Consider the following 55215-nt stretch of genomic DNA (forward strand, 5'->3'; position numbering starts at 1 on the left):
CTGCTCACCAAGCCGGACCGCCCGACCGCGATCTACTGCACGACGGACTTCGCGGCGATCGCTGCCGTCCGGGCGGCCCACCGGCTGCGGCTCGACGTACCGGGGGATCTCGCGGTGGTCGGGGTCGGGAACACACCGGAAGGCGAGCATCTGGATCCGTCGCTGTCCACGGTGGGGCCGGTCGGGTTCAACGAGGCGCTGGCCCGGATCATCGTCGGCCGGCTGACCGATCGCGAGGGCGCGGACGGCGAGGTGTTCGATTTTCCCTGGCAGCTGATCGTGCGAGACTCGTCTCGTGTTCCAGCTGAAGGATGACAACTGGGAACCGGTGACGGTCGGGGAGTCCGACATGTCGGTCTACCGGCGGGGTGACGTTTTCGCCAAGTGCTGCGCGGTCTCCGGTGTCGCTGAGCTGCGGGACGAGCGGGATCGAGCGGCCTGGCTCGCCGGCACCAGCTTGCCGGGGGCAACGGTTGTGGACTGGCTCGAGTCGCCCGACGGGGCCTGCCTGGTAACGACGGCGGTGCCTGGGGTCGCTGGGACGGACCTGCCCGAATCCGCGCACTTCAAGGCGATGCGCAGCCTTGGGGTGACGTTGCGTGAGCTCCACTCGTTGCCCGACTGCCCGTTCGAGCGTCCGCTCGCGTCGGTGGTTGCGACGGCGGCGGACGTCGTACGGCGGGGAGCGGTCAACCCGGACTTCCTCACCGACGAGTGGCGGGCGATGGATCCGTCCGAGCTGCTCGACCGGGTTGTTGCTGAGCGCCCCTATTTCGAGTCGGTCGCCGACCTCGCCGTGTGTCACGGCGACGCCTGTCTGCCGAACTTCTTCTTCGACCCCGAGACACTCGAGGTGACCGGGCTGATCGACCTCGGCCGGCTCGGCGTCGCCGACCGTTACTCCGACCTCGCGCTCGCCACGATCCAGTTGTCCGACGAGTGGTCGGCGGACCCCGGGCCGTTCCTGAGCGCGTACGGCGTACCGGATCTTGATCAGCGGCGGTTGGAGTTCTATCGCCTTCTGGACCCACTCACCTGGGGGTGATCCGCATGTCCGTCTCGGTGAAGATCGTCGCGTTGATGGTGTCGGCGGTGCACGCTTTCGAAGGGCGGCCGCAGGACGGTCCGCGAGCGGATCCGGAGCCGGTGGGGCGGTCGGAGGTCGAGCTTCGCGCGGGGCTCGGCATCGTCGGCGACCGGTACTTCGGCCAGACGGTGCATCGCAACGCGGCCGTCACCTTCCTCGACGCCGCGTCGCTGGACGAACTTGCGCTGACGCTTGGGCTTCCCGCCGTACCGGATCCGCTGCTGCTGCGTCGCAACATCACTGTCCGCGGCTATCCGCTCGACACCCTCGCGGCTCGGCGCGGGCCCGATGGTGCGCGGGTCCCGGGTCGTCGTTTCAGCTTGGACTCCGGCTCCGGGCCGGTTGAGTTTCAGGCCAACCGCCCGGCCAACCCGTGCGCGTGGATGGACACCGTCCTGGCGCCCGGCGCGTTCAAGGCCCTCCGCGGTCACGGTGGGATCCGTACTACTCCACTGACTTCTGGGGTCCTGCGGTTGGGGGCGGCTGTTCTCACAGTGCTCGACTGACCGGTTTCGGGCGGCTTTCGGTCAGTCGAGTACCGTCGAGAAGGTGGTGCGGTGGATGGTTGGTGCGGTGGTGGCGGCGGCTGGACTGGTCGGGTGTGCCGATGTGGCAGGCCCGGTAAGCGAGTCGTCCAACCGGGTGACGCCTACCCCCGGTACGCCCAGTACGTCCACTGCTACCCCTTCGCCGACCTCCAGTCCGTCGCCGACGTCCCCTTCGCCGACCCGGAAGCCCAGCCCAACCGCGACGCCCACGAACTCGGCCGTCGCCAGCATGTCGATCCCCGCGATCAACGTCCGGCGGCTCCGCGTCGTCCCGTACTCAGGCACGGCAGACGACCGCCCCGGGACCGTCATCCAAGACCGCGGCGTCGCGGCCAGCCCGCGCGGTGACGCCGGCGGGGTAGGTCCCGGCGACATCGGCAACTACATCATCACCGCGCACCGCACCACGCACGGGCGCCCATTCGGCCGGGTGCCCGGGCTCAAGAACGGCGACCACGTCTTAGTCACGGCAGGCGGCGTCGTCTACGACTACGTGATCGCCCAGACGATGACGATCTCCTTCCGCAAACCCGCCGAGAAGGCCCAGCAAAACGCCGCCGTCCCCGGCCGTCCTGGCGCCACCCCGACCAAGGCCATGATCACCCTCTCCACCTGTGCCACCCCCGAGGACCACGCAGCCGGCAACTACTGGAGCGACGAACTCGGCAACCCCGAACACCGAATCAACAAGATCGGCGTCCTGGTCTCGACCCGCCGGACCTAACCACCCGGCCGCCGCGCCTGACGGCGCGCTCGCTGGCGGGTTGTTTCACCGCTGGCCTGCTGTAGAGCCTGTTGCAAAATGGATTTGGGGCTCTCTGTCCACACCAACACGCCGCGACTTTTCTCGCCGATCGGCCGTCCGCGCTCCACTCAGACAGTGAATTCGGGGTCGATCGGCGCACTGTCCCCACTGAGCTCGATCGGTCGGTGATTCTGCAACAGGCTCTGTAACCCGCCATCGGTCATGCAGCCTGCCAGGCGGCTGGGTGCGGATCCGGGGACGGGGGGACGGGGGGTCAGGGGTGGAGGGATTGGAGGAGGGTGTGGGTTTGCCGGCTACTGCGGTGGGGGCCAGGCGGTTGAGGAGTGGGAGTTGGAGGAGGTGTAGGGCTAGGCGGCGGCTGGTCAAACCCGGGGCCGAAGAAGTCGATCATGTAGCCCCCGGTGGATTCCGGCTCCGCCGATGATCGCCTTCACGATTTGACCAGCCTGTGCAGGACTTCCGCCGTACCTTCACCTGTCGAGCCGAGGCCGCGGTGTAGGAGGAGGCCGTCGATGGCGGCGGCCAGTACGGCGGCGGTCTCGGCCGGATCGGGGACCTGATGGACCGCGAGCCAGTCGCCGACACGCTGCTGGAACTCCGCGACGAGAGTGGCGAGCTGCTCGCGCAGGCGCTCGTCGCGGGTCGCGGCCAGATAGGCCTCGACGAACAGCAGCGACATGGGGTCGACGGCGGAATGCTGCTCGATCGAGGCGAGCATCGCGTCGATCGCCTCCGCCGGCGACCCGGCCGCGGTGAACTGCTCGTCGGTCGCGGCCAGGACCTGGCGCATTGCGGCGACCGCGGCCTCGGCGAGCACCGCCTGCACGGACGGGAAGTGGTAGTGCACGACGCTCGGCGTGACGCCGGCCCGGTCGGCCAGGATCCGGGTGCTCACCGCGGACCAGCCGCGCTCCGGGATCAGCTCCGCCGCCGCGGTCAGCAGTCGTTGCCGCACCTCTTGCCCGCGGGCAGCCGCTGGGGACGTCATTGGTCGCACCTCCTGAGCGACTGCCCTGAACAGTCGTCCTGTACGATCGCCCTGATTCTAGGGGTGGACGTTCAGGACCGGGCAACGCCGGGGGCTGTTACTTACGGCCGAACTTCCACCACTTCGGCTTGTTGGCCTTGATCTCGTCCTCGGTCAGCGGCGGCGGCACCGGCGGCCGGGACCGCTCGGTGAGGAAGTCGCCGGACTCGGTGTCGTACGGCGTGACGCCGAGCACCCGGCTGATCTCCATCACGATCGGGATCGAGCGCGGGCCGTCGTTTAGGTAGAACGTGATGTCGCGGACCTCGACGCCCTTGCCGATCGTCATCTCGACGTCGAACTCGTCGCTGCGCAGCGCGAGCCAGGACGGCTTGCTCGCGTCCACTCCCGGGACTACCTCACGGACCTTCGCCACCACGTCCTCGGACGTGCCGACGGACGGTGGCTCGTACCCGTCCGGGATGTCGTCGAGGCGGCGTACGCCTCCTGGCCCTCGCATCGCGTACACAGCCCAGCTCATCCACGTCCTCGCTTCGCTCCGGGCGCGGATGAGGCACAAATCACACTGTGCTCAACGATGAACTCGCTTCGCTCGTTCATGTCCCCAGCATCTCCTACCGGGGTGTTCCGGCAACAGTCAGGCCGTGGGTTTCCGCGCCGCCACCATCGCGAAGGTGAGGTACTCGCCCTGGTCGGCCTCGAGCATGTCGAGCGAGCCGTCCCGGGAGCCGCGGTGCTCGGAGACCGCCTGCGCCCAGGTCAACCAGTCCTGCCAGCCGGACTCCTGGAGCCGGGCCGCGGTGACCTCGACGAGCTCCGTGATCTCCCACTGGAACCGCCACCAGTCGGCCGTGTGCCAGGCGAGCGCCTCCCAGCCGACCAGCTTCTTGATGTGGTCGGGGATGTACCCGAGATCGCGGAGCTCGGTCCGCAGCGCGGGGGTCGCGACACCGAACTGCCCGCCGGGTTTGAGGAACTGGGTGATGTAGGCCAGGTAGCCGTCCGCGGTGCCGAAGTACTCGTAGGCGTCGATGCAGACGATCGCGTCGAAGAACCCGTGCGCGAACGGCAACGCGTGCGCCTCCGCCTTCACCGGCACGATCCCGTCGACTCCTTGCGACCCGACGTACGCCGCGATGTCAGTCGGCTCGACCCACAGATCGGCCGCCCAGACCTGGACGCCGTACTCCTTCGCGAGGAACACCGACGTGGCGCCCTTCCCGCACCCGAGATCGAGCACCCGCATCCCGGCCGTCAGCTCCAGGTCCCGCGCCAAATCCTCCAGCAACCACAACGGATGCGGGCCCATATCCCCATCCAGCAGCCACCCCACGTCGTACCCACTGGCCCGCGGATACCCATCCCGCCTCAACTCCACCACGCGCCCAGCCAACAGCCCCAGCCAGCGACCCGCAACCAGATTTGCGTCAGCCGCCCTGGTGGAGCGCTTGCTCGGCGATCTGCCGCACCCGCGCCTGCGTGATGCCGCCGCGTTGCTCGACGGCCAAGGGGTGGTCGGTCGGCTCGAGTTCGATGAGAGGACGCTCGCCGACCGGACGGCTGTGCAGGTTCGTCTTCAGGTTCACCGTGGCCGGCTCGTAGGGCAGGGCGCTGGACAACCAGCCGAAGTACGGCTCGTCGTGCTCGCGCCCCTCGGCGTGCCAGCGCTCGGACACATGCTCGAAGCTCTGCGCGCTGAGTGACACCCAGACACCCCACGCGAACGTCTCGCTGGAGTCGATCACCGGCAGCTCGATCAGTCCCCGCACGAAGAAGTGTTCGCCGTGGATCACGCACTGGTCCGAGGTGAGCTCACAACCTGGCGCTCCGGCCAGTTCCGGCGTCCAGTAGACCGGCGCCTCGGCGTGGAACGCCATGGGCAGCTCCGGGTGCCTTTCCCCGCAGCACGAACACACGAATCCCAGATCCATGCGGGCACCTTAGTGGTCCCGAAATGGTGTCAATCGTGGTGGGGCGGTATCGGTGGGAGCGGTCTAGGCCTTAGCATCTTGCGGGCGTTTCGGGAGGGGGTCCCTGGGCGCTGAAGGGACCTGTGTGGGTGGGACCGGCCACGTCCGGTACTGGGGAGAAGCGGGGAAGAATGGCGGACAAGCCGGCGCCCAAGCCTGGCCATTTCCTGCCCGGAGGCGCGGGCGGGGACGACTCGAGTGACGGTGGATCCACGCCCGGATCGGCCCCACTGTCCGCTCCGACGCCGCGTCTCGGGGCCCGCACCCCGGCGGGGCCGCCACAGTTGTCCGGGTCGCGGCTGGAGTCGCGGCGGTCGGTGCAACTGTCCGGCACGCGGTTCGGCCCGCCGCCGCCCGAGGACGCGGCGGCCGCGGCGTACCGGGAGGTCTACCACCCCGACCCGATCCCGTTCGTCCCCAAGAAGCAGTCGAAGGCGCTGATCGCCGGGATCGTGGTCCTCGCGCTGGTGCTCATCGGAGGTGGGGTCGCGCTCGGCGCGAAACTGCTCTCGTCGTACGACGATTTCGTCTCCACCCCGCTCGTCACGCCGTCCTTCCACCCGTCCGGCGTGCCGACGCCGACCCCGGAGACTGAGCCGACGCCGGACGCCAAGGTGCAGCGGGAGAACCCGTTCTACTCGACCGGTCCGCTGGCCACGGTGAAGTGCGCGGAGCCCGCGTACCGGCCGACGTCGAAGGAGAACGTCCGCTCGTACTACCAGGCTCTGATCGCCTGCATGGACGCGGCATGGAAGCCTCTGGTGACCCAGGCCGGGTTCACCTTCCGTTCGCCGCGGCTGATCGTGTTCGACGACGGCCAGGAGACCGCCTGCGGCGTCCAGAAGGAGGTCTCGTCGTACTGCGCCGACGAGCAGGGCGGCAGCGTCACGATGCCGTGGCAGAACCTGACCGAGACCTACTCGCAGCACAAGGCGACGACCCGGGCCGACATGGCCCAGTCGCTCGGCTTCGCGTACGGCGCTCACCTGCAGAACCTCACCGGCATCTTCGACGCCACCACCAACCTGCGCGACACCGAGCCGACCGAGCCGGCGCGGCTGGAGATGGACCGGCGCCAGGCGCTGCAGGCGAACTGCTTCTCGGCCGCGTTCTTCGGCGCAGCCAAGGCGAGCTTCCCGCTGCGCGGCGAGCTCCTGACCCAGTGGACCTGGCTGATCCGGCACGGCGGCGACGAGAACTCGAAGGACAAGGTCCGCGATCACGGGTCCGCGAAGAGTCTCGCGCTGTGGATGAACCAGGGCTTTGCGAGCACCGATCCCGGCACCTGCAACACTTTCGTGGCAGCATCCGCCAAGGTCGGCTGACGGACAAGGTACAAACGATGGGGACGAGCGATGCCTGAGGAGCACCCGGACACGGATCCATCGGCCCCGGCCGGCACGGGGGAGTCGGCTGATCCAGGCCGGGTCGCGGCGGTGAGCTCTGCGGGTACGACGCGCTCGCCGAAGCCCGGGCACTTCATGCCGGGCGGCGCCGGCGACATCCTCACCGAAGGCGACCGGGCCCGGGCGGCGGAGCGCAAGCAGTCGCTCAACCTCGGCAAGGCCCGTGCTCTCGGGCCCATCGACCCGACGCTGCGGAAGACGGCCCGCCCGCTCCCGATGGATCCCGACGCGGAGCCCGGTTTCGGTGCACCCCCGCCCGCGCCGCTGCCCGGCGCACCGGTCACCCCGCTGACCGGGACCCGTCAGGCCGGCGGATCCCGCCGAGTCGGCTGGCACTCGCCGTACTCGGGGGTCGGCGGGCAATACTCCAACGAGCCGCTGCCGACCGCGCCGGTCCGGCAGCACTCGAAGGCCGTGATCGCCGGGCTGTCCGCGCTCACGCTGCTGCTGCTCACCGGCGGCACGGTCGCCGGGTTCCAGCTCATCAACTCCTACGACTCGGTCGACAGCCCGATGGCCCGGCCTTCGATCAAGAAGACCGAGGCACCGCTGCCTGTCCCCGCCGACCCGACCGTCACGGTCACTGTCACCCCGGTGCCCGACTTGGACCGGTTGCGGAAGAACAAGCTGTACACGGTGGGCAAGGTCGCGTCCGTGAACTGCAAGGAACCGGCGATCAAGCCGAACACCCAGTCCGCGATCCTGAACTACTACAAGGCGCTCCTGCCCTGCCTGAACAAGGCCTGGGAGCCGGTGGTGACCAAGGCCGGCTACGAGTTCGTGCCGCCGAAGATCGTGCTGCAGAGCAAGCAGGCGCCCGCGTCCACGTGCACCGGTGAAGCGGAGACGGCGTACTACTGCCCGGCCGACCACACCATCGCCATCGACTGGCAGGACGACCTGAAGAATTACAAGGAGGACCCGCTCGGCGCCCGGGTCTGGATGATGGACACGATGGCGCACGAGTACGGCCACCACGTCCAGGAGCTGACCCACATCCTCAACGCGGCCTGGTCGCGGAAGGGGTGGGCCAAGACGCAGGCGGAGAAGCTCGAGTGGTCCCGCCGTACCGAGCTTCAGGCGACCTGCCTGGGTGCGGTGTTCCTCGGCGCGAACAAGAAGTCGATGGGCCTGGCCGGCGAGAAGCTCGAGATGTGGGAGTGGCAGACCCAGCACAGCGGCGACGAGTACAACCCGAAGAAGGTCCGCGACCACGGCTCCCGCAAGAGCCAGTGGCTCTGGGCCGGCCCCGCCTTCAAGTCCACCGCGCCGGCCTCCTGCAACACCTACACCGCCGCCGCCAAGAAGGTCAGCTGAGTTTGAGCTTGAAGCCCTCGTGCGAGTTGGTGAAGCCGAGGCGGGTGTAGAAGCGGTGGGCGTCGGTGCGGGCTTTGTCGGAGGTGAGCTGGACCAGGGTGCAGCCGCGGTCGCGGGACTCCTGGACGGCCCACTCCATGAGCGTCGTACCGAGACCTGATCCGCGGGCGGAGGCGGCGACGCGGACGGCCTCGACGAGGCCGCGGCTGGAGCCGTGGCGGGAGAGCCCGGGGATGATGGTGAGCTGCAGGGTGCCGATCAGCTCGCCGTCGCGGTCGGCGACGACGAGGACCTGGTTCGGGTCGGCGTCGATCGCCTCGAAGGCGCGCAGGTACGGCGTGAGGTCGTCGGCCGACTCGCGGGTCGCGCCGAGCTGGTCGTCGGCGATCATCGCGACGATCCCTGCCACGTCGTCGGCGGTGGCGCGGCGGATCAGCACGTCCGGTTCGGACTGGGCAGACATCTCGGCGGTCATGACCCCAGCATCTCAACCGGTTTGACCGGTTCATCTGGCGGGGTCACGGGCACAGCGGCCCGACGGTGATTGCCTTATGCAAACACATTTCGTTGCAACCGTTGTTTTACATGCCTGGGACAACCGTTTGGGGCGCGCGGCGCGGGGCACGGGGAATACTGGACACCACTGCATCCGCCCGTGCCCGGGTCGTGTGCGGTGTGGCGCGGCAGCGGATGCGGGCCTGTCCGGAAGGAAGTTTCGATGTCCGCGTTAGCGATCGACTTCACGCAACCCTTCGAAGATGCCTTCGGCCGGCGTTCATAAGCGACATGCTCGGCTACATCCCGCGGATCTTCGCGGCGATCGTGATCATCTGCCTGGCCGCGCTGTTCGCGAACTTCCTGGCCGCGATCATCCGCGGTGCCACCGGCAACGAGACGCTGGCCAAGGTGGGTAAGTACGCGATCCTGGTGTACGCCGCCTTCGCCGCGCTGACCCAGCTCGGTATCGCCGTACAGCTGGCGGCGGGGCTAGATGGTGGTGGGGAAGCGGCCGCCTAGGAGGCGGGTGGCGTGTTCGGTGGATTCGATCAGGAGGTCCAGCCACTCGAGGCAGCGGTCCAGGGGGATGCGGATGGTGGGGCCGCTGATGGTGAGGCAGCCGGCTAGCTCGCCGTTCGCCTTGAAGACGGGAGCGGAGAGGCCGGAGGCGCCCTGTTCGCGTTCGCCGATGGTGATCGCGTAGCCGTCGGCGCGGGTCTGCTTGATCACGGCGGCGAGTTCGTCCGCGCTGGTGATCGTGCTGTCGGTGATCGGCCCGAGCGGTTGCGACAGTACCGACTGCGCCAGCGAGTCGTCCCATGCCAGCAGAACGCGGCTGGCCGAGCCGGCGTGCAGCGGCATGATCTTGCCGACGTGCATCTCGCGACGCAGCGCGTGATGGGTCTCGGCGAGCGCCACACACACCCGATGGCCCTGCTCGGCCCGGAAGAACGCGGCCGTCTCACCGGTGGCATCGCGCAACTGCTTGAGCACCGGCACGATCAGATCCAGTACGTCGACGCCCTTGACCGCCGGCGCCGCCCAGTACGCCATCTTGACGCCGACCCGCACCTGGTCGCCCTGCCGGTCGAGGAACCCGAGCGCCACCATGTTCGTCACCAGCCGCTGCACGGTCGAGGTCGGGAACCCGGTCGCGTCCCGGATCTCGCCCAGCGTCAGCGAGGGCCGGTCGAGCGAGAACGCATCCAGGATCTCCCCGATCTTCCCCAACACCAGAAGTGGCTGCCCACTCCCACCCACCGGATCAGCTGACGCCATGGACTCAGCGTAGGCGACACCCGGTTGCGAGCCCCCGATCACGTCTCACCACCACCTTCCGCCCCGGGTCCCCCGACCCGGGAGACGAGACCGGGCCGAGGGACGACCGACGTACACCCACCCCACCAGCCCAGTACGGCGGGGCACGCCGGCGACCGGCCCTCTTCCGGCGCCGGAGCACCCGCCCACCCGCCAACTGCCAGTGGCATGACGGCCGGCGTCAGGGGGCGGTGGGGTGAGTGGTTCATGATGCCCAGGGGAAGGTTGTGGTGCTGGCGCCGGCGCCCTGGGCCGAGCGGGAGCGGTTGGGTTCGCCGAGGTCGGCGAGCAGGTCGCGCCCGAGCCCGACGAGCTCACTGAACTTGGCCGGCGTCAGCCAGTCCGGCCGCAAAGCGAAGACGAGGTCCTCGGTCGACGTGTTCCCGGCCGCGCCCGGCGCGAACGGGCATCCACCGAGGCCGCCGAGCGACCCGTCCACAGTGGTCGCGCCGGCCTCGATCGCGGCCAGGCTGTTCGCCACCCCGAGCCCCCACGTGTCGTGCCCGTGGTAGACGATCGGCCGGTCGTCGATCTGCGCCGTACGGCTGACGAGGTCGTAGACCTGCGACGGAATCGCCTGGCCGAGGGTGTCGCACAGTACGACGTCACTCGTGCCGTCGGCCCGATGGTCGAGCACGATGTCCAGCACCCGCTCCACCGGCACCTCACCCTCGAACGGGCAGGTGAACGCCGTCGCGATGCACAGCTGAACCGAGCCCGAGCCGGCCAGTTCCACCGCCGAAGGCAGCGCGGCGAGGCTGTCCGCCGTGGAGCGCCCGATGTTCGCCTGGTTGTGCTTGTCCGACGCCGACAGGCAGTACTGGAAGTTGCGCGCCCCGGCCTCGGCCGCCCGCGACACGTGCCGCGGTGTCGCGACCCAGATCCAGCACTTGTCCAGCTCCGCAGGGGCCAGCGCACGGATCACGTCGAGCGTGTCAGCCATCGGGGGCACCAGGTCCGGCCGGGCCATCGAGCCGATCTCGAGCGCCGGAACCCCCATCGCCAGCAGGGATCTGATCAACTCGACCTTACGGGCCGTAGGCAACGGTTTCCCGGTGAGCTGCAGTCCGTCCCGCAGCGTCACATCGCGCAGGGCCGCGGTCATGACGCCTCCTCGAGGTCCCGCATCCCGCGCTGGATCTCGGCCGGGCTCAACCCGAGCAACCTGCCGAGCACCTGCTCGGTGTGTTCACCCAGCTCCGGCCCGAGGCTGCGGATCGGCAGCGACTGCCCGCCGATCACCGGTACGACGCCCGGAAAGCCGACATCCTTCAGTACGTCGGCGCCGTTGGACACGTCGAAGCGCTGAATCATCGCGCGAGCGGCGTACTGCTCGTCCCGGCTGATCTCGCGCGCGGTGTAGATCGGACCGCACGGAACTCCGGCACGCTCCAGCTCTTCGATCGCGGTCGCTGCCGAGCGCCCGGCGGTCCAGGCGCCGATCGCCTCGTCGAGCTCGTCACGCCGCGCCCACCGGCCCGCGTTCGAGCGCAGTTCGGCGTCGGCCGCGAGATCCGCGCGGCCGATCAGCGTCATCAGCCGCTGGAAGATCCGGTCGCCGTTGCCGGCCACGATGATGCTGTCGCCGTCCTGGCACAGGTACGCGTTCGACGGCGCGATCCCCTCCATCCGGCCGCCGATCCGCTCCCGCAGCACGTCGTACGCTTCGTAGTCGGGGATCAGCGACTCCATCATCGACAACATCGACTCGTTCAGCGCGACGTCGATGACTCGCTCTGCCAGCGGAGCCGGTGGCAGTCCGGCGGTACGGCGTACGTCGCGCTGGAACAACGCCATCACCGAGCCGAACCCGGCGTACAGGCCCGCGATCGAGTCACCGATCGAGATCCCGACCCGGGCCGGTGGCCGGTCCGGGTGCCCGACCAGCTCGCGGAAGCCGCCGTGCGCCTCGGCGACCGCCGCGAAACCGGGCCGGTCCGACATCGGACCGGTCTGCCCGAACGCGGAGATCCGGGTCAGCACCAGCTCCGGATTCGCCGCGCTCAGGACGTCGGGACCGATCCCCCAGGCCTCGAGCGTGCCGGGGCGGAAGTTCTCCAGGACGACATCGCACTGCCGGACCAGGTCGATTACCGTCCGGCGGCCGAACTCGCTGCGCAGGTCCAGCTCGATCGACTGCTTGCTGCGGTTGATCGTGCGGTAGAGCAGCGACGTGGTCCCGGCGTACAGCCGCCAGTTGCGGAGCTCGTCGCCGGTGCCGGGGCGTTCGACCTTGATCACCTCCGCGCCGAAGTCCGCCAGCAGACGGCCCGCGGTGGGCGCGGCGATGTAGTTGCCGAGCTCGAGGACCCGCACACCGGCCAATGGCGCCGGCGACTCGCTCGTGGTCATATCAGTAGCTCTCCAGAGGTTGGTTTGATCAGAACAGCAGGCTCAGCGGCATCAGCAGCACGATCGCGACCACCGAGGCGACCGAGACGCCGATCGTGCAGCTCTTCAAGGTGCCGCGGGTGGTCTGGCCCATCAGTGACTGCAGCAGCCAGAAGGTGTTGCTGGTGACGTGGACCGCGAACAGTGAGCCGGAGCCGGCCGCCAGCGCGATCAGGACGGGGTCGAGGCCGAGTGCCGGGGCAATCGGGGCGAGGATGCCGGCGGCGGTGATGGCGGAGATGGTCACGGAGCCGACCGCGACGTGCAGGGCGGCGGCCATCACCCAGACCAGCAGCAGCGGTGCCACCGTGCTGGCGCTGAAGTACTCGCGCAGGATGTCGCCGAGTCCGCCAGCCGCGACCACGGCGGCGAGCGATCCGCCGACCGCGGTGAGGATGAGGATCTGGCCGCTCTCCTTGAATCCGCGGGCGATCGCCTTCTCCACCCGCGGCTGCCCCATCGCGTACCGGCCGATCAGGCAGGTCCCGATCAGGCCGACCAGCAGCGCGACCACCGGGTCCGAGATCAGCGCGACGACCTTGTTCTCCCAGTTCGCGGCCTCGGCGATGGCGCCGAACCCGATCAGCAGCAGGGCGGCCAACATCGGCACGAACAGCACGAACAGCGGCGGCTGCCCGGTCTCGTCCACGTCGGTGGCGTCACCAGCACCACCGGCTGATCCGGTACGGCGTACGTCGGACGAGCCAATGCCTGAGTCGGAGCCACCGCCCACGGTCACGGCGTCCTTGACCTCGGCGGTCTCGGTCACGAGGTCCTGCTGCTCGTCGACCGCCTCGTTCCAGAAGCCGCGGCGGAACAGGAAGGTCATGATCGTGATCGCGATCAGTACGGTCGGGATGATCAGCACCAGACCCCAGATCAGCATCTTCCCGAGCGGGACCTTCAGCAGCGCGGCCAGCGCCAGCGCGCCGACGCCGGGAACCATCAGCACGATGCCGCACTCCAGGCCGATCGCCAGCGCGGTCGCCATCCGGGCTCGGCCGAGCGGGCCGATCCGGCGGGCCGCCGAACGGGCCAGCGGCGCGGAGATGACCAGCAGCACGTCGAGGTAGATCGACTGCAGCATCGTCGCGATGGTCAGCGCCATCGAGTACGGGAGCCGCTTCGGGCCGAAGAGCTCGAGCAGATGCTTGACCAGGCGCTCGATCGCGCCGAGCTCCTGCAGGATCGAGCCCATCAGGACACCGAAGGCGATCAGCAGGCCGACCTCGGCCATGATGTCGCCGAAGCCCTTGGTGATGGTCTCGACCGTCTTGTCGAGACCGAGCTTGCTGACCAGGCCGAGGTACAGCGAGCCGACCACGAGGGAGATCACCGGGTTCACCCGGAACCGGACGATGAGAACCACGATCGCGAGGATCGCGATCGCGGTGTTGATCAGTACTCCGACATCAGAAGTCATCGCGGACGTCCTTCAGACAGGGCAGTGGGGGACAGGTCGGATTCAACTACCCATAATGTGAGCACAGACCCACGAAGTAGGCAAGATGTCGACGCCGCTACGTTCATGAGAAGACCCCGAAACAACAGCTACGGCCGCCGCACCCGAGGGTGCGACGGCCGTAACCGATGGTGACGAAGCTCTCAGTTGTTCAGCTGTTGCTGGTGTCCGGTCCGGCGCGGCGGACGTCTTCTACCTTGGTCATGGCTTCGCGGAGGTCGGCGAGCCAGGTTTCGCTGTGCTGGGCGACGAGTTTCACGCACCAGCCGAGGGCGTCGCTGCGGGAGCGGGCCACGCCGGCGTCGACGAGGGTGTCGAGGACCTGGCGTTCGGGCTGGCGGAGGCGGGTCATCACCGGGGCGGACAGGGACGTGAAGATCGTCGTGGTGTCACCGCAGTGGACGCCCCACGCGACCTTGCGCCGGGTGGCGTGCTCGAGCTCGCGGGCGATCTCGATCCGCCGTTCGCGGGTGTCCTCGCGGTACTGCTTGATCCGGCCTTCCTCGGCCGCGGACCGCTCAGCTGCGCTGACGTCGGCCTTCTGCTCGGGCGCCGGAATCCGCCCGACGATCAGGATCTCGTCCCGGTCGATGGACAGTTCCGGCTCACCCTCGAACCACTCGGCGGGCAGCCGCCCGGTCAGCCAGCCCCGCACCCGCTCACTCTCAGTCTTCGTACTCATGTAATCATGATTACACCTCTACAGAACTCCGTTCAAGCGCGAACGCAGCCCGCAGTTCCGCCTGAGCCTCCAGCGGCGCCCCGATCTGGTCGAGTCCCAGCAGCGCCGCTCCCACCACCGGCGGTACGTCGACCACCCGCGGCACCGCCTTCGGCGCAACCTCGAACAGCAGGCGTACGACGGTGTCGACCAGCAACGGATGACCGGCAGTCAACACACCCCCGCCGAGCACCACGGGCACCGGCTCGTCCAGGAGATCCAACCGCCGGAGAGCGACAGTCGCCATCGACACGATCTCCTCGGCTTGGCGCCGTACGATCGCAGCCGCCACCGCGTCACCGGCAGCCGCGACCTGGAACAACACCGGCGTCGCCTCCAGCTTTCGCGACGCCGGTACGTCGCCGAGGTGGAAGCCTTCGAGCAGCGTGGTCAGCGACGAGACGCCGAAGTACGCCGACAATGCGCTGACCAGCGCGGTCGCCGGACCACGACCGTCGTCGGCTCGGGCAGCGGCCCAGATCGTCTCCTCGGCGAGTTGTTGCCCACCGCCCCAATCCCCGGTCAGCTTGCCGAGCGCCGGGAACCGCGCGGTCCGCCCGTCGGGTAGCAGCCCCGCGCAGTTGATCCCCGCGCCACACACCACCGCGACCCCGAGCGGCTCGTCGACGCCCGCCCGCAACAACGCGAACGTGTCGTTGGTGACGTGCACCGACTCCGCCCAGCCGTAGGAGTCGAAGGCGTCCGCCAGCCACTCCTCCTCGATCGGCAGGTCCGCGTTCGCCAGGCACGCAGACACTTGCTGGACCAGCGGAACGTCGTGGAGCTCGAACCCAGCCGCCGCGGCTGCGGCGATCACGAGGGGCTCGAGTCCGGCGACTGCCGCGGCGGCCCCGATGTTCTGCGGTTCGAATCCGCCGCCACGCGCCGTACCGAGTATCGATCCGTCGGCGGCGACCAGGGCGACGTCCGTCTTGCTGTTGCCGGCGTCGAAGGCGAGCACGCCGCCCGGGACGATCATCGGGCCCACGAGAGGTACGCCGAGTTGTGCGCCAGCAGCTTGTCCGTCAGTTCGCGCGCGATCGACACCTGCCCGACCAGCGGATGCGCCAGCAAGGCGTTGAACACCCGCTCGACGCCACCCTTCAAAGCAGCCTCCAGGGCCAGGTCCTCATAAGCCGTCACGTGACTGATCAGGCCGCCGTACAAGGACTCGACAGGTGCCACAGGCAACGGACGCGCACCCCCGGCACCGATGACGGCAGGTACCTCGATCACCGCGTCGTCCGGCAGGAACGGCAGCGTCCCGTTGTTCAGCGTGTTCACCACCTGCACGTCGTCGGTGTCGTTCAGCAGCGACGACGCCAGCGCGACCGCAGCCTCGGAGTAGTACGCCCCGCCTCGCTGCTCAAGCAACGCAGGCTTCTCATCCAGCAACGGATCCGCGTAGAGCGACAGCAGTTGCTTCTCCAACGCAGCCACCTCGGCCGCCCGCGACGGCTTCGTCAGTGACTCCTGCACCACCTCGTCGTGCGCGTAGAAGTAGCGCAGGTAGTACGACGGAACCACGCCCAACTGCAGCAACAACTCAGCCGGCAGTTTCAGACCCGAGGCCAGCTCCGCAGCATGATCGGCCAGCAGCTTCGGCAGCACGTCCTCGCCATCCACGCGTATGGCGCGCTCCCACGTGAGGTGGTTGAGCCCAACGTGATCCAGCTCGACCTGCTCCGGCCGAACCCCGAGCATCGCCGCGAACCGCCGCTGGAACCCGATCGCCACGTTGCACAACCCGACCGCCTTGTGGCCCTCCGACAACAGTGCCCGGGTCACGATCCCGACCGGGTTGGTGAAGTCGATGATCCACGCGTCCGGGTTGGTACGCCGTACCCGATCAGCAATGTCCAGCACCACAGGAACGGTCCGCAGCGCCTTCGCGAGCCCGCCGGCGCCTGTGGTCTCCTGGCCGACACAACCGCACTCCAGTGGCCAGGTCTCGTCCTCGTTCCGCGCAGCCTGCCCACCGACCCGCAGTTGCAGCAGTACGGCGTCCGCGCCGTCGATGCCCGCATCGACATCGGTCGTGGTGATCACGCGACCCGGATGACCTTGTTTGGCGAAGATCCGCCGGGCCAGACCGCCGATCAGCTCGAGCCGGTCGGCGGCCGGGTCGACCAGGACGAGCTCGGTCACCGGCAGGCTGTCGCTCAGCCGGGCGAAGCCGTCGACGAGTTCGGGAGTGTAGGTGGATCCGCCGCCTACGACTGTGAGTTTCAACCTTTGACCCCTGTGAGTGTGACGCCTTCGATGAAGGCCTTCTGGGCGAAGAAGAAGAGGATGATCACCGGCGCCAGCACCAGCAGCGTGGCCGCCATGGTGAGGTTCCAGTTGGTGTGGTGGGCGCCCTTGAACGACTCCAGGCCGTAGCTGAGCGTCCAGGCCGCCGGGTTCTCGCTGGCGTAGATCTGCGGGCCGAAATAGTCGTTCCAGCAGTAGAAGAACTGGAACAGCGCGACCGCGGCGACGGCCGGTTTCGCCATCGGCAGCACGATCCGGACGAGCGCCTTGAAGTCACCGCAGCCGTCCACCTTCGCGGCGTCGACGTAGTCCTTCGGGATGGTCAGCAGGAACTGCCGGAGCAGGAACACCGAGAACGCGTCGGTGAACGCCATCGGGATGATCAGCGGCCACAACGTCCCGGACAGGTGCAGCTGCTTGGCCCAGAACAGGTACATTGGCACGATCACCACCTGCGGCGGCAGCATCATCGTGGAGATGACCAGCATCAGCGCGAGATTCCGGCCCCGGAACTTGAACCGGGCCAGCGCGTAGGCGACCGGGATGCTCGACAACAACGTCAGCGCCGTGCCGAGACCGGCGTACATCAGCGTGTTCTTCCACCAGGTCAGGAAGCCCGGCGTCTCCCACACGGTCCGCAGGTTCTCCCAGTGCCAGCTGTTCGGCCACAGGTCCCGGGTCAGTGCCTGCTGGTCGCTCATCACCGCGGTCAGGAAGACGAACACGAACGGCAGCACGAAGAACAACGCCGCCGTGATCGCCAGCGAGTTCACCGCGACCCATTCCAGGGCCCTGGTACGGCGTGCCGCCCGGGCAGCCGACGTGATCCGGACCGGAGCGGCCGCAACCGAAATAGTCATGGACGCTCCTCAGTCGTTGGTGGCCAGGAAGCCGCTGCCGCGGCGCATCAGGAATGCGGTGAACACCATCGCCAGCACGAACAGCACCAACGCGATCACGCACGCGCCGCCGGTGTCGAACCGCTGGAATCCCAGGTGGTACACGAGTTGCGGCAGCGTCAGCGTGGACTTGTCCGGGTAGCCGGGCTCGAACTGTTGCCCGGAGCCACCGATCACGCCACTCGCCACCTTCCCGGCGACGAGTGGCTGGGTGTAGTACTGCATGGTCTGGATCACGCCGGTGACGACCGCGAACAGCACGATCGGCGAGATGTTCGGCAGCGTCACGAACCGGAACCGTTGCCACGGGCCCGCTCCGTCCAGCGACGCCGCCTCGTACTGCTCCTTCGGGACGTCGAGCAGCGACGCCATGAAGATCACCATCAGGTCGCCGATACCCCACAACGCGAGCATCGTCAGCGCCGGCTTGGACCACTGCGGGTCGTTGAACCAGCCCGGCTGCGGCAGTCCGAGGCTGCCGAGGATGTTGTTGACCGGCCCGGTGCCCGGGTTGAGCAGGAAGGCGAACGCCATCGTCGCGGCCACCGGTGGCGCCAGGTAGGGCAGGTAGAACGCGGTCCGGAAGAACCCGGCGCCGGTCTTGACCTTGGTGATCAGCAAGCCGATGCCGAGCCCGAACACCACCCGGAGGCTGACCATGACGACGACCAGCCAGAGGGTGTTCCGCAGCGCCGGCCAGAAGAACGGGTAGTCGGTGAAGACGTACTGCCAGTTCTTCAGGCCGGTCCAGGTCGGCGGCGTGAATCCGTCGTACCGCATGAAGCTGAAGTAGACGGTGGAGATCAGCGGGTAGAGGAAGAAGACGCTGACGCCGATCAGCCAGGGGGAGAGGAACGCGACGTTGCGGACCGCTTCCCTGCGGCGTTTCTGTCGCAGGCCTGCGGAGACCATCACTTGACCTGCGCCAGGTCCTTGTCGATCTGCTGGTCGGTCTTGGCCAGCCCGCCGGCCAGGTCGGTGACCTTGCCGGACTCGTAGGCGAAGCCGAAGTCCTGCAGGGTGAGCTGGTACGCGCCGCCGTTCGGGCTGGCGGGAGTGGTGCTGCTCTTCGGGTGCTGGGCGATCTCGAGGAAGGTCCGGAAGTTCAGGTCGGCGTCCAGCTTGGGCGACTTCAGCGCGTCCAGCGTGGACGGGACGTTGTGGATCGCGTTCGCGAAGCTGACCACGGCGTCGGTGTCGGTGGTCATGTACTTGACCAGCTCCCAGGCCGCGTTCTGCTTCTGGCTCGTGCTCGCGATGCCGATGATGGTGCCGGACAGGTAGCCCTTGCCGTAGCTGTCGGCCTGGTCGTCGGGCACCGGGAACGGCGCCACCCCGATGTCGAACTTCACCCCGGCGTCCTTGGCCATCCCGAGCCGCCACTCGCCGTCGATCGCCATCGCGACCTGGCCGGTGTGGAACGGGTTCTTGGCGCCCCACTCGTCACCGAAGGTGGCGCGGTACTTCTCCAGCTTGGCGAACCCACCGAGCTCGGTGACCAGGTTCTTCTGCCAGGTGAGCATCTTCGCGAACGCCGGGTCGGCGACCAGGTTCGATTTGCCGTCGGCGGTGAAGTAGGCCGGGTTCCACTGCGCGGCGAAGTGTGTGGTGGTCGACTCGTAGCCGTGGAAGTTCGGCATGAACCCGAGCTGGCTGTAGGAGTCGCCCTTGACCTTGGTGAGCAACTTGGCGTCGGCGTCGAACTCGGACAGCGTCTTCGGCGGCGTGGTGATGCCGGCGGCCTTGAAGGCGTCCTTGTTGTAGTACAGGCCGTACGCGTCGTTCAGCAGCGGGAGCGTGCACCGCTTGCCCTCGAACTGGGTGTAGTCCTGCAGCGCCTTCGGGAACGTCTTGTCCAGATCGACGCCGGACTTGTCCAGGAACGGCTTCAGGTCCGCGAACACGTTCGACTGACAGAACGTGCCGACGTTGTCGGTCGTGAACGAGGACACCACGTCCGGCGCGTTCGCCCCACCGGCTCGCAGCGCCTGCTTGATCTTGTCGTCGTTGATGTTGCCGACGACCTTCACGTGGATGTTCGGATGCTTCGCTTCGAACGCCTTGATGTTCGCGTTGATCGCGGCCACCTCGCCTGGCGCGCTCCAGCCGTGCCAGAAGGTGATGGTGACGTCCTTGGTGGCGTCGTCACTGGCCTGCGGCGCGTTCGACGTACCGGTACAGGCGGTGGCGAGCAGAGCGACGGCTGAGGTGGCCAGTAGTGCGCGAGTGAAGCGTGGCATCCGTACTCCTAGGGGATCGGTGGACCTGCGGTGTCGAAGACTTCGTCTCGGGTGGTGGTCAGCGCGGACTGCAGGGCGCCGGCCAGGACCGGATCGTCGGTGATCGCGGTCATCAGCAGTTGCGGCCGCGGTACGGCGAGCTCGGCCAGTTCGTCCTGGACGAGGCCGCGCAGGCGTTCGCCGCCCGCGGTGATCACGCCGCCGGCGAGCACGATGAGCTCGGGGTCGACGACCGCGACGATCGCGGCCAGACCGACGGCCAGCCGGTGCGCGAACTCGGTCAGTACGGCGTCGCCGGCGCCCTCGGTCCTGAGCGCGGTCGCGATCGCGGCTTCCGCCGTACGCGCCTTGAGGCCGTGCTCGCGAGCCAGTTTGAGGACCGGTTCGCCACCGGCGAGCTCCTGGAAGCCGCCGGCGTTGCTGCGGCTGACGTTGCGGACCAGCGGCGTACCGGGCAACGGCAGGAACGCGACCTCGCCGGCGCCGCCGGTCGCGCCGCGGTGCAGGCGGCCGTTGATCACGACCGCGGCGCCGATGCCTTCCTCGCCCCAGAGCAGGACGAAGTTGTCGCTGTCCCTGGCGTGGCCGACCCGCTGCTCGGCGATGGCCGCGAGGTTGACGTCGTTCTCGACCTCCAGCGGTACGGCGATCGCCGCCGCCAGCTCCTCGAGCAGGTGTGGCGAGTGCCAGCCGGGCAGGTGCGTGGCGTAGCGCAGCCGGCCGGTGGTCGGGTCGAAACCGCCCGGGGTGCCGATCGAGACCCGATGCAGCCGGCCGCGGTTCAGCCCGGCCTCACCGGCGGCGCCGTCGATCGCCTTGAGCACCCGCTCGACCGTGCCCTTGGCGCTCCGGCCCGGCGTGGGCAGCTCGTAGCTGCCGACGACCTTGCCGGTCAGGTCGGCGACCGCCGAGCGGATCCGGGTCGGGGTGACGTCGAGACCGGCGACGTACGCGATGCCGCCGTTGATCTCGTACAGCTGGGCGTTCGGGCCGGGCCGGCCGGCCGTGGTGCCGCTGGCGCGAACCAGCCCGGCCGCCTCCAGGCGCGCCAGAAGCTGGGAGGCGGTCGGCTTGGACAGGCCGGTGAGGTTGCCGAGCGTGGTGCGGGACAGCGGGCCCTCGGAGAGCAGCAGGTCCAGGGCCGCGCGGTCGTTCATCGCGCGGAGCAGGCGGGGAGTTCCGGGTGTGGTTGCCATGGGATAACCCTGCCTCCCTCCGCCGCTGATGTGTCGTCGGCTCGCTGAACGAGTTCAACTGTTAGGAAAGTTTCCTATTGATGCGAGACCGTACGGCGGACTGACGGCGGTGTCAATCGGTTCGGCTGGGTTAGGGTCGCCTAACTATGTCGACTGGGGAACTGTTGTGGCGGGCGCTCAGGTGCCGAGCCACGCCCGCATCGACCGGTTGGGGAGCATCGCGCACCTGAATTGACCAGTCAGACTCCCCAAGGACACCGCCTTCGGCGGCGGCTGGTCTTTGCGCCTTCGGCGAGGCGCACAACGGTGGACCGCGCCCGCGGGACCGGCGGCGGACTGCGGACACGCGGGCTGGGATGTCCGGATCTACGCCGTGCCGCCCCGGCCCGCCGTGAACTGGATCCCGATGCTGCGGACCGCCAGGCCATCACAATCACCACCGGCATCCGGCGCCGAGCGCGGAACTGCCGAGGGCAGTCGATTGTGATGGCCTGGCGGTCCGCCTCGGCTCAGGTGTCGCAGAGGCAGAAGCTCACCATCGCGCCACGATGCATTCCGCTGCCCGCCCGCACATCCATCACGAGTGCTGGGTAATCCCTCCGTGTTGCGTCTTCTCTCCCATGCATCAAGGCAGAAGGCACTGCAGCGCTGAATATCCCTGCGGTGAACCGAGCCCGGTAGCGCTGTGCCGACGTCAAGTCCATAACGTTGCAGCGCCGCAAGCGCGGTGCGTTCTAAGGCAGGCGCCAGTCCACCGGAGTTGCGCCTTGTTCAGCCAGGAGGTTGTTGACTCGGCTGAAGGGGCGGGAGCCGAAGAAGCCTCGGTCGGCGGACATGGGGCTGGGGTGGGCGGATTCGACGTACGGCGTGTTGCCGAGCATCGGCTTCAGGGTCTGGGCGTCTCGGCCCCAGAGGATGGCGACCAGGGGCCCGTCGCGGTCGACCAGGGCGTGGATCGCCTGCTCGGTGACCGTCTCCCAGCCCTTGCCACGGTGGGCGCCGGACTTGCCGGGCTGGACGGTGAGGACCCTGTTGAGCATCAGGACGCCCTGGTCGGCCCAGGGGGTGAGGTCGCCGTTCGACGGGGCCGGTACGCCGACGTCTGCCATCAGTTCGCGGTAGATGTTCGCCAGGCTGCGTGGGATCGGGCGTACGTCGGGCGCGACCGAGAAGCTCAGGCCGACGGGATGCCCGGGCGTCGGGTACGGGTCCTGGCCGACGATCAGCACCTTCACCTGCTGCAGCGGCCGCTGGAACGCGCGCAGGACGTTCTCACCCGCCGGCAGGTACGGACGCCCGGCCGCGATCTCCGCGCGCAGGAATTCGCCCATCTTCGCAACCGTGTCCTCGACCGGCGCGAGCGCCTCCGCCCAGTCCGGCGCCACCAGATCCGTCAACGTCTTAGGACTCACCCGCCACAGTCTCGCAGCCTCCACCCCCATTCCGCACCCCGGGCTGTCGGCAAGGGATCGCTTGTGCAGATGATTTGCTTGTCGGGGTCTGATGGATCATTGTCGCGGCATGGCAGAGACCCCGGATGGCGTGCTATTTCCCCTGACTGCGATGCCGGACATGCCGACCCCGCACGCGATGGCGACGACGCCGCTGGGTGCGCAGGTGTTCGGGTTCACCGCGTCAGGCGATGACGCGCTTGCCTGGTGGCGTCGGCTGCGTGAGGCTCACGCGGCGACGGGCTACTGGCCGGTCCTGATGGATCACGGGGATCCTGCATACCTGGCCAACTCGTACGAGTACGCCAACGCGGCTGACAGCATCGCCCTGGCCGACACTCTGGACGGCACGACCATCCTCGCCGCTCGAGGCGAGGGAAAGTTGCGCATGTACGGTCCGGACCTCGCGGCCACGACGCGCGCCGAGCTACGCGGGGAAGGCGATTGGCCCGATAGCGTACGGCGGCCCGGTTTCAGCCTCCCGTTCGGACCACAGGGTGAACCGCGACCGGTAACCGTCGCGCTGGTGCCCGCGGAGGCAGGTTGGCAGGTCCCCCTTGTCCTGCACTGTGGAGGGTGGAACGAGTACCCCACTCCAGCGGAGCATGCCGCGATCCTGCGCACCTGGGAACAGCGGCACGGCGCAGAGCTGGTCGTGCTCACCGGCACCACCGCGGAGTTCGCCGTCGCCCGCCCACCACGCACCAGGCCCGAAGCTCTCGCACTGGCATGGGAGTACCTCGTCTACAACGACGGCTATTACGACCTCTATGGCGCGGACAACCTCACCGAGCTAGCTGCCAGTCTCCTCGCCGCGCCGGTCTGGCTCGCCTGGTGGGACTGAACCCGGACCGACGTGACTGCCCTGAGTGCCCATCCCTGAGCCCTTGTTGAGCCATGAGAGTGCGTTCGCGCTTAGAGTGCCGCCATGGTCGTCCAGATTCCGATCTCAGTCGCTGTACTTGTGCGCGACGGTCTCGTGCTCCTTGTGCATCGCCATCCATCGCGTCGGTGGTATCCCGACTGCTGGAGCTTCTCCGCCGGCGGACATGTCGAGTCGGGTGAGTTGCCGCACCAGGCCGTCAGTCGGGAATGCCTCGAAGAACTCGGGGTCCACGTCCACGACCCTGTACCCATCCCGATGACGGTCAGCGACCCGGCCCTCGACATGCACGCGTTCCTCGTCACGCGCTGGGACGGAGAACCTGTCAACGCCGCACCTGAGGAGCACGACGATCTTCGATGGTTCCGGCCCCCGTGATCTCGCGGACTTGAAGATGGCTCACCCGGAGAGCCTGCCGAGCATCCTGAGCGCCGTCCAGGTCGCAACCGGTTAGCCGCTACACGCACGTCACATCTCGTCTTGCCCAGGATGCCGCCGCTCACATCGGGAAGGCGCTGTGGGGATGACCTCCATTGCAACCGCAACTGCAACCGCAGGCTCGCCGATGGTCAGTGGCGGGTCGGGGGAGAGTCGGATATCGCTCTTGTTCTGTTGGCGTGTTGGTCACTTGCTGGGGTTGATGGTGCTGGTAGAAAGGCTGCGGCCCCGCAAAGGTATGAGCTTGCGGGGCCTTTGCTATGGGGTGGCCAGGCGGCGGAGGGTGTTGGCGTAGCGGCGGGCGGCTTGGTACTGGGCTCTGCGGGTCAGGGGGCCGCCCAGGCGGGTGTACCAGGTGGCGGGGCGACTGTAGGCGCGAATGGTGAAGTGGATGCCGTCGGGTTCGCGGGTGACGACGAAGGACTCTTCGCCGGATTCCGGGTGGCCCTGGAGGGTGCCGTAGGCGAAGCCGATGCGGTCCGGCTCGTCGACCGTCCAGACCACGCGGCAGGGGACCGGGAGGCCGAGGTGGCCGATCGGGATCGCGGTGCGCAGGCGGCCGATCAACATGCCGGCGCCGAGGCGGCCGAGGGAGTTGGCGCCGATGGTCGCGGGGGTGTCCGTGGCGCTCATCGGCAGCCCGGCGGTGCGATGCATCCGCCAGTTCAGCAGCGCCTCGCCGGCCCGGTGGAACACCTCGTCGCCGGTGCCGATCCGCGCCTTGTACTCCAGTCGGTGGTATCCCGGCGGCGTCTCGTCGTACCGGGTGGATCCGACCACGTCGTACGAGAACCGCAGGTGGTCCAGGTCCTCGAGCTTCATCCGATCCCTTTCCCGAGTCGTCGCCAGGCCAGCAATCCACACAACGCGAAGCCGGCCGCATTCGCCACCCCGTGCGTGGCGACCATCCACTCCAACGGTAGATAGGGCGTCGACACCACATGACCCAAGGCCCACGTCAACGCCAGCAGCATGGTGAAGACGAGCACCGCGGCGGAGACGACGAGCAGTACGGCGGTTGCCCGGTCAGCCGTCCGTGATCGCCCCCAGAGGCTCCACCCGACCATCCACATCCCGGCCGTCAGTACGGCGGCCCCGGCGAGCTCGACGAGGTCGCCGAGGAAGAACCCCAGCAGCACGATCCCGGTGCCGACCGGGACGCTGATGGCGGCTGCTGTGGTCGCGGTCGTCGCGTCGGCGGCGACGAGGTAGGCGATGAGCGCGGCCGCGAAGCCGGCGAAGTGGAAGTGCGCGACGGTGAGCGAGAGGACCGTCAGTTCGAAGCCGAACAGCTCGTACGACGATCGTTCGGCGACCAACGCCAGCGCCGCGATCGACGGGGTCGCGAGGGCTGTGTAGAGCGCGATCTCGCGTGGCCGCAAACGCTTGTGCCGCAGGAAGTCGCGGACAGCGAGCGCAGCCAGCAGGACCGTACCTGCCAGATAGATCGACGCCAGGGCGATCGATGCCGGGCCGCGGGGGAGCCAGAGCGAGACCACGCCGGGTACCGCGAAGAAGAACCACCAGCGCGGGCCGGCCGTTCGCAACAGGGTGAGCCGCCGAGGCAGCAGGGTGAGCCCGAGCGGGACTATGACGAGCATGCCCAGGCTCACCGCTGCATGGACGAGTGTGATCAACTGCTCTTCAGGCCGGTGGTGTTGTCCTCCTTGAGCGCCTTGAACAGGGCCAGCGCCTTCGTCCGGTCCCAGCGCACGCCGATCCCGTCCTGCGCCGTCCGGTAGCTGTCGTCGCCGATCGGCACGGTCAGCGTGACGCCGCCGCTGCCCGAGATCGCCCGCATCCCGAGCGCGAACTTGCCGAAGTCGAACAGCCCCATGTCCTTGTCCACGGTCAGCGCGTCGACGCCCTTCGTCGAGGTGTTGTAGTAGCGCACCGGGTTCAGGAACGTCGAGGGCGAGGCGACCTTCTTCGCGACCGCGCCGACCATCTGGCGCTGCCGCTCCACACGGCCGAAGTCGTTCTTGCCGTCGGCCTTGCGCGAGCGGACGTACCCCAGTGCGTTGACGCCGTCGAGCTCCTGGCAGCCGGCCGGCAGGTCGATGTGCGCATCGTCGTCCTTCATTGCCTTGGGCAAGCACATTTCGATGCCGCCGACCCCGTCGATGATCGAGGCGAAGCCGCCGAAGCCGATCTCGACGTAGTGGTCGATCCGCAGCCCGGTCGCGCCCTCGATGGTCTGGATCAGCAGCGCCGGGTTGCCCTTGCCGATCGCGTACGCGGCGTTGATCTTGCGCTTGTTCTTCTGGCCGGGCACGTCGACGACGCTGTCGCGCGGGATGCTCAGCAGGACGGTCGGGCCGGATTCCGGGACGTGCATCAGCATGATCGAGTCGGTCCGGGCGCCGGCCTCGCCACCGGTGTGCAACCGCGCCCGCTCGGCGCGGCTGAGGTCGTCGCGGCTGTCCGAGCCGACCATCAGGTACGTCGTACCGGGCGTGTCGGCGGGGCGGTCGCCGGTCGGCATCGCGTCGATCTTGTCGATCCGGCTCCACGCGTACAGCGGGACCGCGATCAGCATGAGGACGAACAGCAGGACGATCAGTCCGACGGTCCGGAGGAACCAGTTCCGCTTCTTCTTCGGTCGGGCGGGCGGCCGGTTCACGTAGCGCGGGTCGATGGGCTGCGTTTGACTCATACCCAAGACCGTATCGGGGTTCGGTGCCGCGCACGTCACCCCACTGAACGGTTGTACCGGTCGGAAAGTCGATCGCGCCTCCTTCAGAAGGAGGAAATCCGGCCCGAAATCGAACCAGAGCGCCGGAACGCGCGCGGTGACAGCCCGACACGCGCGGTGAACAACCGGGTGAAGTAGGCGGCATCGTCGTACCCGACCTGCCGTGCGACTGCCGCGATCGACAGGTCTTCCTCGGCCAGGAGAGCCTTTGCCCTGTTGAGTCTTGTGGTCAGGACCAGTTCCTGCGGCGTGGAGCCGGTGGCACGGCGTACTGCCTCACGCAGCTCTCTCACGGTGAGTCCCAGCTCTGCGGCATAGTCCTGAACGCTCAGCGGTTTGCATGCCAATGCAGTGAGCTGTGCAGCCAGGTCGTCGTCAGGTGGCGGTGCAGCCTGGGCGATGAGGTCGTAGAGGGCAGCCACGGTCTGTACGGCGTTGTGCCCGGTGCTGACGCGCAGCAGCCGAGTGAAGGCTCGGTCGACGGGTCGTGGATCGGAGTACCGCCGTACTGGTTGGCTGGGGTCGAGGTGGCCCAGTGTGGTGAGTGCTGCGGTGGCTGGGCCGCTGAAGAGCGTCCAGGACTGTCGCCAGCGCGTGGTGGGCCGGTAGCCATGCAGCACGCCTGGGTAGAGCCAGAGCATGGCCGGCGCTTGTATCTCGAAGAGTTGGCGGTCTGGGCCGTGCAAGAGGTGGCCGCGTCCCTCCTTGAGCCAGACGAGGGCGTGACAGCCGAGGGCGCGTTCGGGAGTGGGGCCTCGCGGGTTCTCCTGCTCGCCGACGCCGAGGCAGAAGAGTCCAAGTTCTCGCTCAGGAGTCCCTGGAGTCAGGTAGGTCGACCAGTTCGGCACGTGACAAGAGTCCAAGAAGCCGGTCGCTGGTGTCCATTCCGGTCGTCGGCGGTCGCGGGTGGAATGAGTGGTGTGCTGACTTCCAACGGATATGTGCTGGACGAGTCCGATCGCCGGCTCGGTGAGCTGAGCGTCGTACCGGACCGGGAACGCAGGGATCTGCCGCGGTTGCGGGAGCGGCTGCGGGAGGACGGGTATCTCTACCTGACCGGGTTGCTGGATCCCTCGACAGTGCAGGGGTTTCGGCAGTACTACTTCGGGCTGACCGGTGCCGTGACCGACTGGGCGTCGTACCGGAAGGTGCTGTTCGACCGGATCGTGCCGGGGGCGGAGTACGCCGCCTTCTGCACGCAGCCGGCGCTGCGTGGCTGGTTCGAGTGGTTCCTGGGCGCCGAGACGTTCCTGCACCGGCGGAAGATCATCAGGCAGACCGCACCGGGTGAGAACGGGATCGGTACGGCGACACAGGCGCACTACGACCTGGTGTACCTCCGCCAGGGCAGCGACCAGGTGCTGTCCGCGTGGATCCCGCTCGGCGACTGCCCGGTCGCGCGTGGCGGTCTGACGTACCTGGAGGGCAGTCACCACCGCGTGCTCGAGGAAGAGGCGTCAGGACGACTGCAGCGACCGGCTGCATCGATCACTGCGGACCTGCCAGGGCTGGCGGACCAGTACGACGCGCGGTGGCTGGTCACCGACTACACAGCCGGCGACGTGGTCATCCACACCGCACACACCGTCCACGCAGCGCTCGACAACGTGTCGACCGACATGCGGTTGTCCACCGACATCCGTTACCAGCGGGCCGATGACGCGATCGACGGTCGCTGGCAGAACCACTGGCACGACCAGGACGGGCTGTGAACTCTCACCGACGACCACTCACCCGGCAAAGTTCCCGCGACGCCGCGGTTGACCGGAATGCGGATGCTTCTCGCTAACGACAATCATTTCGGTTAAGGTGCTGGCGATCGACCGGGACGGCGGCTGAGGTGCCGTGCCGGCGGCACGAGTCTGAGGAGAGCCGTGAATCGCAGCGAGCTGGTCGCCGGCGTGGCGCAGAAGGCGGGCATTCCGCGGAACCAGGCCGAGAGGGTCCTCGACGCGCTGGGCGACGTCGTCACCGAGGCAGTGCACAAGGGCGACAAGGTGTCGCTGACCGGCCTGCTCAGCATCGAGCGGGTGATGCGCGCGCCGCGCACCGGCCGCAACCCCCAGACCGGCGAACCGCTGTCCATCCCGGCCGGCTACTCCGTCCGGTTGTCCTGCGGCAGCCGTCTGAAGGCCGCGGCCCGTGGCGACCTGCGCACGATCTCCTAACGCCGTACGGCGGTCACCCAGTACTCCGTGTCCGGTTCCGGCGGGGTGTTGAAGCGCGCGTTCGGCAGGTAGAGACGCTTGCCGAAGGCAGCGACCGTGGTCGGGATGTCGAAGTCCGGACTGGTGATCGTCCGAACCAGTGTGCCCTCGGTGCCACGGCTGTTGAGCGTGACGACCGCAACCCGGTTGAGCTGGTTCTGCACGACGTACAGGGTCCGGCCGAGCACCAGCAGGCCGTCGCCGTTCGTCATCAGCGCGCCGCCGAGGTCGACTCGCTTCGTCACACCGGTCCACGGGTTCACCTTGAAGAGGAAGCCGGTGGCGGACTGTACGACGAGCAACGCGCGGCGGTCCGGTGTCAGTGCGATGCCGTTGAGGTTGAACCCGGGCTGGTGCACGTAGTCACCGCTCAACGGGATCGTGCGTACGGCGGACTGCGGCGCCAGCTCGCCGTGCTTGCCGAACGGCACCTTGTAGAGCACCGGCTTCTGCGAGTCGGTGAACCAGGCGGCGCCGAGGCCGAGGATGACGTCGTTGACGAACGTCGGCGCGGTGGCGAACGTGTACGACTGGAGGATGGCGCCGCTGCGCGAGTCGACTACGCGGGCGTTGCCGGCCGGGCCGCCCGAGACGAACAGTCGGCCGCGGTTGTCCACCTTCAGCCCGACGGACGGCGTACCGGGACCTTGGCTGATCACCTTGCCCTCGCCGGTCCGCAGGCTGGCGGCGTAGATGTCGCCGTCGGCGCGGGACCCGAAGTAGGCGATGCCGTTCCGGATCGCGATGCCCTCCGGAAGGAAGGCGTCGGGTAGTTCGATTCTGGTCGGGAACGATGTGGCGGCGTGGGCCGAGGCCGGTGTGGTGACCAGCCCGAGGATCAGCGCAGGCAGCGCGAGCGTGATCCCCAGTCGGCGAACAAGGCGTGGCATGAGCAGGTTCCTCCCCGGTATGTGCCGCGGAGTCGGCGCAGTGCCCCAGACGGCCGACGTGCGGCTCGTTGTGCCTTCAACTTATGACAACGAGCCGCACGCCGGAACGGTTCAGCGCTGGACTGCGGTCACCCAGTACTGCGTGTCCGGCGCGGGTGGGGTGGTGAAGCGAGCGTTCGGCAGGTAGAGGCGGGACCCGAACGCAGCCGCGGTGGTCGGTACGTCGAAGTCCGTACTGGTGATCTCGCGGACCAGTTGTCCCGTGGTGGCGGACGGGTCGAGGCTGAGTACGGCGATCTTGTTGAGGCGGTTCTGGACGACGTAGAGCGTCGTACCGATGACGAGGATGCCGTCGCCGTTCGTCATCACGGCGCTGCCGATGTCGATCTTGCGCGTCGCTCCGGTGCGCGCGTCGACCCGGAACAGCGAACCGGTGGACGACTGGACGATGATCAGCGCGTTGCCGTCCGGAGTAAGCGCGATGCCGTTGGCGTTGTTGACGTCCGGAACGTGCTGGTAGTCGCCGCTCAGCGCGATGGTCTGGACTGCGGACTGCGCGGGCAGTTGGCCGTAGCGGCCGAGCGGGACCTTGTACAGGACGGGCTTGCGCGAGTCGGTGAACCAGGCGGCGTCCTTGCTGACGATCACGTCGTTCACAAACGTCGGGGCGGTCGTGGTGAAGGTGTAGCTCGCGAGCACCGCGCCGGTGCGGGTGTCGATGACACGGCCGTTGCCTCCGGCGGCGCCGGCGACGAACAGGCGACCGCGGTTGTCGACCTTCAGGCCGAGCGATCCCGTTCCGGGTCCTTCGGTGATCACCTTGCCCTCGCCGGTCTTCAGGTCGGCGGCGTAGATGTCGCCGTCGAGTCGCGAGCCGAAATACGCCGTACCGCCGGCGATCGCGATCCCTTCCGGCTGGAAGCCGTTCGGCAACTCGAAGCGGGTGGGGAAGTCGGTCGTCTGTGCGGATGCCGAGGTGCTGACGAGACCGAGCATCAGCGCCGGGACGCTGAGGACGGCGGTGAGCCTACGGACGAGGCGTGGCATGGGCGGGGTCCCTCCTGATCCGATGTGTTTACCGGGGTCAACGGTATGGGCCTGTGGATAGTTCAGAGCGGTCGTCGGGCACACCGGGTACTGTCGCTGACAGCAACATCAGGCGAACTCAGGCAAGGGGCTGGGATGACTGCAGGGATCGACATTTCGGGTCTGTCCGAGACGGTGCGGCCGCAGGACGACCTGTACCGACACGCGAACGGGCCGTGGCTGGAGCAGCACGAGATCCCGGCGGACAAGGCCATCTACGGCGCCTTCCACGCGTTGTCGGACACCGCCGAGCAGGACGTCCGCGCGATCGTCGAGAAGACCGTCGCCGCCGGGCATCCGGAGGGCAGTGAGGCGCGCAAGGTCGCCGACCTCTACAGCAGCTTCATGGACACCGAGACGATCGAGCGGCTCGGTGCGGAGCCGATCGCCGACCAGCTCGCGCTGGTCCGCGGGATCGCCGACGCCGGCGACCTGGCCGCGGCGCTCGGCACGCTCGAGCTGCAGGGCGTGTCCGGGGTCTTCCACAGCTGGATCGACGCGGACGCGAAGAAGTCCGACGAGTACATCGTGTACTTCATGCAGGGTGGGATCAGCCTGCCCGACGAGTCCTACTACCGCGAGGACACCTTCGCCGAGATCCGTACGGCGTACGTCGCCCACGTCGCGCGGATGCTCGAGCTGGCCGGTCTTCCCGACCCGACCGGGGCCGCCGAGCGGATCATGGAGCTTGAGACGCGGATCGCGTCCGGGCACTGGGACCGGGTCAAGGACCGCGACGTCACGCTGACCTACAACAAGCTCGACCGCGGCGCGCTGGACCAGCTCGCTCCGGGGTTCGACTGGTCGCGCTGGCTCGACGGTGCCGGCGTACCGGCGAGTGCTATCGAGCAGGTCGTCGTACGCGAGCCGGACTTCTTCACCGCGGCCGCGGGTGCTCTGCAGGAGGTCGAGCTCGAGCGCTGGAAGGAGTGGCTGAGCTGGCGGATCGTGCACGACGCGGCGCCGCTGCTGAGCTCGGCCTTCGTCGACGAGAACTTCGCCTTCTACGGCAAGACGTTGACCGGCGCACCCGAGCTGCGCGAGCGGTGGAAGCGCGGCGTCGGCGTGGTCGAGTCCGCGCTCGGTGAGGCGCTCGGCCGGCTTTACGTCGCCGAGCACTTCCCGCCGGTGGCGAAGTCCCGGATGGTCGAGCTGGTCGCGAACCTGGTCGAGGCGTACCGGCAGCGGATCGACGCGCTCGACTGGATGGGACCGGACACCCGGCAGCGCGCGCTGGACAAGCTTGCCGCGTTCGTGCCGAAGATCGGCTACCCGGACAAGTGGAAGGACTACAGCGCACTCGAGACCGACCCGGCCGACCTGTTCGGCAACGTGCGCCGTTCGGTCGCGGTCGAGACCGCGCGCGAGTTAGCCAAGCTCGGGCAGCCGGTGGACCGGACCGAGTGGAAGATGACGCCGCAGACGGTCAACGCGTACTACAACCCGCGGATGAACGAGATCGTCTTCCCGGCCGGCATCCTGCGGCCGCCGTTCTTCGACCTCGACGCCGACGACGCGGTCAACTATGGCGCGATCGGCGCGGTGATCGGGCACGAGATCGGCCACGGGTTCGACGACCAGGGCTCCCGCTACGACGGCGACGGCAACATCAACGACTGGTGGACCGACGACGACCGGGCCGCCTTCGAGCACCGCACCGACAAACTCGTCGCGCAGTACGACGCCCTCTCGCCGGCCGAGACGCCAGGCCAGCACGTGAACGGCAAACTCACCCTCGGCGAGAACATCGGCGACCTCGGCGGTCTGTCGATCGCGTACGTCGCCTACGAGCTGTCCCTGGACGGCGCCGAACCCCCGGTCATCGACGGCCTCACCGGCAGCCAGCGCTTCTTCCTCTCCTGGGCCACCGCCTGGTCCACCAAAACCCGCCACGAGGAAGCCGCCCGCCGCCTGGCCATCGACCCCCACTCCCCACCCGAGTTCCGCTGCAACGCAGTAGCAAAGAACATCGACGCCTTCCACACCACCTTCAAAACCACCCCCTCCGACACCATGTGGCTCGCCCCCGAGGAACGCGTCCGCATCTGGTAACCCACCCACTCCGCCCGACAAACACCCCGGCAGCCCGCCGCCTCCACGCGGCGAGCTGCCGGGCTGCAGTTGCCGGTGGCGAGCCGAGTCCGCCACCTGGTCAATCCCGCGGAGCGGTCGGTGTACGACGGTGGATCCTTCGTCGTGACCGCACCCACAGCCAGCCCAGGCCAGCCACCGCCTCGCCATGCACCACCCCGCTGGACTCAGCTCACGGACCGTTCAACCACGGCAGGCCGCTGACTGGCAGGTTGCGTGACCGCTGACGTGCTGCTCTGCAACCGTCCACCGACCATAAAAGCCGCTAGCGGAGAGCAGTGCCGCCCGCCGGTGGGCGCGAGGAGCCAGGGCGGGCAGAGCCGGGGTGTCCGGGGCGGCGGTGGTGGGAGGTGTCCGGGCTGGGGGTGGTGGGAGGTGCTCAGGCGGCGGGGGTGGGGTGATGATCTGGCTAGCTGGTTGTCCTGGGGCCTACCTGCCGCAACTCGGCTACCCCGGTTGTCCGGCTAACAGGACCCGGCAGCTCGCCGTTGTGGGGGAGCTGCCGGGTTTGGTGCTGGGGGTCAGGAGGACATCCAGGTTTGGAGGGCTTCTACCTCGCGGGGCATGGCTTCGGAGAGGTTTTCGGTGCCGTCCTGGGTGATGAGGATGTCGTCTTCGATGCGGATGCCGATGCCGCGGAGGTCTTCGGGAACGGTGAGGTCGTCGGACTGGAAGTAGAGGCCTGGTTCTACGGTGAGGACGTAGCCGGTTTGCAGTTGGCCCTTGCGGTACTTTTCTTCGCGGGCGGAGGCGCAGTCGTGGACGTCTAGGCCGAGCATGTGGCTGACGCCGTGCAGGGTGTAGCGCTGGTAGAGCATGCTCTCCGGGTCGAGCGCTTCCTCGGCCGACACGGGCAGCAACTCCATCGCGTCGAGGCCGTGCACGATGACCTCCATCGCGGCCTCGTGGCCGGCGCGGAACGCCGCACCCGGGCGGAGCGCCGCGATCCCGGCGTTCTGCGCGTCGAGCACCAGTTGGTACAGCTCGCGCTGCCTCGGCGTGAACTCACCACTGACCGGCAGCGTCCGGGTAATGTCCGCGGTGTACAGCTGCCGGTTCTCCACACCCATGTCGAGCAGCATCAGCGTGCCGTTGTCGACCGTGCCGTCGTTCTCGATCCAGTGCAGCGTGGTCGCGTGCGGTCCGGCGGCCGCGATCGAGGTGTACCCGACATCGTTGCCCTCGGCCCGGGCTCGGCGCCAGAACGTGCCCTCGATCCAGCGTTCGCCGTACTCGCGGACCTTGTCCATCTCGGCGAGTACGTCGGAGAAGCCGCGGTGCGTGATCGCGACGGCGTTGCGCAGCTGCTCGATCTCGAACGGGTCCTTCACCAGCCGGAGCTCGGACAGCGTGGCCGCCAGCTCCCGGTCCTTGGCGGCTTCCGTCTTCGTGCCGCTCAGCAGCGCGGCGATCGACTCGTGCTCCGCGCGCCGTACCCGGGTCGGTACGTCGCTCTTCAGCGCGTCGGCGAGCCCGTCGACGTGCCGGGTCTCGATGCCGAACTCCTTGGCGGTCTCGGTCAGCGACGGACGCCGACCGGCCCAGAGCTCGCCGTACATCCGGTCGCGCCAGAACTCCTCGCCCTGGCCGCGGTCGGCGCGCGGGCGGAAGTACAGGATCCCGTCGTGGCCGCTGGTGCCGTTCGGCTCCAGCACCAGCACCGAGTCGGAGGTCTGGTTGCCGGTCAGCCACACGTAGTCGGTGTGCGGGCGGAAGACGAAGTCGGTGTCGTTCGACCGGACCTTGTACGTGCCGGCCGGGATCACCAGCCGCTCGCCCGGGAACGCTTGCGACAGCGCGTCGCGCCGCTTGGCCGCCCACACGCCGACGTCGCTGAGCGTCACGTCCTGTCGCTCGGAGTCGGCCCACCCGGAGTTCATAAACGCGCGGAGCTTCGGGTTCGGCTCGTTGTCGTGCGACGCCGTCTTCGGCGCCGCCGTCTCCTCAGCAGTGGTCGCCGCAGCGGTGTCTGCGGCGATGTTGGCTGCGGTGGCGGTCTCCGGTGCGGTGTTCTCGGCTGCGGTGGTCTCGGTCGTGTCGGTCATCGTCGACCAGTCCTCGTCTCGGCGCGGGGCTGTACTTCAGCGCTGGGTGTGCAGTTGGTCGCCGCGGAGCGTGCCGCTGTCCGGCAGCGCCTCGGCGGGGTCGGAGCCGATGCGAGTGATCGCATTGTGCTCGTCCACGAAGACTACGCTCGGCTCGAACACCTTCGCCTCCGCGGTGTCGAACATCCCGTACGCGATCAGGATCACCAGGTCGCCCGGATGGATCAGGTGCGCCGCCGCCCCGTTGATCCCGACCACCCCGGATCCGCGCGGCCCTTCGATCAGGTACGTCGACAGCCGGTTGCCGTTGGTGATGTCGACGATGTCCACCTTCTCGCCGGGCAACAGGTCTGCCGCGTCCATCAGTTCCGCATCCAGCGTGCACGACCCGACGTAGTCCAGATCCGCCTGCGTCACCGTCGCCCGGTGCACCTTCGACTTCATCATCTCCCGCCACATGCCGGCCATCATCCAGCCCACCCCGCACCCCGTCAGTAACCCCCATCACCCAACCGGTTAACCCAATACACACCGGTGTGGTGTCGGTGGGGTGGGACCGGCACACCACCAGCACGAGGTGGTGTGCCCGGGTCCAGCTCCGCGGGCCCGCGCCGCGACCACGCCCGGGCCGGTAGCTGGGCTAGTGGTGGGTGAGTTCGGGTTGGCGGGTGGGAGGTGTGGGTGGTGTGCGGCGGAGGGAGTCGCCTTCTACGTCCACGTTGGGGAGGAGGCGGTTCAGCCAGTGGGGGAGGTACCAGGCGGAGCGGCCTAGGAGGGACATGACGGCGGGGACGATGGTCATTCGGACGATGAACGCGTCGATGGCTACCGCTAGCGCCAGGCCGAAGCCCATTTCGCGGATCAGGGTTTGGCTGGACAGGATGAAGCCGGAGAAGACGGCGGTCATGATGACCGCGGCGGCGGTGACCACGCGGGCGCCGTGGGCGAAACCGTCGACGACTGCGGTGCGGGGCTCGGCACCGTGGACGTGTTCCTCGCGCATCCGGGTGACCAGGAAGATCTGGTAGTCCATCGCGAGGCCGAACACGACGCCGATCAGGAAGATCGGCAGCATGCTGATCACCGGCCCGGTCTGCCCCTCGATCCCGAACAGCCCCGCTAGCCAGCCCCACTGGAACACCGCGACCACCGCACCGAACGTCGCGGCGACCGTGAGCAGGAAGCCCAGCGTCGCCTTCAGCGGCACGAGCAGCGAGCGGAACACCAGCATCAGCAGCAGGAACGCGAGCCCGACCACCAGCAACAGGTACGGCACCAGCGCATCGCCGAGCTTGTCCGAGAAGTCGATGCTGATCGCGGTCGCGCCCGTCACAGCTACCTCGGCGCTGTCGTTCTCCGGCAGGCCCCTGATCGCCTGCACCAGGTCACGGGTCTGCGTCGTACCCGGGCCACTTGACGGGATCACAGTCAGCAGAGCCGTGTCCCCGGCCGGGTTGAACGTCGGCGGCGTCACCATCGTCACGTCCGGCAGTGCACGTACGGCGGTTGCGGTAGCGTCGGCCGCCGTCCGCGGATCGGCGGCGCCACCGGCGTCGACGACCACCATCAGTGGACCGTTGAAGCCAGGCCCGAAGCCCTCGGAGAGCAGGTCGTACGCCTTGCGTTGGGTGGAGTCCGGCGCAGCCGTGCTGTCGTCGGGCAGCCCGAGCTCCAGGTCGGTCGCCGGGATCGCCAGCGCTCCGAGGCCGATCACGGTCACCAGCAGCACCGCCACCGGCCGGCGCGTGACGAACATCCCCCACCGACGCCCGGCCGACATCCGCCCGGCCGCCTCGGGATCACCGGCCCGCAGCCCCGGGATTCGCCCGCCCAGCACGCGCCGCCCGGCAAAGCCCAGTAGCGCAGGCAGCAGGGTCAGCGCGATGGCCACGGCCAGTACGACGGTGAACGCTGCCGCCAGCCCCATCTGGGTGAGGAACGGGATGTTGACGATCGACAGCCCAGCCAGCGCGATCACCACGGTCAGCCCGGCGAACACCACGGCGGACCCGGCCGTGCCGACCGAGCGGCCGACCGCCTCCTCTGGCTCCAGACCGGTGCTGAGCTCGTGTCGGTACCGCGACATGATGAACAACGCGTAGTCGATCGAGACCGCGAGCCCGATCATCAACGCGAGGATCGGCGTCCCCGAGCCGATGTCGATGAACCCGGTGGCGGCCGTGATCGCAGTGACCCCGATGCCGATCCCGATGATTGCCGATAGCAACGGGAGGCCGGCGGCGATCAGTGAGCCGAAGGTGATCAGCAGGACGACGGCTGCCACACCGAGACCGATCACCTCCGTCAGGCTCTGCTCGTCCTGCACTTGCATGGCGTCACCGCCGTACTCGACCGTGAGGCCGGCGGCACGGGCCGGCTCGACCGCGGCGGCGACCGCCTCCTGGGCCTCGGGCGTGACCTCCTGCGCGGTCACGTCGTACGTGACCTGGGCGTAGCCTGTGCGGCCGTCGGAGGAGATCGCCTTGGCGGTGAAGGGGTCGATGACGCGGGCGACCTGTGGGGCGCCCTCGATCCGGCCGAGGGTCTCCTGCACCTCCGCGGTCGCGGCGGGGTCGGTGAGCTTCTGACCGTCGGGGGCCCGGAAGACGATGCGGGCGGTCCCCGCGTCGGCGCCGGCCTGCGGGAAGCGTTCGTTGAGCAGGTCCGCCGCGCGCTGCGACTCCGTGCCCGGGATCGAGAAGCCGTCGGCGGTCGAGCCGGACAGGGTGGCCGCGCCGGCGATGCCGGTGGCCAGCAGACCGAGCCACACCAACACCACCAACCGGCGCCGGCGGAAAGCGAACCGGCCGAGCCGGTAGAGGAAGGTAGCCATGCTGCCGATCGTTCCGGCTGGGCGTTGTAGTCCGCGTCGGTCAGGGGTGGGCTTCTCGACGTACTGCGGACGCCGTATGCCCCTACTGCGTCTGAGGTACGTCGGCCGCCGGAGTCCCGGGACGGACCAGGCCGGTCTGGTAGGCGACCACCACCAGCTGCGCCCGGTCGCGGCAGTCGAGCTTCACCATGGCCCGGTTGACGTGCGTCTTCGCGGTAGAGGGGGACAGCACCAGGCGTTCGGCGATCTCGTCGTTGGTGAGGCCGAGGGCGACCAGGCTGACGATCTCGCGCTCCCGGTCGGTGAGGACGTCGAGAGCGGACGGGCCGACGTCCTGGCCGATCCGCGGCTCGGCCAGGAAGCGGTTCATCAGGCCGCGCACCGCCTTCGGGGAGAGCAGCGCGTCGCCGCGGGCGACCACCCGGATCGCGTTGATCAGCTCGGCCGGCTCGACGCTCTTGCCGAGGAACCCGCTGGCACCGGCCCGGATCGCCTCGAAGACGTACTCGTCCACCTCGAACGTGGTCAGGATCAGCACCTTGACCCCGGCCAGCGCCTCGTCCGCGATGATCTCCCGGGTCGCGGCCAGGCCGTCGACCTCGGGCATCCGGATGTCCATCAGGATCACGTCGGCCCGCTCGGTCCGGGCGCGTTGGACCGCCTCCCGGCCGTTCGACGCCTCAGCAACGACCTCCAGATCGGGTGCTGAGTTCACCAGCACCCGGAACCCGCTGCGAATCAGCGTCTGGTCGTCGGCCAGCAAGACCCGGATCGTCACTGACAACTCCCGTCTCGAGAGGTAGCACGGCATGTACGCCGAACCCGCCATCCGGCTCGGGTCCGGTCCGCAGCTCTCCACCGACAGCTGTCACCCGCTCACGCATCCCAATCAGTCCGTGTCCGGCGCCGAGAAGTGCTGGGTTGGTGGATGGGCCGGCGCCGTTGGGGTGCGGTTGGGAAGAGGTGGCCGCGTCGCCGGCGTGCTGGGTGGAGACGGCGGTACCGAGGCGGGAACCGTTGGAGTGGGGCGCAGGGGAGGCCGCGGCGGGGCGCGGCGTGGAGGAGGTGGTGGCCTCGCCGGGGTGCGGGGTGGAGATGCCCGCGGCATCGAGGCGGGAGTCGCCTGGGCGGGACACCGCGGAGTCGGTGGCGGGGTGAGGGGCGCCCGGGTGGGGTGCCGCGGAGGCGGTGGTGGGGTAAGGGGCGCCCGGGTGGGGTGCCGCGGAGGCGGCGGCGAGGTAAGAGCCGGCCGGCCGGGGCGAGGAGGTGGTGCCCGGAGTGGATGGTGTGGGGCGGGTGGAGGTCGGCGGGGCGGTGTTGGTGATGTCGATCGTGAGGGCGCCGGGACGACGGGCTAGCTGGAGGTGGGCGGTGGTCCCGGGGGCGTGTTTGAGGACGTTGGTCAGGGATTCCTGGACGATCCGGTACGCCGTCAGTTCGATGACGTCCGGGAGGTTGCCCAGGGAGTCGGGGAGGTGCCAGTCGACCTCGACGCCGGCGGCGGTGAACGAGTCGATCAGGGCGCCCAGCTCGTGCAGGGACGGAGTGGGTGCGGTGGGGAGGGATGAGCCTGAGCGGCGCAGCACGCCCAAGAGGACGGTGAGCTCCTGCAGAACCGTGCGGCCGCCGGAGCGGACGAGGGCCAGGGCTCGCTCGGCTTCCTCCGGCTGCGTGCGCAACACGTGCGCGGCGACGCCGGACTGGACGTTCATCAGGGCGATGTGGTGGGCGATCACGTCGTGGAGCTCGTGAGCGATCCGCAGCCGCTCCTCGATCACGCGCCGCTGCGCCTCCTCCTCACGCGACTGCTCCGCGCGCAGCGCCCGTTCCTCGAGCTCCTGTTGCAAGGCGCGCCGGTACCGCACTGCCTCGGCGACGGCGCCCGCGAAGAGCACCAGGAGCATCAGCCCCAGGTTGTCGAGCACGTTGCCGTCGGAGAACGGGGCGTCCGCGACCAGGGTCACGAGAGCGACCACGCAGACAGCGATCGAGCGGGTCCGGCGGTCCTTCTCCATCACGACCGTGTAGACCGCGCAGGCCATGAACAGCACGATCGGGCTCTTGCCCTGCTCGGTGATCAGGTAGGTGATCGTGACTGCGGTGGTCACGCCGAGCACCACCAGCGGCGCGAGCCGGCGCAGGGCGAGCGCGATCGCAGCAACGACCGTCAGCACCACGATCGTCGGCGTCAGCTGGATGCGTTCGCCGACGTGCCGGCTGCCCGGCACGATCAGGTTGAGGGCCAGCAGGGTCAGTGCGAGGCCGTGATCCAGCGCCAACGGGTGCCACTTGAAGTCGCGGCAGAACCGCAGCAGCGCGCCCATTCCCTCACAGTACGTGGTCACCCACCGAAACCACGTCGGCCATCGGCTGTATTCGCGCTGTACCGCAGCCGCAGTACAGCTCAGAGAGCAGAGGCTTTGACGGCCAGCTCGCGGAGGGCTGCGTAGCGTGGACGCAGGTCAGCCACTCGTGAGACCTCAGCAGCGACCGGTGTCAGGTGCTCGCCGCCGGGCGAGGGGGACAGGCCGAGCGCGACCGCGGCTGCGCCCCGAGCGCCGACCTCAGCCTCGGCGCAAACCGTGGTCGGACGGGCGAACGTGGCTGTCAGGCAGCGCCGCCACCAGGCCGACGCGTCGATCCCGCCACCGCCGAGGACCACGGAAAGCTCGCGGCCGAAGAGCGAGTCCAGCATCCGCAGCCCGAGGTCGATCTCCAGCGACGCACCCTGCAACGACGCCGCCAGCAGGTCGTCGCCGCTGTCGTCGAAGGACAGCCCGAAGTAGACCCCGGACCCGCTCGGAACCGTCGCCGGCGGCCGAGTCCCCGCCTGGAACGGGATCGCGATCACCCGCGACGACCCGATCTCCACACCGGTCGGCTCCGCGGCCTCCAACTGCAGTACGCCGGTCAGCCAAGCGTGCAGGTTGCCTGCGGCCGAGAACGCCATCCCGGTCACCGCACGCTCGTCGTCGACCCGGTACCGCCACAGCTCCCACGGCAACTCCGGCGCGTCCGCGATCGGATGCACCACGCGTACGGCGGCCGACGTCCCGACCGTCACCGCTGCCGTCGTCTCGTCGTACCCGCCGGTCCCGACGTTCGACGCAGCGCCGTCACCTGTTGGGGGATGCACCGGTACGCCGACCAGCCCAGGCCACCGGCGTGAGTACTCCGACGACAACGACCCGGTCCACCCGGACGGCACGATCGACGGCAACTGGTCGGCCTTGGCGCCTGCGATCTCCAGCGCCTCCTCGTCGTACACGCCCCGGGCGAGGTCGAGCGTCCCGGTCCCGGAGGCGATCGACACCGACGTCACCCGCTCGCCGGTGAGTCGCTCCAGCACGAGATCCGGCAGGCCCGCGAACCCAGCTGGTGAACCTTCGGACAACAGCCAGGGAATGCGGCGCGTCCAGTAGAGCCGGTGCAGCCAGGACCCTGTGCGCGCGTGGAAGGCGTGCTCGTCGAAGGACGGGCCGAGGTCCAGGTGCACCGACCGGGTGTCCGCCCAGGTGATGACCGGCGTCAGCGGCGCACCCTTGTTGTCGAGGGCAACGATGGAGTGCCACTGCGAGGAGAGCACGATCGCGCCGATGTCATCCAGGTGCCCGTTCTGCTGCAGCTCGTCTAGGCAGCCGAGCAGGCCCTCGACGTACTCGTGCAGGTCCAGCGTGGCCGACCCGCCGGTCGCATAGGTCGGCGAGATCTTGTAGCGGGCCAACGCTCCCGGGATCGGGGCCGCGTCGGCCGCGGACAACACCAGTGCGCGGGCAGACGACGTACCGAGATCGAGTGCAAGGACCCGGCCGTCAGTCTTCGTCATGCAGGGCCTTCAGGAAGCTCGCGGCCCAGACGTTCACGTCGTGCGCGGCCAGGTGCTTGCGCATCGCCTTCATCCGGCGGCCGAGCTGGCGGTCGTCGGTGTTCATCGCGTCGACGATGGTGTCCTTCATCCCGTTGATGTCGTGCGGGTTCACCAGGAACGCCTGCCGGAACTCGTCCGCGGCGCCGGCGAACTCGCTCAGCACGAGGGCGCCGGTGTCGTCGTACCGGCAGGCGACGTACTCCTTGGCGACCAGGTTCATGCCGTCGCGCAGTGGCGTCACCACCGCGACGTCCGCCGCCCGGAACAGCGCGGCCATCTCGGTCCGCGAGTACGACGTGTGCAGGTAGTTGATCGCCGGCGTGCCGATCCGGCCGTGCTCGCCGTTGATCCGGCCGACCAGCAGCTCGATCTCGTCCCGCAGCACGCGGTACTGCTCGACCCGCTCCCGCGACGGTGTCGCCACCTGGACGAACACCGCGTCGTCGACCGAGACGCGTTTCTCGTCCAGCAGCTCGCCGAACGCGCGCATCCGCTGCCGGATGCCCTTGGTGTAGTCGAGCCGGTCCACCCCGAGCAGGATGTGGGCCGGGTTGCCGACCTCGCGCCGGATCTCGGCCGCGCGGGCCTCGGTCTCCGGCTTGCGGGCGAGGTCCTCGAGCTCGCCGACGTCGATGGAGATCGGGAACGCCTTGGCGCGGACGATCCGGTCGTCGGGCAGGTGGATCCGGTCGCCGCGGGTGCGCAGGCCCATCCGGTTGCGGGCCAGCCGGGCGAAGTTCGAGGCGGCGCCGGGTCGCTGGAAGCCGACCAGGTCCGCACCCATCAGCCCGTCCAGGATCTGCCGCCGCCACGGCATCTGCGCGAACAACTCGGTCGGCGGGAACGGGATGTGCAGGAAGAAACCGATCCGTACGTCGGGACGCAGCCGGCGCAGCATGGCCGGCACCAGTTGCAGCTGGTAGTCGTGCACCCACACGTCGGCGTTGTCGTCGGCGGCCTCCGCGGCGGCCTCCGCGAACCGCCGGTTCACCGCGACGTACGACTCCCACCACTCGCGGTGGAACTCCGGCGCCACGATCACGTCGTGGTACAGCGGCCACAACGTCGCGTTCGAGAACCCCTCGTAGTACAGCCGCACGTCCTCGGTGGACAGCATCACCGGGACCAGGTGCATGCCGTCGTTGTCAAAGGGATCGAGCTTCTCGTCGGCGCTGCCGGTCCAGCCGATCCAGGCCCCGTGGTGACGCTGCATCACCGGGGCCAAAGCGGTCACCAGACCACCTGGGCTGCGGCGCCACGCCGTACTGCCGTCGGGCAACTCGATCCGGTCGACCGGCAGCCGATTGGCCACCACTACGAAGGAACTGCGTCCGTTCGGCATCTGCTGTTATCCACCCAGGTCTTCGTTGTCACCGGGGTACCTGACCCCGATCTGTCTGCGGGTCTCGTCGAGCAGGTCGAGGATCTCGATCGTCGCGGCATGCGGCAGGGACGGCACCTCGACGAGACCGTGGCGCAGCGCGCGCATCACGTCGGCCGCCTCATAGTGGTACCCAAGGCCATGCATCGGTACGTCGATCCGCTCCTGGCCGGCCGCCGTACTGCGGACGTAGTACTCGGGATGGTGGAAGCGGTGCGGGAGCAGCAAACTGCCGTCCGGGCCGCTGATCGCCGCCGTCCACGGGTTCTGCGAGCGCAGGCCGCAGGTCAGGGCGGCTACCGCGCCCGAGTCGTACCGCCAGGCCATCGCGACGTTGAGGTCGACGCCGTCTTCGTTGAGTGAGCCGACGGCTTTGATCTCGGCGGGCCGGCCAAGGGCCATGTAGGTGAACGTCATCGGGTAGATGCCGCCGTCCATCAGCGAACCGCCGCCGAGCGCGGGGTCGAGCAGGCGGGCGGGCAGCGACGGCTTGTGGAAGGCGAAGTCCGCGACCACCTGCTGCGGCTCGCCGATCACACCGCTCGCGAGGTCCGCGAAGACGGCCTGGATGACGGGGTTGGTCCGCATCCACATCGCCTCGGCGAACAGCGTCTTGTGCTCGGCCGCGACGGTGATCAGGTCGCGCGCCTGCTTGGCGGTCAGGGTGACCGGCTTCTCGCACAGCACCGCGATCCCCGCCTGTAGGGCCGCCCGGGCCACCGCGTAGTGCTGCGGATGTGGTGTCCCGATGTAGATCACGTCAACGGTGCCGGAGTCGAGCAGCCGCCGGTAGTCGTCGTACGCGTTCTCGATGCCGAACTCGGCGGCGAACTTGTCAGCGCGGTCCTGCGCCCGGGATGTGACCGCGGTCACCACGGCATCGTCGGCCAGTAGCTTCAGATCCCTCGTGAACGACGTGGAGATGTTGCCGGTAGCAACGATGCCCCACCTGACGCGGTCTACACCCACTGTGTGAACTCCGGGGTCGGGAACGGTCCGTCTGCACTGATTCTCGCGGTTTCGAAGGCGTGAGCCAAGCGAATGAGCGTGGCATCACTCCGGCCGCTGCCACTGAACGTGATCCCGACCGGCAGTCCGGCGACCAGTCCGGACGGCACCGAGAGCAGCGGATAGCCCGCCAGCGCGGCGTGCGAGGACGAGCTGCCGAGCACGTGGTCGCCGTTGACCAGGTCGATGGCCCAGGCCGGGGAGTACGACGGGGTGACGAGGGCGTCGACCTGGTTGTCGCGGAGCAGGTTGTCAATACCGTCCCGGCCCGCCCGCAGCGCGGTCAGCCGCGCCGCCACGTACACCGGGGAGCTCAGGCCCTCGGTCGCTGCCGCTCGCTCGAACAGCTCCTGGCCGAACCACTGCAGCTCGACGTCCGCGTGCTCCTTGTTGAACGCGATCAGGTCGTCCAGCGTGCGCGGGCCGCCGGGAGCACGGGTAGCCAGGTACGCCGCCAGGTCGACCTTGAGCTCATGCGCCAGCACCTGCAGCTGATCCTCGTCGCCGCCTGGGCTCGGCAGCGACAGGTGGTCGACCAGCGTCGCGCCACAGCGGCTGAGGATCCCCAGTGCGTGCTCGGTGACGTCGTCCAGGCCGGTGGAGTAGCCCCACAGTGGACCCCTAGGTACGCCGATGCGCACGTCGCTGAGGTCCGTGCCACGGCAGCTCTCGGTGTAGTCGGTGCTGCCGCCCGTAAGCACGGTCAGCAGGGCTGCAGCCTGTTGGACCGTCTTCGTCATCGGTCCGGCCGTGTCCTGCGAGTGGGAGATCGGCACGATGCCCTGCTGCGGGATGAGGCCGACCGTGGGCTTCAGGCCGACGATGCCGTTCAGCGCAGCCGGGCAGACGATCGAGCCGTTGGTCTCGGTGCCGATGGCGTAGTCGGCGAGGCCTGCGGCGACCGCAGCGCCCGATCCGCTCGAGGAGCCGCCTGCGGAGCGGTTCAGCGCGTACGGGTTGCGTGTCAGGCCGCCGTACGCGCTCCAGCCGGAGGAGGACGCCGAGCCGCGGAAGTTGGCCCACTCGCTCAGGTTGGTCTTGCCCAGGACGACACAGCCGGCCTCGCGCAGTCGCCGTACCAGGGGAGCGTCCTGCAGCGGAGGCGGCTGGTCGGCCAGCGCCAGTGAGCCGGCTGTGGTCGGCAGGTCGGCGGTGTCGATGTTGTCCTTGACCAGGACCGGTACGCCGTGCAGCGGTCCACGCACCCGCCCGTCGTCACGCTCGGTGTCGAGGCGGGCGGCGTGGGTGAGAGCGGCGGGATCAGGTGTGCAGATGGAGTTGACCAGCGGGTCGACCTCACGGCTCCTGGCCTGCAGCTCTTCCACCAGCGCCAGGCTGGAGAGAGTTGAGCTCACTTGAACGATCCTGCCAGAGTTGCCTGAGGTCGGGTGCGGTGCTCGCGCGCCACACCCGACCTGGTCCGGCTGCGGCGTCAGCGACACGGTGTGTGTCGCTACCGGCGGTGAATGACATTGCTGTTGTTCAGCCCGTACAGTGGAGCGCGGACGGACGACCACCGACCGCACAGGAGTCACCAGCAGATGGACAGCGCCAACGCCAGCTCTCCCGGCCCCGCCGAGGCTGCGCCGCCGGCCGTTGCCGGACTCTCCGAGCGTGACGGCGCGATCCTTGCCTTCGAGCGGCACTGGTGGAAGTACGCCGGCGCCAAGGAGCAGGCGATCCGGGACCAGTTCCAGATGTCCGCGACTCGGTACTACCAGGTGCTGAACGCGCTCATCGACCGGCCCGAGGCCCTCGCCCACGACCCGCTGCTGGTGAAGCGCCTGCGCCGACTACGCGCCGCCCGCCAGCGAGCCCGCTCCGCACGCCGCTTGGGTATCGAGGTCTGAGACATGCCTCGCCCGAAGGACGACAGGGGCCAGGTCCTCTCGTCCCTCGTCGCCGTGCTGGCCGTCGTCGCGATCGTGGCCGGGCTGCTGGTGCTGTTCGGCACCCGCGGTAACGACAGCACCGCGGACGAGGGCACGAACACGCCGTCGCCGAAGCCGACTGGCGGCCCGTCGACGGTCGGCGCCAGCGTGCCCCGGTCCACCCCCACGCCTACGCCCGATCCGACGACCGCCGCGCCGTCGAGCACGGAGCCGACGACTCCGGCCAGCAGCGAGCCGACCACCACCGTGCCGCCGGCCACCGGGCCGCCCGCGACACAGACGACCACCATCCCGCCGGACCAGCGGCCGGCCGTAGAGGTCTACAACAACACTGGACGCAAGGGCCTGGCCGACTCGGTCGCGGGCCGCGCGCGGCAGGCGGGCTGGACCGTGGCCGGCGCCGACAACTGGCACGGCAAGGTCGCCGGAAGCACCGTGTACTACCCGCCGGGCATGCTCGCCGCCGCCAACCAACTCGCCCGCGACCTCGGTGTGGGCCGCACCAAGGGCGCGCTGGACAACATGAAGAAGGACCGCCTCACCGTGATCCTCACCTCGGACTACACCGGATGAGCACGCCGACGATCCAGACCGAGGCGGGGCGCGAGGGCTGGGAGGCGATCGTCGCCGATCCGGCCACCGCGGTGATCTCGACGGACTTCGACGGTGTGCTGTCCCCGCTGGTCGAGGACCCGGCCATGTCCCGGCCGGTGGAAGGCTCGCTCGACGCACTGGCCCGCCTGGCCCGTTCGGTGAACCAGGTGGCGATCGTCACCGGGCGCCCGGCGCTGGTCGCCACGGAGCTGACCGGTGTCACCGGACACCCTGGGCTTGGGCGTCTCGTCGTACTCGGGCACTACGGGCTGGAGCGGTGGGACGCAGCGACTGGGCGGGTGACGAGTGCCCCGGTGCCGTCCGGTGTCGCTGAAGCGCGCGACCGGTTGCCGGGGCTGCTGCAGGAGCTGGGGCTCGCCGACGCCTTTGTGGAGGACAAGGAGAGCTCGCTGGCGGTTCACACCCGCCGGATGGCCGATCCGGCGGGCGCATTCGACAGGCTGCGTACGCCGCTGACCGAGCTGGCCGAGTCGACCGAGCTGCGACTGGAGCCGGGCAACCTGGTGCTGGAGCTGAGGCCGCCGGGTATCGACAAGGGGGTCGCACTGCGGCGCCTGCTCGAGGACACCGGTGCTCAGTCGATCCTGTACGCCGGTGATGACCTCGGCGACCTGGCGGCGTACCGGGCGATCGAGGAGCAGCGTAAGGCCGGTCTGCGGGCGGTGCTGCTGGCCACGAGGTCTTCCAACGCGACCGAGCTGATCGAAGCCGCGGACATCGTGGTGGACGACCCCACTGGTGTGGTGACCGTGCTCACGGCGCTTTCGGACGCGATCGCAGCACGCTGAGCGTCTGCGACAGGGTCTGGCTGAACGGCTGGATCGGCCGCTCGACGTACCCGCCGTCCTTGAGGCCGGCCAGCCGCTCGAACGGGTTCCGGGACGCCGGGTCGCCGGTGAGGCACCACGAGACGACGACGCCGACGACGTACAGCGGCCACAGCAGCAGGCCGATCAGGCAGAAGTACTGCCAGGAGTGCCGCTCCTCGTGCCGCACCAGAGCGTCGTCGTCGAAGTACGCCCGCTCGTGCTTGCTGAGCACCACGTTCCCGATCGTGAACGCGCTCGCCACCGGGAACTTCACCTTGTACCCGTTCGCGAAGAACAGCCCCCGCGGTCCCCGGCTGAACGACGCTCGCCCGATCACGCCGACCAGCAGGCCGGCGAGTGTGGACAGATTCAGGAAGTTCCCCACGACCTTCACCCGCTGCCACCCAGTCATGCCTCAGTATGCGGTTCTGTCCGTGGCGTGAGTAAGACTTGGCGGGTGAGTTCGGTGGTGCGGGTTTGGCGTCCTGGGCGGGTGGTGGACCCGCACTCGGTGATCGGGGGTCTGCGGAAGGGTCCTGGCGATCCGGCGTACGTCTTCGATCCGGTACGGCGTACCGTCTGGCGGGCGACGCGGACACCGGACGGGCCGGTGCTGTTGCGGCTCACGCCGTACCCGTCGACCGGCGAGGTGGAGGCCGAGGCGTGGGGTCCGGGCGCCGGGTGGGCGCTGGACGGCGTGCCGGAGTTGCTGGGGGACGCGGACAGCTGGGACGGGTTCGAGCCGTTGCCGGAGCACCGGGCGCTGGTGGACGCGGCACGGCGGTTCCCGCACGTCCGGGTGCCGCGGACACGGGCGGTGTTCGAGGCAATGGCCGCCGCCGGGATCGAGCAGGTTGTCACCGGCAAGGAAGCGTTCCGGGCCTGGCGGCTGATCCTGCGCGAGTACGGCGAACCCGCGCCCGGACCGCAGCCGCCGGACGGGCGCGTGATGATGGTCCCGCCGGCGCCGGACGAGTGGCGGATGATCCCGTCCTGGCAGTGGTTGCGCGCCGGCGTGGAGAACCGCCGGTCGAGGGTCGTGATCACGGCCGCGACCCGCGCCAAGGCATTGGAGCGGACGCTGGAGCTGACCGACTCCGCTGAGATCGAGCGGCGGCTGCGGTCGTTGCCCGGTGTCGGTGTGTGGACGGCTGCTGAGGTGCGGCAGCGGGCGCATGGTGACGCGGACGCGTTCTCGTTCGCCGACTACCACGTGTCCCGCAACGTGTCGTACGCGCTGATCGGTGAGGAGCTCGACGACGACGGCTGTGCGGAGCTGATCGAGCCCTACCGCGGCCACCGGTTCCGTGTGCAGCGGCTGCTCGAGCTGACCGGTGTCGGCCACCCACGCTACGGGCCACGCAAGTCCCTGCCGACGCACACCCCGGGTGCGACGCATCGCTTGAGGTAGCCGCCCGCTGGGCACCGGCCCGGCACGATGACGATTGACGGGGATGGGCTCTACCTGGTCGCGGGGCTGGCCCTACTCCTGGGCGCCGTACTGCCCCGTCTGCTCCGCCGGTACGCCGTCTCCGCGCCGATCGCCTTCCTCGGCGCCGGCCTGCTGCTCGGGCTGGCCGTCGACCGCGCTCGACTCAGCCCGATCGCTGAGCCCGAGCTGACCGAACACCTGGCCGAGCTCACCGTCATCGTCGCGCTGATGGGTGTCGGCCTGGCGATCGACCGGCCGATCGGTCTGCTCCGCTGGAGCGTCACCTGGCGGCTGCTGTTCATTGCGATGCCGGCCGGTGTGGCTGCGCTGACCGGAGTGGGCTGGTGGCTCGGCCTTGCTCCGGCGACTGCGTTGCTGATCGCCGCCGTACTCGCGCCGACCGATCCGGTGCTCGCCTCCGACGTCCAGGTCGGCGGGCCGACGACCGGTGAGAGCGCAGAGGTGGACGAGGAGGACGAGGTGCGGTTCGCACTGACCTCCGAGGCGGGTCTGAACGACGGTCTGGCGTTCCCGCTCGTCTATCTGGCCGTCTTTGTCGCCACCAAGACGCACTCGGCATGGGAGTGGCTTGGTTGGTACGTCGTAGGTAAGACGGTCATCGGCGTCGCGGTCGGTCTCGGTGCTGGTTGGCTGCTGGGCAAGATGGCGTTCAGCGCGCCCGCGAAGAGCTTCCGGCTCGCGGACTCACGTGAGCCTGTCCTTGCCCTGGCCATGACGCTCGGCGTTTACGGGCTGACCGAGGTACTGCACGGGTACGGGTTCATCGCCGTCTTCATCGCGGCGCTCGCGCTGCGGGCGGCTGAGCGGAGTCACGAGTTCCACTCGGAGCTTCACAACTTCATCGGGGAGCTCGAACACATCCTGACCTGGGGGATCCTGCTGCTCCTCGGCGTCGCGATCACCGGCGGCCTGCTCGAGCCGCTCACGCTGGCCGGCGCGGTGATCGGCGTCCTGCTGGTGCTTGTCGTACGCCCGGTCATCGCCTGGCTCTCACTCGCGCGCACGGAGTTGGATCGGTCCGAGCGCTGGATGACGGCGGCTTTCGGGGTCCGGGGTGTGACGTCGATCTACTATCTGGCCGCGGTCGGTGTGCACTTCGCCACCGACCTGCCGTGGTTGTGGGCGACCGTCGGCTTCACCGTCGTGCTGAGCGTTGTTGTGCACGGCGTTGCCGCGACGCCGCTGATGCGTACGCTCGACGGCCGTCGGCGGTGAGCGCTCCGGCGGGCGGCGTGAGCCCGTGGCGGACGGCGGAGGCGGCGTTGATTCCGGCTGCGATCTCCTTCAGAACCTTGAACATGACTCCATCGTCCAAGGGTGGAGCCGCCCGCAGAAGTGGCGCTCAGGACGACTATCGCTAAGATTGTGACACATGGGACAACGAACGGTTTCTGTCCTCGCGTACGACGGGATGACGGCCTTCGAGGCCGGGATCGTGATCGAGGTGTTCGGGCTGGCCTGGCCGGACATCGACCAGCCCTGGTACGGGCTGAAGGTCTGCACCGAGACGCCGGACCCGATCCGCGTGCTCGGCGGCGCCACGCTCAGCAGCCCGCACGGCCTGGACGAGTTCGCGGCCGCGGACACGGTCGTCATCCCGAGCGTCCACGACCCGCGCGGCGAGACCTCGCCGGCGCTGATCGAGGCGCTGCAGAGCGCGCATCGGCGTGGCGCCCGGATGGTGTCGATCTGCTCGGGTGCGTTCGCTCTTGCGGCTGCCGGTCTGCTCGACGGGCGCCGGGCCACGACACATTGGCGGTACGCCGACATGCTCCGCGAGCGCTATCCGAAGATCCATGTGGATCCGGAGCCGCTCTACACCGACGAAGGCGACGTACTCACGAGTGCGGGGTGCGCCGCCGGACTGGATCTGGCCATGCACCTGGTCCGGAAGGACTATGGCGCTGCCGTGGCTAATGCGGTCGCCCGGCGGTTGGTGATCCAGCCGTACCGGGCCGGCGGGCAGGCGCAGTACATCGAGTCCCCGGTACCGCCCGATCCCGACGACGCCTCGGTCGCGCGGAGCCTGGAGTGGGCGTTGGAGCATCTCGCCGAGCCGATCGGCGTACCGGATCTGGCTCAGCAGGCCGGGTTGTCGTCGCGGACCTACCTGCGGCACTTCGTGAAGGCGACCGGGACGACGCCGGGCAAGTGGCTGATCGCCCAGCGGATCCAGGCCGCTTTGACGATGCTGGAGACTGGTGACGCCCCGGTCGAGGAGATCGCGACCGCGGCCGGCTTCGCGACGCCGGTGACGCTGCGTCATCACTTCGCAAAGCAGCTCCACACGTCCCCGTCGGCGTACCGACGTACCTTCCGGGCCCGGCACGCCTGAGATCGAGTGTCTCGGATGGTGGGAACCGAAGACACAATATGGACCCGATTGGGTAACCTCGGGGGAGCTCATCCAGAGGGACTGAGGGAAACGGCCCGTCGAAGTCCCGGCAACCCTCCCCGTTGAGGTCCCGTCCGGGGCCCTCGCGGCGGAACGGTGCCAAATCCGTCCCGCGCCGAGATCCGGCGACCGGGGAAGATGAGGAGGGAACCTCACATGAGCCTGACCGCCACCCACACCATCCGTGAAGGTGCCTTCGGCAACGGTACGCACCTGAGCTGTCGCGCGTGTGGAGCGAAGTCGCCGCTCGGTCCGTTCTACGCCTGTACGGAGTGCTTCGGTCCGCTCGAGGTCGGGTACGAGTACCCGACCATCACCCGTGAGCAGATCGAGGCCGGCCCGAAGAACATCTGGCGCTACCAGCCGCTGCTGCCCGTCCCGGTCGACGTGGCCGGCTTCCCGAACACCGAACCCGGCTACACCCGGCTGATCGACGCCGGCAACCTGGCCCGCGAGCTGGGCCTGCGCAAACTGTGGGTGAAGGACGACTCGGGCAACCCCACGCACTCCTTCAAGGACCGCGTGGTCGCGAGTGCCCTGAGCGCCACCCGTGAGCTCGGCATGAAGGTCTTCGCCTGCCCCTCCACCGGCAACCTGGCCAACGCCGTGGCCGCAGCCGCCGCCCGCGCCGGCATCCGCTCGGTCGTGTTCATCCCGCACGACCTCGAGCGCCCCAAGGTCATCACCAGCGCCGTGTACGACGGCACGCTGGTCGCCGTCGAGGGCAACTACGACGACGTGAACAAGCTCGCCTCGGAGATCGCCGGCGAGGAGGAAGGCTGGGCGTTCGTCAACGTCAACGTCCGTCCGTACTACTCCGAGGGCTCCAAGACGCTCGCCTTCGAGATCGCCGAGCAGCTCGGCTGGCGGCTGCCGCAGCAGATCGTCATCCCGGTCGCGTCCGGCTCGCAGCTGACGAAGATCGACAAGGGCTTCACCGAGCTCGGCAAGCTCGGCCTGGTCGACGCCACCGACTACAAGGTGTACGGCGCCCAGGCCACCGGCTGCTCGCCCGTCGCCCAGGCGTTCCGGGACGGGTACGACGTGGTCAAGCCGGTGAAGCCGGACACCATCGCCAAGTCGCTCGCGATCGGCAACCCCGCTGACGGACCGTACGTCCTGGACGTGGCCCGCCGTACCGGTGGTGCGATCGAGGACGTCACCGACGAAGAGGTCGTCGAGGGCATCCAGCTGCTGGCCCGGACCGAGGGCATCTTCACCGAGACCGCGGGCGGGGTGACGGTCGCGACGCTGAAGAAGCTCGTCGAGACCGGCCAGCTCGACCCCGAGGCCGAGACGGTGATCATCAACTCCGGCGACGGGCTGAAGACGCTCGACGCCGTGGCCGACCGGGTCGGCCCCAAGGTGACCATCCCCGCGTCGTACGACGCCTTCGTGAAGGCAGGCCTGCAGTGAGCGTGAGTGTCCGGGTCCCGACTATCCTGCGCCAGTACACCCAGGGCGCGTCCTCGGTCAGCGCCGAGGGCGCGACACTCAGCGAGGTGCTCGAGTCCCTCGACACCGCCTACCCGGGCATCAGGGGCCGCGTGCTGGACGACTCCGGCGAGCTGCGCCGCTTCGTCAACGTGTACGTCGACAACGACGACGTACGCTTCGCCGACGGCCTGCAGACCTCGGTCAAGGACGGCGGCGAGATCTCCATCATCCCGGCGGTCGCCGGCGGCTGATGCGCGCTGTTCTGGTCGAGGAGTACGGCGTCCTGCCGACTGTTGCCGAAGTAGCGGCCCCGGAGCCGAAGCCCGGTGGTGTCGTCCTGAAGGTCGAGGCCACCGGGTTGTGCCGCAGCGACTGGCACGGCTGGATGGGACACGACCTGGACATCGTCCTGCCGCACGTCCCTGGGCACGAACTGGCCGGAACAATCGCCGCCGTCGGCCCCGGCGTCTCCGGCTGGCAGGTCGGCGATCGCGTCACCACTCCGTTCATCTGCGCGTGTGGCACCTGCGAGCAGTGCCTGTCCGGGAACCAGCAGGTCTGTCCCAACCAGCTGCAGCCGGGCTTCAACTACTGGGGCTCATTCGCCACGTACGTCGCCATCCCCTACGCCGGCGTGAACCTGGTCCGCCTGCCCGACGACCTGACCTTCGACACCGCCGCCGGTCTGGGCTGCCGCTTCGCGACGTCCTTCCGCGCCGTTCGTCAGGTCGGTCGGGTCACCGCGGACGAGAACGTGGTGATATTCGGGTGTGGGGGCGTCGGGCTGTCCGCGGTCATGATCGCGGCCGCTCTCGGCGCGCGGGTGATCGCCGTCGACACGAACCCTGACGCGTTGAAGCTCGCCCGTACGTACGGCGCTGCCGACACGGTCCTGGCATCAGCCGAGACGGTGGCCGAGCTCCGCGACCTCACCGGCGGCGGCGCTCACGTCACGATGGACGCTCTCGGCTCGAACGCCATCGTCCAGCAGGCCCTCCTTGCGTTGCGCCCCCGCGGCCGCCACCTCCAGGTCGGCCTTCTCCCATCCGGCGTCCAGCTGGACGTAGGCCGCCTGATCGGCCAGGAACTCGAATGGCTGGGCAGCCACGGCATGCCCGCCCACGCCTACCCCGAAATGCTCGCCCTAGTTGCCACCGGCAACCTAAACCCCGCCGCCCTGATCACCCGCACCATCACCCTCGACGAAACCCCCACCGCGTTAGCCGCCCTCACCAACAACACCCCCGCCGGCATCACCATCATCCGCCCGTAATAGCACTACGCGGGTCGCCCTTCGTCGCGGCTACTCCGCGCGCTCCCACCCACCCGACCTTCTGTGGGCCGTCGCCCACGCTTGCGAGCTGTGCGGCAACACAGCGGGGGCCTGCGGAGGAACTGGCGGGCTTGAACACGTTATTTCCTGTTCAAGCCAACCACATTCTGCGCCAGCCCCCGCTCAATAGCCTTGCTCGAGGAGGTGGAGGCGGAGTGTCAGGTCGGGATCGAGGGGAACGCGGGCGAGGCGGGGTTTTGCTGACTCCAGGACCCAGCGCTTGATCTCGGCGGTGATGTCGGTCTGCTCGACCCATCCGACGGTCAGTTCGTCGGAGAGAAGGTCGGGCAGCCACCAGCCGCACAGGTCCTGTGCGTGGAGGTCCGCGGGACCGGGCGGCTGTGCGTCCCACGCTGCCAGCCAAGTCGTTAGCGGCACCGGGGTGGTAACCAGGAAGCTGAGAACCTCATAGACCCGGGGCTGACGCGGGTACGAACGGAGTGTGTCGTCCCACCAGGCTTCGCACACCGCGAGCTCGCTGACGGCGTCCCGAATGCTCTTGGCCGCGCTCTCGGGAAGCACCGCGACCTGGTCTTCGGTGATGCGTTCGTTGCTCGCGACCTCCAGATAGGGCTTGGCGCTGTGCGGGATGTCGCCGATCCGGGTCTCCTGCGAGTCGTGCCACATGCCCAGGTACGCCGCCCGCGCGGGATCGCCACCTTCCTCGCTGGCGATCAGCGCAGCGAGCGGTGCTGCGCGAGGGCTCACGGGCACTTGTCCGTGATGAACTCGGTCAGCGGTGTCACCTGGTACTTCACGGGAGCGTCGTACGGCGGGGTGGCGCCGGCGGGTGGAGAACTGTGGCGGACTCGGCCAGGCTTGACGGTCTTGAGGTCCCCCAGGGTGAACTCGGTGCCGCGGCCGGACCAGTCGTGGCGTTTGCCCCAGGCCTGGATCAAGTACTTGCCGTCAGCACGCAAGACCGGTGGTTCTCCCTGGACCTGCCAGCCGTTCCCGCCGGTCTGGATCGGGATCTGGACGACAGCCTTGTCCGGGCGCTGGTTCACGTACATCACCACCGGAGCGAGCGGGGTTTCGTCCGTACGCGGCCGAGATAGGTCGTAGAACTGGAGCTCGGCGATGCGGCCGTCGCAGTTCTGCAACACGATCACCGGCGTGCCCGCCTCGTCAACCGACATACCGACAACGCTGCTCGACACCCCCGGCCCACAAGCGGTCAAAAGACTCGCAGCACAGACCACCATCGCGACAAGCAACATCGATCTGCGCATCCCGCCAGCGTAGGGCAGCAGGATGTGCACCTCTAGGTCCACAGCGTGCCGCCTCCATGCGAATCACGAGGCTGGCGGCATGATGGGCGGCGTGGTCACGGTCCGCTCTCTGGC

The 55215-nt window shown here is 68.8% G+C and carries 58 protein-coding genes and 1 riboswitch (2 of these 59 cut by a window edge); of the genes, 22 read left to right on the plus strand and 36 right to left on the minus strand.

Going from position 1 to position 55215, the window contains the following annotated elements:
• The 3 genes in view from ACIBL3_RS34185 to ACIBL3_RS34195 are tightly spaced (at most 5 nt apart) and all read left to right on the plus strand, a layout consistent with a single transcriptional unit that may run on beyond the window.
• A protein-coding gene (locus ACIBL3_RS34185; RefSeq protein ID WP_396357958.1) for a LacI family DNA-binding transcriptional regulator crosses the window boundary here: on the plus strand, positions 1–315 show its end. The gene continues 708 nt to the left of window position 1, outside the view; 315 of the gene's 1023 nt are visible here — the last part of the coding sequence; its start codon lies off the left edge, out of view; it ends in the stop codon at positions 313–315.
• On the plus strand, positions 296–1045 hold the full coding sequence (locus ACIBL3_RS34190; protein WP_396357959.1) for a phosphotransferase: 750 nt from the start codon (positions 296–298) through the stop codon (positions 1043–1045). The genes ACIBL3_RS34185 and ACIBL3_RS34190 overlap by 20 nt, the downstream gene beginning before the upstream one ends.
• 5 nt (positions 1046–1050) lie before the next feature.
• Entirely contained in the window at positions 1051–1593 is a 543-nt protein-coding gene (locus tag ACIBL3_RS34195) for an MOSC domain-containing protein (protein WP_396357961.1), read from the plus strand.
• A gap of 21 nt (positions 1594–1614) precedes the next feature.
• Here the strand turns inward: ACIBL3_RS34195 and ACIBL3_RS34200 are convergent, their stop codons facing one another.
• Positions 1615–1866 carry a hypothetical protein gene (locus ACIBL3_RS34200; RefSeq protein WP_396357963.1) on the minus strand — a complete coding sequence of 84 codons (252 nt, stop codon included), beginning with the start codon at positions 1864–1866 and terminating at the stop codon, positions 1615–1617.
• Between ACIBL3_RS34200 and ACIBL3_RS34205 the strand changes: the two genes are divergently transcribed.
• Complete coding sequence (locus tag ACIBL3_RS34205; RefSeq protein WP_396357965.1) at positions 1865–2359, plus strand: class E sortase; 495 nt, start codon at positions 1865–1867, stop codon at positions 2357–2359. The two genes, ACIBL3_RS34200 and ACIBL3_RS34205, sit on opposite strands and share 2 nt — an antisense overlap.
• A gap of 472 nt (positions 2360–2831) precedes the next feature.
• Here the strand turns inward: ACIBL3_RS34205 and ACIBL3_RS34210 are convergent, their stop codons facing one another.
• The 4 genes from ACIBL3_RS34210 to ACIBL3_RS34225 form a co-directional block, all read right to left on the minus strand.
• A complete protein-coding gene (locus tag ACIBL3_RS34210) occupies positions 2832–3389 on the minus strand; it encodes a TetR/AcrR family transcriptional regulator (RefSeq protein WP_396357967.1) in 558 nt (185 codons plus the stop codon).
• Between the two features lie 97 nt (positions 3390–3486).
• Complete coding sequence (locus ACIBL3_RS34215) at positions 3487–3909, minus strand: hypothetical protein (protein WP_396357969.1); 423 nt, start codon at positions 3907–3909, stop codon at positions 3487–3489.
• A 117-nt stretch (positions 3910–4026) separates the two neighbouring features.
• Positions 4027–4770 (minus strand): SAM-dependent methyltransferase, encoded by a 744-nt coding sequence (locus ACIBL3_RS34220; protein ID WP_396357970.1) that lies wholly within the window; start codon positions 4768–4770, stop codon positions 4027–4029.
• Between the two features lie 46 nt (positions 4771–4816).
• Positions 4817–5320 carry a DUF2199 domain-containing protein gene (locus tag ACIBL3_RS34225; protein ID WP_396357971.1) on the minus strand — a complete coding sequence of 168 codons (504 nt, stop codon included), beginning with the start codon at positions 5318–5320 and terminating at the stop codon, positions 4817–4819.
• 170 nt (positions 5321–5490) lie between these two features.
• Between ACIBL3_RS34225 and ACIBL3_RS34230 the strand changes: the two genes are divergently transcribed.
• Together ACIBL3_RS34230 and ACIBL3_RS34235 are read left to right on the plus strand one after the other, a co-directional pair.
• A complete protein-coding gene (locus tag ACIBL3_RS34230) occupies positions 5491–6684 on the plus strand; it encodes a neutral zinc metallopeptidase (protein ID WP_396357972.1) in 1194 nt (397 codons plus the stop codon).
• A gap of 30 nt (positions 6685–6714) precedes the next feature.
• Positions 6715–8082: a neutral zinc metallopeptidase gene (locus ACIBL3_RS34235; RefSeq protein WP_396357973.1), complete on the plus strand. Its 1368-nt coding sequence runs from the start codon at positions 6715–6717 to the stop codon at positions 8080–8082.
• Here ACIBL3_RS34235 and ACIBL3_RS34240 read toward each other — a convergent pair.
• The gene (locus ACIBL3_RS34240; RefSeq protein ID WP_396357974.1) at positions 8075–8557 is read right to left on the minus strand and encodes a GNAT family N-acetyltransferase; all 483 of its coding nucleotides are present in this window, start codon (positions 8555–8557) and stop codon (positions 8075–8077) included. The genes ACIBL3_RS34235 and ACIBL3_RS34240 overlap by 8 nt on opposite strands.
• Before the next feature lie 311 nt (positions 8558–8868).
• Between ACIBL3_RS34240 and ACIBL3_RS34245 the strand changes: the two genes are divergently transcribed.
• Positions 8869–9099, plus strand: a complete 231-nt coding sequence (locus ACIBL3_RS34245; protein WP_396357975.1) for a hypothetical protein — start codon at positions 8869–8871, stop codon at positions 9097–9099.
• Here ACIBL3_RS34245 and ACIBL3_RS34250 read toward each other — a convergent pair.
• The 12 genes from ACIBL3_RS34250 to ACIBL3_RS34305 all read right to left on the minus strand — a co-directional run bounded on the left by ACIBL3_RS34250 (position 9070) and on the right by ACIBL3_RS34305 (position 22471).
• Positions 9070–9858, minus strand: coding sequence for an IclR family transcriptional regulator (locus ACIBL3_RS34250; protein WP_396357976.1), 789 nt, complete (start codon positions 9856–9858; stop codon positions 9070–9072). The genes ACIBL3_RS34245 and ACIBL3_RS34250 overlap by 30 nt on opposite strands.
• 244 nt (positions 9859–10102) lie before the next feature.
• Entirely contained in the window at positions 10103–11002 is a 900-nt protein-coding gene (locus ACIBL3_RS34255; RefSeq protein WP_396357977.1) for a hypothetical protein, read from the minus strand.
• The gene (locus ACIBL3_RS34260) at positions 10999–12249 is read right to left on the minus strand and encodes a CaiB/BaiF CoA transferase family protein (RefSeq protein ID WP_396357978.1); all 1251 of its coding nucleotides are present in this window, start codon (positions 12247–12249) and stop codon (positions 10999–11001) included. Before ACIBL3_RS34260 ends, ACIBL3_RS34255 begins: the two co-directional genes overlap by 4 nt.
• Positions 12250–12277: 28 nt before the next feature.
• Entirely contained in the window at positions 12278–13711 is a 1434-nt protein-coding gene (locus tag ACIBL3_RS34265; RefSeq protein ID WP_396357979.1) for a GntP family permease, read from the minus strand.
• 190 nt (positions 13712–13901) lie between these two features.
• Positions 13902–14432, minus strand: a complete 531-nt coding sequence (locus ACIBL3_RS34270; protein ID WP_396357980.1) for a hypothetical protein — start codon at positions 14430–14432, stop codon at positions 13902–13904.
• Positions 14433–14442: 10 nt separating this feature from the next.
• On the minus strand, positions 14443–15450 hold the full coding sequence (locus ACIBL3_RS34275; protein ID WP_396357981.1) for an N-acetylglucosamine kinase: 1008 nt from the start codon (positions 15448–15450) through the stop codon (positions 14443–14445).
• Positions 15447–16703: a 6-phospho-beta-glucosidase gene (locus ACIBL3_RS34280; protein WP_396357982.1), complete on the minus strand. Its 1257-nt coding sequence runs from the start codon at positions 16701–16703 to the stop codon at positions 15447–15449. The genes ACIBL3_RS34275 and ACIBL3_RS34280 overlap by 4 nt, the downstream gene beginning before the upstream one ends.
• Positions 16700–17584, minus strand: a complete 885-nt coding sequence (locus ACIBL3_RS34285; protein WP_396357983.1) for a carbohydrate ABC transporter permease — start codon at positions 17582–17584, stop codon at positions 16700–16702. The genes ACIBL3_RS34280 and ACIBL3_RS34285 overlap by 4 nt, the downstream gene beginning before the upstream one ends.
• Before the next feature lie 9 nt (positions 17585–17593).
• The gene (locus ACIBL3_RS34290; protein WP_396357984.1) at positions 17594–18535 is read right to left on the minus strand and encodes a carbohydrate ABC transporter permease; all 942 of its coding nucleotides are present in this window, start codon (positions 18533–18535) and stop codon (positions 17594–17596) included.
• Positions 18535–19863 carry an ABC transporter substrate-binding protein gene (locus ACIBL3_RS34295; RefSeq protein ID WP_396357985.1) on the minus strand — a complete coding sequence of 443 codons (1329 nt, stop codon included), beginning with the start codon at positions 19861–19863 and terminating at the stop codon, positions 18535–18537. The genes ACIBL3_RS34290 and ACIBL3_RS34295 overlap by 1 nt, the downstream gene beginning before the upstream one ends.
• Positions 19864–19871: 8 nt before the next feature.
• Positions 19872–21059, minus strand: coding sequence for an ROK family transcriptional regulator (locus ACIBL3_RS34300; protein WP_396357986.1), 1188 nt, complete (start codon positions 21057–21059; stop codon positions 19872–19874).
• A gap of 734 nt (positions 21060–21793) precedes the next feature.
• On the minus strand, positions 21794–22471 hold the full coding sequence (locus ACIBL3_RS34305; RefSeq protein ID WP_396357987.1) for a uracil-DNA glycosylase: 678 nt from the start codon (positions 22469–22471) through the stop codon (positions 21794–21796).
• Positions 22472–22580: 109 nt separating this feature from the next.
• Between ACIBL3_RS34305 and ACIBL3_RS34310 the strand changes: the two genes are divergently transcribed.
• Together ACIBL3_RS34310 and ACIBL3_RS34315 are read left to right on the plus strand one after the other, a co-directional pair.
• Positions 22581–23354 (plus strand): DUF4253 domain-containing protein, encoded by a 774-nt coding sequence (locus ACIBL3_RS34310; protein ID WP_396357988.1) that lies wholly within the window; start codon positions 22581–22583, stop codon positions 23352–23354.
• An 84-nt stretch (positions 23355–23438) separates the two neighbouring features.
• Entirely contained in the window at positions 23439–23771 is a 333-nt protein-coding gene (locus ACIBL3_RS34315) for an NUDIX domain-containing protein (protein ID WP_396357989.1), read from the plus strand.
• A 318-nt stretch (positions 23772–24089) separates the two neighbouring features.
• Here ACIBL3_RS34315 and ACIBL3_RS34320 read toward each other — a convergent pair whose 3' ends face one another.
• The 4 genes from ACIBL3_RS34320 to ACIBL3_RS34335 all read right to left on the minus strand — a co-directional run bounded on the left by ACIBL3_RS34320 (position 24090) and on the right by ACIBL3_RS34335 (position 27374).
• Positions 24090–24653 carry a DUF1990 family protein gene (locus ACIBL3_RS34320; RefSeq protein WP_396357990.1) on the minus strand — a complete coding sequence of 188 codons (564 nt, stop codon included), beginning with the start codon at positions 24651–24653 and terminating at the stop codon, positions 24090–24092.
• Positions 24650–25444 (minus strand): YndJ family protein, encoded by a 795-nt coding sequence (locus ACIBL3_RS34325; protein ID WP_396358112.1) that lies wholly within the window; start codon positions 25442–25444, stop codon positions 24650–24652. Before ACIBL3_RS34325 ends, ACIBL3_RS34320 begins: the two co-directional genes overlap by 4 nt.
• A 20-nt stretch (positions 25445–25464) precedes the next feature.
• Positions 25465–26487, minus strand: a complete 1023-nt coding sequence (locus ACIBL3_RS34330) for an LCP family protein (protein ID WP_396357991.1) — start codon at positions 26485–26487, stop codon at positions 25465–25467.
• Positions 26488–26570: 83 nt separating this feature from the next.
• Positions 26571–27374, minus strand: coding sequence for a helix-turn-helix domain-containing protein (locus tag ACIBL3_RS34335; protein ID WP_396357992.1), 804 nt, complete (start codon positions 27372–27374; stop codon positions 26571–26573).
• A gap of 72 nt (positions 27375–27446) precedes the next feature.
• Here ACIBL3_RS34335 and ACIBL3_RS34340 point away from each other — a divergent pair, with 72 nt between their 5' ends.
• Together ACIBL3_RS34340 and ACIBL3_RS34345 are read left to right on the plus strand one after the other, a co-directional pair.
• On the plus strand, positions 27447–28238 hold the full coding sequence (locus ACIBL3_RS34340) for a phytanoyl-CoA dioxygenase family protein (RefSeq protein WP_396357993.1): 792 nt from the start codon (positions 27447–27449) through the stop codon (positions 28236–28238).
• A gap of 162 nt (positions 28239–28400) precedes the next feature.
• On the plus strand, positions 28401–28694 hold the full coding sequence (locus ACIBL3_RS34345) for an HU family DNA-binding protein (RefSeq protein ID WP_396357994.1): 294 nt from the start codon (positions 28401–28403) through the stop codon (positions 28692–28694).
• Here ACIBL3_RS34345 and ACIBL3_RS34350 read toward each other — a convergent pair.
• Together ACIBL3_RS34350 and ACIBL3_RS34355 are read right to left on the minus strand one after the other, a co-directional pair.
• Positions 28691–29623, minus strand: a complete 933-nt coding sequence (locus tag ACIBL3_RS34350) for an SMP-30/gluconolactonase/LRE family protein (protein WP_396357995.1) — start codon at positions 29621–29623, stop codon at positions 28691–28693. The two genes, ACIBL3_RS34345 and ACIBL3_RS34350, sit on opposite strands and share 4 nt — an antisense overlap.
• A 111-nt stretch (positions 29624–29734) precedes the next feature.
• A complete protein-coding gene (locus ACIBL3_RS34355; RefSeq protein WP_396357996.1) occupies positions 29735–30670 on the minus strand; it encodes an SMP-30/gluconolactonase/LRE family protein in 936 nt (311 codons plus the stop codon).
• A gap of 135 nt (positions 30671–30805) precedes the next feature.
• Between ACIBL3_RS34355 and ACIBL3_RS34360 the strand changes: the two genes are divergently transcribed.
• Positions 30806–32761, plus strand: a complete 1956-nt coding sequence (locus ACIBL3_RS34360; protein ID WP_396357997.1) for a M13 family metallopeptidase — start codon at positions 30806–30808, stop codon at positions 32759–32761.
• Positions 32762–33321: 560 nt separating this feature from the next.
• Here the strand turns inward: ACIBL3_RS34360 and ACIBL3_RS34365 are convergent.
• The 9 genes from ACIBL3_RS34365 to ACIBL3_RS34405 all read right to left on the minus strand — a co-directional run bounded on the left by ACIBL3_RS34365 (position 33322) and on the right by ACIBL3_RS34405 (position 45290).
• Positions 33322–34845 (minus strand): aminopeptidase P family protein, encoded by a 1524-nt coding sequence (locus ACIBL3_RS34365; RefSeq protein ID WP_396357998.1) that lies wholly within the window; start codon positions 34843–34845, stop codon positions 33322–33324.
• Between the two features lie 36 nt (positions 34846–34881).
• Positions 34882–35304, minus strand: coding sequence for an aspartate 1-decarboxylase (gene panD / locus ACIBL3_RS34370; RefSeq protein WP_396358113.1), 423 nt, complete (start codon positions 35302–35304; stop codon positions 34882–34884).
• 181 nt (positions 35305–35485) lie between these two features.
• On the minus strand, positions 35486–37678 hold the full coding sequence (locus ACIBL3_RS34375; protein ID WP_396357999.1) for an MMPL family transporter: 2193 nt from the start codon (positions 37676–37678) through the stop codon (positions 35486–35488).
• Positions 37679–37760: 82 nt separating this feature from the next.
• Positions 37761–38456, minus strand: a complete 696-nt coding sequence (locus ACIBL3_RS34380; RefSeq protein ID WP_396358000.1) for a response regulator — start codon at positions 38454–38456, stop codon at positions 37761–37763.
• Positions 38359–40023 (minus strand): histidine kinase, encoded by a 1665-nt coding sequence (locus ACIBL3_RS34385; RefSeq protein WP_396358001.1) that lies wholly within the window; start codon positions 40021–40023, stop codon positions 38359–38361. Before ACIBL3_RS34385 ends, ACIBL3_RS34380 begins: the two co-directional genes overlap by 98 nt.
• A gap of 59 nt (positions 40024–40082) precedes the next feature.
• Entirely contained in the window at positions 40083–41504 is a 1422-nt protein-coding gene (locus tag ACIBL3_RS34390; protein WP_396358003.1) for an FGGY family carbohydrate kinase, read from the minus strand.
• A complete protein-coding gene (locus tag ACIBL3_RS34395) occupies positions 41491–42888 on the minus strand; it encodes a trehalose-6-phosphate synthase (RefSeq protein ID WP_396358004.1) in 1398 nt (465 codons plus the stop codon). The genes ACIBL3_RS34390 and ACIBL3_RS34395 overlap by 14 nt, the downstream gene beginning before the upstream one ends.
• A 6-nt stretch (positions 42889–42894) precedes the next feature.
• The gene (locus ACIBL3_RS34400; RefSeq protein WP_396358005.1) at positions 42895–43896 is read right to left on the minus strand and encodes a Gfo/Idh/MocA family protein; all 1002 of its coding nucleotides are present in this window, start codon (positions 43894–43896) and stop codon (positions 42895–42897) included.
• Positions 43887–45290 (minus strand): amidase, encoded by a 1404-nt coding sequence (locus ACIBL3_RS34405; RefSeq protein WP_396358006.1) that lies wholly within the window; start codon positions 45288–45290, stop codon positions 43887–43889. Before ACIBL3_RS34405 ends, ACIBL3_RS34400 begins: the two co-directional genes overlap by 10 nt.
• Positions 45291–45476: 186 nt before the next feature.
• On the opposite strand from ACIBL3_RS34405, the gene ACIBL3_RS34410 reads away from it, so the two are divergent.
• From ACIBL3_RS34410 to otsB, 3 genes are read left to right on the plus strand one after another with little or no spacing between them, the layout of a single operon-like run.
• Entirely contained in the window at positions 45477–45785 is a 309-nt protein-coding gene (locus ACIBL3_RS34410; protein ID WP_131352967.1) for a DUF3263 domain-containing protein, read from the plus strand.
• A gap of 3 nt (positions 45786–45788) precedes the next feature.
• A complete protein-coding gene (locus ACIBL3_RS34415; RefSeq protein ID WP_396358007.1) occupies positions 45789–46400 on the plus strand; it encodes a LytR C-terminal domain-containing protein in 612 nt (203 codons plus the stop codon).
• Entirely contained in the window at positions 46397–47230 is an 834-nt protein-coding gene (gene otsB / locus ACIBL3_RS34420) for a trehalose-phosphatase (protein WP_396358008.1), read from the plus strand. The genes ACIBL3_RS34415 and otsB overlap by 4 nt, the downstream gene beginning before the upstream one ends.
• On the opposite strand, the gene ACIBL3_RS34425 is transcribed toward otsB, so the two are convergent.
• On the minus strand, positions 47196–47663 hold the full coding sequence (locus ACIBL3_RS34425) for a hypothetical protein (RefSeq protein WP_396358010.1): 468 nt from the start codon (positions 47661–47663) through the stop codon (positions 47196–47198). The two genes, otsB and ACIBL3_RS34425, sit on opposite strands and share 35 nt — an antisense overlap.
• A gap of 45 nt (positions 47664–47708) precedes the next feature.
• On the opposite strand from ACIBL3_RS34425, the gene ACIBL3_RS34430 reads away from it, so the two are divergent.
• From ACIBL3_RS34430 to ACIBL3_RS34455, 6 genes are all read left to right on the plus strand, one after another.
• Positions 47709–48662, plus strand: coding sequence for a DNA-3-methyladenine glycosylase family protein (locus tag ACIBL3_RS34430; RefSeq protein ID WP_396358011.1), 954 nt, complete (start codon positions 47709–47711; stop codon positions 48660–48662).
• Between the two features lie 27 nt (positions 48663–48689).
• A complete protein-coding gene (locus ACIBL3_RS34435; RefSeq protein ID WP_396358012.1) occupies positions 48690–49919 on the plus strand; it encodes a cation:proton antiporter in 1230 nt (409 codons plus the stop codon).
• 157 nt (positions 49920–50076) lie between these two features.
• Entirely contained in the window at positions 50077–51039 is a 963-nt protein-coding gene (locus ACIBL3_RS34440) for a helix-turn-helix domain-containing protein (protein WP_396358013.1), read from the plus strand.
• 65 nt (positions 51040–51104) lie between these two features.
• Positions 51105–51244, plus strand: a riboswitch (SAM riboswitch).
• Positions 51245–51255: 11 nt separating this feature from the next.
• Complete coding sequence (gene thrC, locus ACIBL3_RS34445) at positions 51256–52515, plus strand: threonine synthase (RefSeq protein WP_396358014.1); 1260 nt, start codon at positions 51256–51258, stop codon at positions 52513–52515.
• Positions 52512–52787: a ubiquitin-like small modifier protein 1 gene (locus ACIBL3_RS34450; protein WP_396358015.1), complete on the plus strand. Its 276-nt coding sequence runs from the start codon at positions 52512–52514 to the stop codon at positions 52785–52787. Before thrC ends, ACIBL3_RS34450 begins: the two co-directional genes overlap by 4 nt.
• On the plus strand, positions 52787–53809 hold the full coding sequence (locus ACIBL3_RS34455; RefSeq protein WP_396358016.1) for a zinc-dependent alcohol dehydrogenase family protein: 1023 nt from the start codon (positions 52787–52789) through the stop codon (positions 53807–53809). Before ACIBL3_RS34450 ends, ACIBL3_RS34455 begins: the two co-directional genes overlap by 1 nt.
• A gap of 183 nt (positions 53810–53992) precedes the next feature.
• On the opposite strand, the gene ACIBL3_RS34460 is transcribed toward ACIBL3_RS34455, so the two are convergent.
• Together ACIBL3_RS34460 and ACIBL3_RS34465 are read right to left on the minus strand one after the other, a co-directional pair.
• Positions 53993–54577, minus strand: coding sequence for a hypothetical protein (locus tag ACIBL3_RS34460; protein WP_396358017.1), 585 nt, complete (start codon positions 54575–54577; stop codon positions 53993–53995).
• Positions 54574–55008: a hypothetical protein gene (locus ACIBL3_RS34465; protein WP_396358018.1), complete on the minus strand. Its 435-nt coding sequence runs from the start codon at positions 55006–55008 to the stop codon at positions 54574–54576. The genes ACIBL3_RS34460 and ACIBL3_RS34465 overlap by 4 nt, the downstream gene beginning before the upstream one ends.
• 172 nt (positions 55009–55180) lie before the next feature.
• Here ACIBL3_RS34465 and ACIBL3_RS34470 point away from each other — a divergent pair, with 172 nt between their 5' ends.
• Positions 55181–55215 carry the 5' portion of a hypothetical protein gene (locus ACIBL3_RS34470; RefSeq protein WP_396358019.1) on the plus strand. Its footprint extends 136 nt past the window's final position, so 35 of the gene's 171 nt are visible here — the first part of the coding sequence; the start codon lies at positions 55181–55183; its stop codon lies off the right edge, out of view.

It is taken from the genome of Kribbella sp. NPDC050124 (assembly GCF_044460355.1).
GTDB lineage: Bacteria > Actinomycetota > Actinomycetes > Propionibacteriales > Kribbellaceae > Kribbella.

Bases quoted from the DNA above. Each gene is read 5' to 3' on its own strand.
- ACIBL3_RS34195 (WP_396357961.1), top strand. From the start codon at position 1,051: ATGTCCGTCTCGGTGAAGATCGTCGCGTTGATGGTGTCGGCGGTGCAC.
- ACIBL3_RS34205 (WP_396357965.1), top strand. From the start codon at position 1,865: ATGTCGATCCCCGCGATCAACGTCCGGCGGCTCCGCGTCGTCCCGTAC.
- ACIBL3_RS34200 (WP_396357963.1), bottom strand. From the start codon at position 1,866: ATGCTGGCGACGGCCGAGTTCGTGGGCGTCGCGGTTGGGCTGGGCTTC.
- ACIBL3_RS34210 (WP_396357967.1), bottom strand. From the start codon at position 3,389: ATGACGTCCCCAGCGGCTGCCCGCGGGCAAGAGGTGCGGCAACGACTG.
- ACIBL3_RS34215 (WP_396357969.1), bottom strand. From the start codon at position 3,909: ATGAGCTGGGCTGTGTACGCGATGCGAGGGCCAGGAGGCGTACGCCGC.
- ACIBL3_RS34225 (WP_396357971.1), bottom strand. From the start codon at position 5,320: ATGGATCTGGGATTCGTGTGTTCGTGCTGCGGGGAAAGGCACCCGGAG.
- ACIBL3_RS34230 (WP_396357972.1), top strand. From the start codon at position 5,491: ATGGCGGACAAGCCGGCGCCCAAGCCTGGCCATTTCCTGCCCGGAGGC.
- ACIBL3_RS34235 (WP_396357973.1), top strand. From the start codon at position 6,715: ATGCCTGAGGAGCACCCGGACACGGATCCATCGGCCCCGGCCGGCACG.
- ACIBL3_RS34240 (WP_396357974.1), bottom strand. From the start codon at position 8,557: ATGACCGCCGAGATGTCTGCCCAGTCCGAACCGGACGTGCTGATCCGC.
- ACIBL3_RS34245 (WP_396357975.1), top strand. From the start codon at position 8,869: ATGCTCGGCTACATCCCGCGGATCTTCGCGGCGATCGTGATCATCTGC.
- ACIBL3_RS34250 (WP_396357976.1), bottom strand. From the start codon at position 9,858: ATGGCGTCAGCTGATCCGGTGGGTGGGAGTGGGCAGCCACTTCTGGTG.
- ACIBL3_RS34255 (WP_396357977.1), bottom strand. From the start codon at position 11,002: ATGACCGCGGCCCTGCGCGATGTGACGCTGCGGGACGGACTGCAGCTC.
- ACIBL3_RS34260 (WP_396357978.1), bottom strand. From the start codon at position 12,249: ATGACCACGAGCGAGTCGCCGGCGCCATTGGCCGGTGTGCGGGTCCTC.
- ACIBL3_RS34265 (WP_396357979.1), bottom strand. From the start codon at position 13,711: ATGACTTCTGATGTCGGAGTACTGATCAACACCGCGATCGCGATCCTC.
- ACIBL3_RS34270 (WP_396357980.1), bottom strand. From the start codon at position 14,432: ATGAGTACGAAGACTGAGAGTGAGCGGGTGCGGGGCTGGCTGACCGGG.
- ACIBL3_RS34275 (WP_396357981.1), bottom strand. From the start codon at position 15,450: ATGATCGTCCCGGGCGGCGTGCTCGCCTTCGACGCCGGCAACAGCAAG.
- ACIBL3_RS34285 (WP_396357983.1), bottom strand. From the start codon at position 17,584: ATGACTATTTCGGTTGCGGCCGCTCCGGTCCGGATCACGTCGGCTGCC.
- ACIBL3_RS34290 (WP_396357984.1), bottom strand. From the start codon at position 18,535: ATGGTCTCCGCAGGCCTGCGACAGAAACGCCGCAGGGAAGCGGTCCGC.
- ACIBL3_RS34295 (WP_396357985.1), bottom strand. From the start codon at position 19,863: ATGCCACGCTTCACTCGCGCACTACTGGCCACCTCAGCCGTCGCTCTG.
- ACIBL3_RS34300 (WP_396357986.1), bottom strand. From the start codon at position 21,059: ATGGCAACCACACCCGGAACTCCCCGCCTGCTCCGCGCGATGAACGAC.
- ACIBL3_RS34310 (WP_396357988.1), top strand. From the start codon at position 22,581: ATGGCAGAGACCCCGGATGGCGTGCTATTTCCCCTGACTGCGATGCCG.
- ACIBL3_RS34315 (WP_396357989.1), top strand. From the start codon at position 23,439: ATGGTCGTCCAGATTCCGATCTCAGTCGCTGTACTTGTGCGCGACGGT.
- ACIBL3_RS34320 (WP_396357990.1), bottom strand. From the start codon at position 24,653: ATGAAGCTCGAGGACCTGGACCACCTGCGGTTCTCGTACGACGTGGTC.
- ACIBL3_RS34330 (WP_396357991.1), bottom strand. From the start codon at position 26,487: ATGAGTCAAACGCAGCCCATCGACCCGCGCTACGTGAACCGGCCGCCC.
- ACIBL3_RS34350 (WP_396357995.1), bottom strand. From the start codon at position 29,623: ATGCCACGCCTTGTTCGCCGACTGGGGATCACGCTCGCGCTGCCTGCG.
- ACIBL3_RS34355 (WP_396357996.1), bottom strand. From the start codon at position 30,670: ATGCCACGCCTCGTCCGTAGGCTCACCGCCGTCCTCAGCGTCCCGGCG.
- ACIBL3_RS34360 (WP_396357997.1), top strand. From the start codon at position 30,806: ATGACTGCAGGGATCGACATTTCGGGTCTGTCCGAGACGGTGCGGCCG.
- ACIBL3_RS34365 (WP_396357998.1), bottom strand. From the start codon at position 34,845: ATGACCGACACGACCGAGACCACCGCAGCCGAGAACACCGCACCGGAG.
- panD (WP_396358113.1), bottom strand. From the start codon at position 35,304: ATGTGGCGGGAGATGATGAAGTCGAAGGTGCACCGGGCGACGGTGACG.
- ACIBL3_RS34375 (WP_396357999.1), bottom strand. From the start codon at position 37,678: ATGGCTACCTTCCTCTACCGGCTCGGCCGGTTCGCTTTCCGCCGGCGC.
- ACIBL3_RS34390 (WP_396358003.1), bottom strand. From the start codon at position 41,504: ATGACGAAGACTGACGGCCGGGTCCTTGCACTCGATCTCGGTACGTCG.
- ACIBL3_RS34395 (WP_396358004.1), bottom strand. From the start codon at position 42,888: ATGCCGAACGGACGCAGTTCCTTCGTAGTGGTGGCCAATCGGCTGCCG.
- ACIBL3_RS34410 (WP_131352967.1), top strand. From the start codon at position 45,477: ATGGACAGCGCCAACGCCAGCTCTCCCGGCCCCGCCGAGGCTGCGCCG.
- ACIBL3_RS34415 (WP_396358007.1), top strand. From the start codon at position 45,789: ATGCCTCGCCCGAAGGACGACAGGGGCCAGGTCCTCTCGTCCCTCGTC.
- otsB (WP_396358008.1), top strand. From the start codon at position 46,397: ATGAGCACGCCGACGATCCAGACCGAGGCGGGGCGCGAGGGCTGGGAG.
- ACIBL3_RS34425 (WP_396358010.1), bottom strand. From the start codon at position 47,663: ATGACTGGGTGGCAGCGGGTGAAGGTCGTGGGGAACTTCCTGAATCTG.
- ACIBL3_RS34435 (WP_396358012.1), top strand. From the start codon at position 48,690: ATGACGATTGACGGGGATGGGCTCTACCTGGTCGCGGGGCTGGCCCTA.
- ACIBL3_RS34440 (WP_396358013.1), top strand. From the start codon at position 50,077: ATGGGACAACGAACGGTTTCTGTCCTCGCGTACGACGGGATGACGGCC.
- thrC (WP_396358014.1), top strand. From the start codon at position 51,256: ATGAGCCTGACCGCCACCCACACCATCCGTGAAGGTGCCTTCGGCAAC.
- ACIBL3_RS34455 (WP_396358016.1), top strand. From the start codon at position 52,787: ATGCGCGCTGTTCTGGTCGAGGAGTACGGCGTCCTGCCGACTGTTGCC.
- ACIBL3_RS34465 (WP_396358018.1), bottom strand. From the start codon at position 55,008: ATGTCGGTTGACGAGGCGGGCACGCCGGTGATCGTGTTGCAGAACTGC.